Origin of the sequence: Lentisalinibacter sediminis, from assembly GCF_040706615.1 — a bacterium.
GTDB lineage: Bacteria > Pseudomonadota > Gammaproteobacteria > Steroidobacterales > Woeseiaceae > Lentisalinibacter > Lentisalinibacter sediminis.
On sequence record NZ_JAPDRF010000005.1, the window covers coordinates 1 to 57224 of the forward strand.

The following is a 57224-nucleotide window of genomic DNA, read 5'->3' on the forward strand; positions in this document are numbered from 1 at the left end:
CGCCCAGCTCCTCCAGCAGCGCGTAGCGATCTTCCAAATCGAAAAAACCCGGCTGCATCCCCGTCACCTCGCGCCAAATCTCCTGCGCGCAATTTTGACAGGAATACGCCGGGGTTTTTAGAGGTTCCTTTTAGCCCCGATCCGCTGCGCGGTCGGGCCTGAAGGCCCTCCTACATGCCCATTGACGCTGCGGGATCGGGCCTGAAGGCCCTCCCACAGCCTTATTCCGGCTTCACGAACTTCAGCGTGAAGCGGTCGCTCTCGCCGATCTCGAGGAACCGCGGGTCCGCGCCGTCCCGCAGGCTCGGCGGCAGCGCCCAGACACCGCTCTCGTAGTCCTTGGTGTCCTTCGGGTTGGCGTTGATATCGGAACTGCCGGCCAGCTCGAAACCCGCCGCCTCGGCCAGTTCGATGGCGCGGGCCTCGCTGAAGTAGCCGGTGCGCTCGTCCGGGTCCGGCGGCGAGTCCGGATCCGCCCGGTGCTGCACCACGCCCAGCACGCCGCCCGGCTTCAGCACCTCGTAGGCGGCGGCCAGGACTTCCGCAGCGAACTCGTCACCCCAGCTGTGCATATTGCGGAAGGTGACCACCAGGTCCGCGCTGCCCGGCGGCGCGATGTCCGTCTTGCCGCGGCCGAGCACGGTGAGCTCGATGTCGCCGTAGACGTCGCGGTCCGCGATCTTCTCCTTGTATTTCGCGAGGTTGGTCTGCACGTACTCGCTGTCCAGCGTCGGGTCCCAGCTGGCCGCGTACAGCTTGCCCTCGTCCTTCAGCACCGGCGCCAGGATCTCCGTGTACCAGCCGCCGCCCGGCCAGAGCTCCACCACCGTCATGTCCGGCTCCAGGCCGAAGAACGTGAGCGTCTCCACCGGATGGCGGTACTCGTCCCGCGCCCTGTTGTCGGCGGAACGGTGCTCGCCGTCCGCCGCCGCCTGGATCGCCGTCCGGGCTTCGTCCGACGCGGCGGCATTGCCGGCGGCGAACAGCAGCAGCGCCGCCAAGGTTGCCAGCCTCCCCGGACTTGCCGGTTTCCGGAACGTCACAAAATCACGCATGGGTCTCTCTCCGTGGGTTGAATTCCGTTTCGCTGGATTACTCGCGGTAGGACGGGTCGCGCCGGTCCAGCTTGCGCAGCAGGGCAGGCCAGGCGAGTGCGCCGCCCATGCCCTTCGTCGCCTCGCGCATCTGCGCCCGGGCGCCCGCCAGGATGCGGTCGTCCACCCGGGTGAGTTCCGCGCCGCCCGACTGGGCGGCGATCTGGATCTGGCAGGCGGTCTCCAGCACGTACATGGCCAGGAAGGCCTCCGGGATGGAGGTGCCGCAGGTAAGCAGCCCGTGGTTGCGCAGGATCAACGAGTTGGCATTGCCGAGATCGGCCACCAGCCGCGGCTTCTCGGCCTCGTTCAGCGCCACGCCCTCGTAGTCGTGATAGCCGAGCGCGATCAGCGGGAATATCGACTGCTGCGAGATGGGCAGCAAGCCCTCCTTCTGGGCCGATACGGCGACTCCCGCCCGCGTGTGGGTATGCAACACGCACTGCACCTCGGGCCGCGCCTCGTGCACCGCGCTATGGATGACGAAGCCCGCCGGGTTCACAGGGTGCGGGCTGTCGATGACCTTGTTGCCGTCGAGGTCCACCTTCACCAGGCTGCTGGCCGTCATCTCCTCGAACAGCAGGCCGTAGGGGTTGATCAGGAAATGCTCCTCGGGCCCCGGCACCCGGGCGGAGATGTGGGTGAAGATCAGGTCGTCCCAGCCATGCAGCGCCACCAGGCGATAGGCCGCGGCGAGGTCCATCCGAGTGGCCCATTCCTCCGCTGAAACCTGGTCGCGCACCGTCATCGTCTTGGCGGCCGTGCTCATCACTCTCTCCCTCTGTCGTGGTCGCAGGCGGGACAGTATAGGACATCGGCCCGGCGCCGGGCGTTGCAACCATTTCGATGCGGGCTGCATCCATGGAGTAAAGGATGGCTGAAACACCAGGGAGAGTAGCTATGAAAACCCGCGGCAGAGTGAGCGAAGCACTGGCCCTCGGCCTGCTGATGCTGGCGGCGCTGCTGGCCGGCATCGCCGCCACCGGCAGCGAGCCGGTCGAGACGCGCATCGAGGTGGCGGCACAGGAGCCGCGCTGAGCGCGCCGGCCTGCGTCAGGTCCAGGCGCAGGCGTGGATATGGCTGATCTTCTGCCGCTGGGAGTAGCGGTAGAACTGCCTGAGCTCGCCCATGACCTCTTCGCCGGCATCGTGCAGGCGGGCGCCGATGCGCCGGCAGAATCGCCCGGCGTAGTCGTTGGCCAGCCGATAGCGCTCCCGCTCCTCCTCATCGAGTTCGCGGTCCAGCGACATCCGCTCGAACAGCAGGTGATGCAGGCGTGAGGCGACCGCCCGCCTGCCCTGCTCGCGGGCCAGCAGCACGGTGCTTACGAATTTGTCCACCTCGGCCTGCAGCTCCAGCTCGAGCAGTGTGACTTCGCGCCGGGCCGTGGCATTGTGCACCACGTAGTTGAAGTGGCTGATGCCCTCCACCGCGGTCCAGAGGTCGTCGAGATCGTCGTCGTCCAGCTCGTCCAGCGGGTTGCGCTCTCTGAGCCGCGCCAGCAGGGCGTCGTCCAGGTACAGCGTCAGCGAAACCTCATCGCCGTCGTGGCGGAGCAGCAGGCGCTCGTCCAGATGCCCGCGGGCACCGGGCGGCGTCAGTGCGCCTGCGGTCGCGGCATCGGTGACCAGGAAGTCCTCGATGGCCAGCCCGTGCTCGAGCTGATAGAGCGCGGCGAGGCGTTCCTGCAGATCGGTGACACGCACGGCTCAGTGCCGGGTGCCGGAACGGCTGTCGGACAGCGGCTCGATGCCTTCGCGGCGCAGGAGTGCCTCGGCCCTCTGGCTGCCCGTCTTCAGCCAGACCTCGTAGAGGCGGAGGATGTCGCGGTCCTGGCTGGTCCGCGCCGATTCGCTGACTTCGTTCAGCACGTCCACCATGACCTGGAACTTGCGCGCGAGCTCCCCGAAGATCGCGGAGAAGGCCCGGCCCCGGATGCTGCCGCGCATCTCGTCGGACAGCGAGCCGTAGGCGCTGCCGCCCATGTAGATGTAGTAGTCGAGATCCACCAGCTTCTGGGCCAGGCTGTCGGCGAAACAGCCGGCGATGAACAGCGCCACGTCACCCAGACGCTGCAGTGCGAACCGGCGTTCCTCCAGCGTCGGCGCGTCGACGGCGTCGCGCATCATGATGGCCAGCGGCTTCAGCCCGTAGTGGCCGCCGGCGTCCTCGTACAGCGCCTCGGAGCGCGAATACAGGGTAAGCAGGTTGACGACGTAGTGGGTGGCGTGGGGATCGATCTCCACCGACTGGCGGGAGACCACTTCCTCGATGCTCTCGTGGAAATATTGCTGCAGGTTGCTGACCGGGATGACGGTACCGTTGCTGTCCAGACGTTGGTCGGGGCTGAAGCCCCTCCTACCCTTGTTTTGCATGCGCCACACCTCCTCGACTCGCGCGAGCACGATATCGGCCGGCCTGGCGAATGAACTCCACGTCCACTTCGCACAGAGGTGTGCGCAGGGCCTGAGCGAAGGCTCATCCGCCGAGCCAACCGCGCAATTCCAGTTTCGGTCCGAAACCGGTCGGTTGTCGTGACCGGCTTCACGTCTGCCCCCCGTGACAGCGTGAAGGGATTCACAGTCCCGGTCCGCGCAACCGTGTTTATATTAAGCAAAGCCAGCCGGCAGACGTCAATAACTCTGTAGGAGGGCCTTCAGGCCCGATCTGGCTTTCTAATGGCGTTGGCCCATCATCGGGTGGGTAAGGGTCGCGGGGACGCTCAGTCGGACGTCCTGTCCTCCTTCGCTTCGGCCAGACCTCCTTCCCGCCGTCCTGGCTCCAGTCGGCCCGGACGACCCCGCAACCCTTACCCACCCGCTGACGGACCCGTAGCCGCAAGGTCTGGCACCAGTCAGCAGGCGACCCTGACTGGTGGATCCTCTCGGCCACCGCGAGGCGGCCGCCATGCGGGGGCATCTATCGCCGCGACCTTTTGTCGGGAGCAAGATGGATGCCCCCGCAGGGCGGCCATGAAAGAAGGTGAAGCGGTTGGAAAGCCGGGTCGGGCCTGAAGGCCCTCCTACATTTTTTGCGAGCGCATGAAATCCAGCGTCAGCCCGGTGAGGAGCTCCACGCCGGTGACCAGCGCGCTCTCTTCCACGTAGAACAGCGGCGAGTGGTTGGAGGGTGCGGTCATCGGGTCCTCGCCCGGCGGCGTGACGCCCAGGAACAGGAACAGGCCGGGCGTGCGCTGCGCATAATACGAGAAGTCCTCGGCACCCGTGATCAGTGGCGACTCGATCACGCGGCCCTCGCCGGCGACGCGCACTACGGTGTCGAGCATATCGTCGGTGAGCCCCGGATCGTTGACCGTCACCGGATAACCGAGATCGATGGTGGTCTGCGCCGTCGCTCCGTAACTCTCCGCCGTGAGTCGTGCCGTGCGTTCCAGCTTCTCGTGGATGGACTTGCGGATGTCCATGTCGAAGTTGCGGATGGTCCCGATCAGCGTGACTTCGTCGGGGATGATGTTGTTGCGGATGCCGCCCTCGATGACGCCAAAGGAGAGCACCGCCGGCGCTGCGGTGATGTCCACCTGCCGGCTGACGATGCTCTGGGCCGCGGTGACGATCTGCGCGGCGACGACGATCGGATCGACGCCGCCCCAGGGGCGCGAGCCGTGAGTCTGGCGGCCGCGCACCACGATCTCGAACCGGTCAGCGCTCGCCATGGCCGGGCCGGCCCGGTAGCCGACCATGCCCGCCGGCAGCATGGAGCTGACGTGCAGACCGAACACGGCCTCCGGCAGACGCTCGTCGAAGATGCCTTCCTTCAGCATCAGCTCGGCACCGCCTTCCTCACCCTCCGGCGCACCTTCCTCGGCCGGCTGGAATATGAACATCACGGAACCGGGCAGCTCGTCGCGCACCGCCGTCAGCGCCCGGGCGGCCCCGAGCAGCATGGCCATGTGGGTGTCGTGGCCGCAGGCGTGCATCACGCCGACCTCGCGACCCCGGAAGGTGCCCCTCGCCTTCGAAGCGAACGGCAGATCGACGCGCTCGGTGACGGGGAGTGCGTCCATGTCCGCCCGCAGCGCCACCAGAGGCCCGGGCTTGCCGCCCTCGAGATGCGCGACGACGCCAGTGTGAGCGATGCCGGTCTCCACCTCCAGTCCCATCGCGCGGAGTTCCCCGGCCACCTTCTTCGCGGTCTCGAACTCCCGGTTGCTGAGTTCCGGATGCTCGTGGAAGTGACGCCGCCACTCGATCACCTGTGGCTCGGCAGCCCGCGCCTCGGCGTTCAGCGTCTCGGCGAGGTCTGCGCTCGCCAGTGCCGGCACGAAGGCGATGAGCGAAAGCAAGAAAAGTCGGTTTCGGTGCATGGTCTCGGTCCCCCGGCAGTCTCTGCCCTGATTCGGCAACAGACCGCATAGTCTACCAGCGAGCGCCGGCAGCGGAGCCTCACCACATGCCGCGCAGCCTGCCGGCCACGTCGATGCGCCGGTCGCTGGTACCGAGGCCGCCGCCGTCCCCCGTGCCGGGAGCGGCATGGAACACGGATTCCAGCGTGCCGAGCACCCGCTCGGTGAGGAAGCGGCTGCGCGCGCCGTAGACGTGGCGGTCGCCGTGGCGGTGCTGCTGGGTCACGTGGTAGCGCAGCGGCGCGATCAGGTGCAGGTCGCGCTTGGCCCGGGTCATGGCCACGTACAGCAGGCGGCGCTCCTCCTCGATGAGCTCGGGGCTCGCCGTGGAGAATTCGGAGGGGAAGCTGCCGTCGGAGACGTTCAGGATTAACACCGAGTCCCACTCCTGGCCCTTGGCCGAGTGCACCGTCGACAGAATCAGGTAGTCCTCGTCCAGCAGCGGGTCGCCGGACAGGTCGCCGGTGGACTGAGGCGGATCCAGCGTCAGTTCCGACAGGAATCGCTCCCGGGTGGTGTACTTGCCGGCGATCCGCTCCAGGTGCTCCAGGTCCGCCGCGCGCGGTTCGGCGGCGTCGTACAGGCGCTCCAGGTGCGGCTGATACCAGCGCCGAACCTCGGCCACCTGGGTCTGCCAGGCCCCCGCGGCCGGCTGGCCGGCCAGCGAGCGCATCAGGCCGGCCAGCGCCGGCCAGTCTTCCCGGGCGGCGGCCGGCGGGCGGAATGCGGACAGCGCCGACAGCGAATGGTCGGCGGCCGCCACGTACTCGTAGCACCGTCCGGCGTGGGCCGGCCCCATGCCCTCCAGCAGCTTCAGCACCCGGAAGGCCGCCACCCGGTTCTTCGGGTTGTCGGCCCACTTCAGCACCGCGAGCATGTCCTTGACGTGGGCGGCCTCCAGGAACTTGAGCCCGCCGTATTTCACGTAGGGGATATTGCGGCGGACGAGTTCCAGCTCGAGCCGGTCGCTCGAATGCGCGCCGCGGAACAGCACAGCCTGCTGCTTGAGTTCCAGGCCCGCCTCCCGATTCGCCAGCACCCGACTCACGACGTAGTCGGTCTCCGCGTCCGCGTCTTCCACGGTGACGTAGCAGGGCCGGCTCCCGGAGCCCTGCTCGGACCAGAGCTGCTTGTCGTACTGCGCATCGCCCTCGGCGATAAGTGCGTTCGCGGCATCCAGGATTGGCTGCAGCGAGCGGTAGTTGCGCTCCAGCGTGACCACCCGCGCCGGCGGCGCGTAGCGTTCCGGGAACGACAGGATGTTCTCCACCTCGGCGGCGCGGAAGGAATAGATGGACTGGGCGTCGTCGCCCACCACGGTGACGCCCTCGCCCCGGGGCTTGATAGCGTGGAGTATCTCGGCCTGCAGCACGTTGGTGTCCTGGTACTCGTCGACCAGCACGTGATCGAAGCGTGCGCCGATGGCCGCCGCCAGCTCCGGGTCCGACACCAGGTGATACCAGTAGAGCAGCAGGTCGTCGTAGTCCAGCGCCTGGTGCTGCTGCTTGGTCTCGACGTAACGACGGAAGAGCTCGCGCAACTCCTGCTCCCAGTCGCCGCACCAGGGATAGGACGTGCGCAGGCAGTCGCCGATGTCTTCCCGGGCGTTCACGCAGCGGGAATAAACGGCGAGGCAGGTGTCTTTCCTGGGAAAACGCTTTGCCTTGGCGCTCAGGCCGAGCTCGTGGCGCACCAGGTCCATCAGGTCCGCCGCGTCACCGCGATCCAGCACCGAGAACGCGGGGTCCAGCCCGACGTTGCGGGCATAGTGGCGCAGCAGCCGGTTGGCGACCGAGTGGAAGGTGCCGGACCAGGCGAAACGCACGGCCCGCGAGTCCTCGGAGAGCCTGAGCGAACGGCGCACGATGGCCCGGGCCCGGCGCAGCATCTCCTCCGCCGCCCGCCGCGTGAACGTCAGCAGCAGGATGCGGTCCGGATCGACGCCTTCGATCACCAGGTTGGCCACCCGGTGAGCCAGCGTCATCGTCTTGCCGGTGCCGGCGCCGGCGATCACCAGCAGGGGACCGGCACGGAAACCGCCGCCCGCCCCGCGCTCACCCCACGCTGCCGCATCCCGCTGGGCCGGATTCAGGTGGGCCAGATGCTCGGCGGGCGCCGCCGCGGCGCCCGCCGGTGGCTGGTTTTCTGCAACCGTATCTTTCATCGCCCGGATTCATAGCACGGGTTCATGGGCCGGACCCGTCGGCCACGGATCGGCCATGGATCGACGAGCCACTACTGTATCAGCGTACAGTAGTGGATGGATCACCAGCTGTCGAGGGTCGCCTCAGTCGAGCATGAACTCCTCGACGGCGGCGGCGAGCGCCTCCGGCTGCTCGAAATGCACCATGTGCCCGGCACCCGGGATGGTGAGTTTGGTGAGCCGGGGGAAGGCGCCAAAGGCGTTGTCGGCGTCCACCCAGCGCATGTCCGGTGAGCTGAAATCCGTGTTGCCGCCGATCACGAACAGCACCGGCGCGGTGACGGCATGCCAGCAGGCCTCCGCCTCCGCGCGGCGGTACAGGACCGGGTTGCGCAGCTTGTGGGCGGGATCGGCCCGCAGCGTGACCTTGCCGGCCTCGTCCACCTCGGCCCAGCGCTCCGCCACGAACAGGGCCCGGTCGTCGGCAAGCGTCGGGCTGCGCTTCTTCACCCGCTCTGCCAGCTCCTCGAAGCGGTCGTAACGGGAATAGCCCTTGTTGCGGCTCTGATCCTCGATCCATTCCCGATAGCGCTTCGGCGCGTCCGCCGGATCGCCGTTACGCAGGCCGAAACCCTCGATGTTAACCAGCCTGGCGATCCGCTCGGGCATCACGCCGCCGTACAGCGAGAGGATGTTCGCGCCCATGCTGTGGCCGACCACACGGGCAGGCTCGTCCGGGCTGTAGATGGCGAGCAGCTCGTCCAGGTCGGCCAGGTAGTCGGGGAACCAGTAACCGTAGGTGCGGTGCCAGGACTTGCCGAAACCGCGCCAGTCCGGCGCGACGACGAACCAGTCGCGCTGCAGCGCGTCTACGACGAACTGGAAGGTGGAGCCGGCGTCACCCCAGCCGTGCAGCAGCACGAGCAGCGGTGCTCCCCGGTCGCCCCACAGATTCACGTGGTAGGTTACCCCGCGGATGTCGTGACGGGCCGCATAGCGCGGGACTCTCGGACGGTAACGGTCGGGCATGGTATTCCTGTGCGCTGGACTGGGGGTGGCCGGCGGCGAGTGTAAGCGCTCGGCAAGGTCCGGGGAAACGTTGACGCGCAGATTCAATTGCGGCCAGGGCCAGCGTCGCCCGGTCCTTCCTCCACTGACCGGCGCCCTGTGCAGGACTGGCCCGAGTCGCTAAAGTACCGGCTGATCCGGGTGAAGGAATGACATGGGCACAGGCGTCGTAATCAGCGGAACCGGACTCTGGGTACCGGAGCAGGGCATCGACAACGAGGAACTGGTGGCCGCCTACAACGCCTGGGTCGACCGGTTCCTCGAAGAGAACGCCGAGGCCGTGGCCGCCGGCGAGGTGGAGGCGCCGGAGAAATCCAGTCCCGAGTTCATCGAGAACGCCTCCGGGATAAGCCACCGCTACGTCTACACCCGCGAAGGCATCCTGGACCCGGAGCGCATGTGGCCGGTGTTCCCGGAGCGCGCCGACGACGAACTGTCGATCACGGCCGAGATCTCCGTGGCCGCCGCGCGCCAGGCACTGGCGAGCGCCGGCCTCGAGGGCAGCGACATCGACGCGGTGATCCTCTCCTGCTCCAACCTGGAGCGACCCTATCCCGCGCTGGCCGTCGAGGTGCAGCATGCCATCGGCGCCGGCGGCTATGCCTACGACATGAACGTGGCCTGCTCGTCGGCCACGTTCGGCCTGCAGAACGCCGTCGATGCGATCGCCGGCGGCTCCGCCCGGCGGGTCCTCATGGTGAACCCGGAGATCACCTCGGCCCACATCAACTGGCGCAGCCGGGATGCGCACTTCATCTTCGGCGACGTCTGCACGGCCGTGGTGCTGGAGCGCGCCGACGAGAGCCGGGCGGAGGAGCGCTGGGAGGTGCTGGGGACCAAGCTCGCCACACTCTACTCGAACAACATCCGCAACGATTTCGGCTTCATCAATCGCGGCCCCGAGGCCGACTTCTTCGACAGCGGCAAACTGTTCCGCCAGCAGGGCCGCAAGGTCTTCAAGGAAGTCTCGCCCCGGGCAGCCGATCACATCGGCGAGCATCTGCGTGAGAGCGACATCGACGTGGCGGACGTCGGCCGCTACTGGCTGCACCAGGCCAATCTGAACATGAACCAACTGGTGGTCAGGCGGCTGCTCGGCCGCGATGCCGGGGCGGACGAGGCGCCGGTCGTGCTCGACGAGTTCGCCAATACGGCATCCGCCGGCTCCATCATCGCCTTCCATCGGCACCGGGAAGGGCTCGGCGCCGGCGACGTCGGGGTGATCTGCTCCTTCGGTGCCGGTTACTCCATCGGCAGCGTCATCGTGCGGCGACTGTAGCCGCCACGACAGGGAGGTCGGACCCGGGCACATGACGTTCGAGATCGCGCTGGTCCTTGCCATCCTGGCCGCGGCCCTCGTCCTGTTCATCGGCGAGTGGATCCGCATGGACGTGGTGGCGCTGCTCGTGCTGGGCACGCTCGCGATCACCGGACTGGTCTCTCCCGACGAGGCCTTCAACGGTTTCTCCAACACGGCGGTGATCACCGTGTGGGCGATGTTCATCCTCTCCGACGGGCTGACGCGCACGGGCATCGCCAACGTCATCGGCCGCCAGGTCATGCGCCTGGCCGGACGGCGGGAAGTGGCCATGATCGTGGTGATCATGCTCACCGCAGGCTTTCTCTCCGCGTTCATGAACAACATCGGTGTGGCCGCACTCATGCTGCCGGTGGTGGTCGACATCGCCCGGCGCACCAGGGTGTCGCCATCCCGGCTGCTGATGCCGCTGGCCTATGCGAGCCTGCTCGGCGGCCTGATGACCATGATCGGCACGCCGCCGAACCTGCTGGTCAGCAATGCCATGGCCAGCGGCGGCTACGAGCCCTTCGGCCTGTTCGACTTCACCCCCGTCGGCGTCGTCGTAATGCTCGCCGGCACGCTGTTCGTCGCGCTCGTCGGCCGCCTGTTCCTGCCGAAGCGCAAGACCGAGAAACGTGACCGGGGCCGCAGCCAGCGGGCACTGCGATCCCAGTACAAGCTGGCCGAACGCACCTTCACGCTGCGCATCCCCCAGGACTCGATGCTGGTCGGCAAGACCCTCGGCGAGAGCCGCATCACCTCGGCCGCCGACCTGGTGGTGCTGGCGCTGCAGCGCTTCGGCCGCAGCGAGACGCTGCCGAACCGCCAGACCACGCTGCGCGCCGGCGACGAGCTGCTGGTGCAGGGGCAGCTGGACCGCTTCAGTGAGCTGCGCCGCCTGAGCGACCTGGTGATCGAGCGCGAGGCGCCGGTGCTGCAGTCCATGGTCGCCGAACAGCTCGCCCGGGCGGAGGTCGTGGTGGCGGATTCCTCTCCCCTGGTCGGCGACCTGGTGGCACACATCGGCTTCCGCCAGCGCTTCGGCGCGGACCTGCTGGCCATCCAGCGCCGGGACCAGTCGCCGCGGCGCACCAACCTGGCCTATGTGCCGCTGCGCGCCGGCGACCGGCTGCTGTTGCAGGGGCGCAAGGAGACCATCGAGGGTCTGCACGAGGTCAGCGACTTCGCCGAGGTGAGCCTGCTCGACGCCGACGAGGTCACGAAACGCTACGGCGCCGACGACCGGCTGTTCATCGTCCGCGTACCGCGGGAATCCGGGCTCGCCGGACGCAGCCTGGGCCGTACCCGGCTCACCGACGTGTTCGACTTCAAGGTGCTCGCCACCTTCCGGGACGGCAATCTGGAGCTGCTGCCCGGGCCGGACACGGAACTGGCGGGCAGCGACCTGCTGCTGATCCAGGGCGAGCCCGGCGACCTGGACGTGCTGCGGGCCCTGCAGGGCCTGGACCTCGACTCGAGGCCGTCCATGAAGCTGTCCAGCTTCGAATCCCGGCGGCTGGCCATGCAGGACGCCACCCTGGACCCGCGCAGCTCGCTGGTGGGCAAGAGCGTGGCGGAGCTGAACTTCCGCGAGCGCTACGGCCTGGAGCTGGTCGGCATCTGGCGCAACGGCGCGCCCGTCGAAGAGGATCTCCGCGACGTGCGGCTTGCGCTCGGCGACGCGCTGCTGCTGGTGGGGCCGCGGGAGAAGCTGGAACTTCTGGAACGCGACCCGGACTTCCTGGTGCTGACTCCCCTCGGCAAGGCGCCGCCGGATACCCGCCGCGCCCCGGTGGCCGCCGGCATCATGCTCGGCGTGGTCACCAGCGTGCTGGTCGGCTGGCTGCCCATCCAGATCGCCGCCGTGTTCGGCGCCACGCTGATGGTGCTGACCGGCTGTCTCAACATGGAGCAGGCCTACCGGGCCATCGAGTGGCGCGCCATCTTCCTCATCGCCGGCATGCTGCCGCTGGGTACCGCGATGCAGGAGACCGGCGCGGCCGCCTGGATCGCCGGCCACGTACTCTCGGTCACCGGCGATGCCGGCCCCTGGCCCGTGATCTTCTCGCTCTATGCCATGACCGCGATATCGACGGTGGTGATTCCGCCCGCGGTGCTGGTGGTGATCATGGCGCCGATCGTGCTGTCGGCGATGGCGGACATGGGCCTCGCGCCGGAGACCGCGATGATGGCCATGGCGGTCGCGGCGGCCGCGAGCTTCATGAGCCCGATCTCCCACCCTGCCAACATCCTGGTGATGGGCCCGGGCGGCTACCGCTTCGCCGACTACCTGCGGGTGGGCGTGCCGCTCACTCTGGTGGTGTTCGCGGTGGTCATGATCGTGCTGCCCCTCATCTGGCCGCTGAGGCCCGCCTGATACTCACGGCAGCAGCACGGTGGAGCCCGTGGTCCGCCGCGCCTCGAGGTCCCGGTGCGCGGCGGCGGCCTCTGCCAGCGGATAGCGCTGGTTCACCTCGACCTTCACGGCGCCGCTGCCGATCACCTCGAACAGCTCGCCCGCCGCGCCGAGCAGCGCCTGCCGCGTGGAGATGAAATCGAACAGCACCGGCCGGGTCACGTACAGCGAGCCCCGCTTCGCCAGCTCCAGCGGCGCGAAGGGCTCCACCGGTCCGGAGGCATTGCCGAAGGAGACCATCACGCCGTGGGGCCGCAGGCTGTCCAGCGAGGCGTAGAACGTATCCCGGCCCACCGAGTCGTAGACCGCCGCCACGCCCGCGCCACCGGTCAGCCGCCGCACCTCGCCGGCCAGGTCGTCGCTGTCAGCCATCACGATGTGCTCGCAGCCGTGCGCGCGTGCCAGCTCGGCCTTGGCCGCGGTGCTTACCGTGCCGATGACGGTGGCGCCCAGGTGTTTCGCCCACTGCACAGCGATCAGGCCCACGCCGCCTGCCGCCGCATGCAGCAGCACGGTATCCCCGGATCGAACCGGATAGCTGCGTTTCAGCAGGTACCAGGCCGTCAGGCCCTTCAGCATGGCGGCCGCCGCCGTCTCGTCGCCGATGGCGTCCGGCAGCGGCACCAGCAGGTCGGCATCGATCAGGCGCGCCTCGGCATAGGCGTCCGGCGGCCGGCCGGTGTAGGCCACCCGCTGGCCGATCTCGAGACCCTCGACGCCGTCGCCCAGGGCCTCCACGACGCCCGCGGCCTCGCTGCCCAGGCCGCTGGGCAGTTCCAGCGGATAGAGCCCGGAGCGGTGATAGGTGTCGATGAAGTTCAGGCCGATTGCCGTATGACGCAGCCGCACCTCGCCGGGGCCGGGCTCGCCGACCTCGACGTCGCACAACCGGAGGACCTCCGGCCCGCCGAATTCCTCGATGCGAATCGCTTTGACCATTTTTGCCATCGGGCCCTCCCGTCAGTGACCTTTTGCTCGCAGGCGGCGAGTCTAGCAGCCGGTGACGGCGTCGGATTAGGCGGCGCCGGCCGCGGCCCTTAGAATACCGGGCCGGGGAAGCACCGTGGCGGCCGCAGCAACGCAAGCGAGGAGGCATCGTGGGCAGAGTCGACAACAAGGTGGCGCTGGTGACCGGCGCTGCGCAGGGTCTGGGCGCGGCCATCGCCCGGATGCTGGCGCGGGAGGGAGCGCAGGTGGCGCTGACCGACATCAACTTCGCCGGTGCCGAAGAGCAGGCGCGAGCCATCAACGACGAACACGAGGGCGCGGCGCTGGCGCTGGAACACGACGTCACCGACGCAGCGCGCTGGCAGGCAGTGATCGCCGAGACGACGGACCGGTTCGGCGGCCTCAACATCCTGGTGAACAACGCCGGCATCGGTTCCATGTCCAGCGTGGAGGACGAGACGTGGGAAAACTGGCGCCACGTGCACGCGGTGGATCTCGACTCCGTGTTCTTCGGCTGCAAGTACTCGATCCCGGAGATCGCGGCCTCGGGCGGCGGCAGCATCGTCAACATCTCCTCCATCTCCGGCATCATCGCCGGCCACAACATGGCGGCCTACAACTCCGCCAAGGCGGCCGTGCGGCACCTGTCGAAATCCGTCGCACTGCACTGTGCGCGCAGCGGCAATGGCATTCGCTGCAACTCGGTGCACCCCGTGTTCATCGACACGCCGATCCTGTCCGGCATGCTCGATGCGGTGGGGCGGCAGAAGGGGCTGGACAAGCTCACCCGCCAGATACCGCTGGGCCGCATCGGCGACCCGGACGATGTCGCCTACGCCGTGCTCTATCTCGCCTCCGACGAGTCGAAGTTCGTCACCGGCGCCGAGCTGAAGGTGGATGGCGGCATCAGCGCCATGTGACCGGCGCCGGGAGATAGCGGGATGAGCGAGACGGTACTCGTGATCGGGGCCGGCCATGCGGCCGGCCAGCTGGTGAGCACGCTGCGGCACAAGGGCTACGATGGCCGCATCGTGCTGGCGGGCGAAGAGCCGTGGGTGCCCTATCAGCGCCCTCCGTTGTCGAAGAAATATCTCTCCGGGGAACTCCAGCAGAGTCGCCTGTACTTCAAGCCCCCCGGCTTCTATGAGGACGCGGAGGTGGATCTGCGCCTGTCGAACCGTGTGACCGTACTCGACACCGCGGCCCGCCGCGCAGAGCTGGAGAGCGGCGGCAGCATCGACTGGGACCACTGCGTCATCGCCACCGGCAGCCGGGTGCTACGGCTGCAGGCACCCGGCGCCGACCTGCCCGGGATTCACTACCTGCGCACCATCGACGACGTGGATGCGATCCGCGCGCACTTCGCGCCGGGCGCCCGCCTGGTGGTGGTGGGCGCCGGCTACATCGGGCTGGAGGTGGCCGCCGTCGCCGCGGTCGCCGGGCTGGACGTCACCGTGCTGGAACTGGCCGGTCGGGTGATGAGCCGGGTGGTCTCGCCCCCGGTCTCCGACTTCTACGAGGCCGAGCATCGCCGTCACGGGGTGCGTCTGCGCCTCGGCGAGGGGGTATCCGGCTTCGAGGGCGACGGCCGCGTGGAAGCGGTGGTAACCGCCGCCGGCGAGCGGGTGGCGGCGGACTTCGTGGTGGTGGGCATCGGCATCGAGCCGGTAACGGAGCTGGCGGCGAACGCCGGGCTCGCCTGCGACGACGGCATCCTGGTGGACGAGCACTGCCGCACCCGCGCCGACGGCGTCTACGCCGTGGGCGACTGCACCCGCCATCCCAACGGCGTCTACGGCCGCCAGCTGCGGCTGGAATCCGTACACAATGCCCTCGAGCAGGCCAAGACCGCCGCCGCCGGGATCTGCGGCGAGCGCGCACCCTACAACCAGGTGCCCTGGTTCTGGTCGGACCAGTACGACCTCAAGCTGCAGATCGCCGGGTTGTCCGAAGGCTGTGACCAGACGGTGATCCGGGGCGATCCTGGCGATCCTGGCGCACGGTCGTTCGCCTGCTTCTACCTGGCCGAGGGCCGGCTGCTGGCGGTGGATGCCGTCAACAGCCCGCGGGAATTCATGCTCTCGAAGCCGCTGATCGCGGCGCGCGCCACACCACCGGTGGAGGCGCTGGCCGACCCGGGCATATCACTGAAGGACCTTCACACGGTCGACGGTGGCGATCATCAATAGCGAGAAACCATGAAAGTATCCGAAGCGCTGGACTCGCGCCTGTCGGTGCGGGCCTTTCTGGACAAGCCCGTGCCCGAGGAAACGGTGCGCGAGATCCTCGAACGGGCGAGCCGTGCGCCCTCGGGCGGCAACCTGCAACCCTGGCACGTGATCGTGCTCACCGGCGCGGCGCGCGAACGCCTGCTCGACGCGGTCGCGCGCAAGATGCCCCACTCGCCGAAGGGCGAGGGCACCGAGTACAACATCTATCCGCCGGAGCTGAAGGAGCCCTACCGCACGCGGCGCTTCCGCATCGGCGAGATGATGTACGACAAACTCGGCATCCCCCGCGAGGACAAGGCGGCGCGGCTGATGCAGTTCGCGCACAACTACCGCTTCTTCGGCGCCCCCGTCGGACTGCTGTTCACAATCGACCGCAGCATGCAGGAGGGCCAGTGGGCGGACCTCGGCATGTTCATGCAGAGCATCATGCTGCTGGCCCGGGAGTACGGCCTGGACACCTGCCCCCAGGAAGCCTGGGCGGTCTGGTACCAGACGATCGGCGAGCTGTTCGAGATCCCGGAGGAGCACATGTTGTTCTGCGGCATGGCGCTCGGCTACCGGGACCCGGACGCGCCGGTGAATCAGCTACGCTCGGAGCGAGCGCCGCTCGCGGAGTTCGTCCGCTTTATTCGGGACTGACCGGGCCGGCCTGGCCGGCTGCGCCCGTTATCGCGACCAGCAGCGAGCCCTCCGCGGCGAGTCGGCCGTCACGCAGCGACAGCGCCTCCACCGACAGTGACTCCCTCGCCTCGCCCCGGGTGCCGGCGAAAACCCCGGCGCCGCCGGTCATGACGGCCACGCGACTGGGCCGGGGCCCGACCGTGATATCCCCGTCGAAGCTGCCCTGCCAGACGCCGTCGTCGGCGCGCCACGCCGGCACGAGCACGTGCCGTGTCAGCGGCCACAGATTGTCCACCCCATCCACGAACAGGGAACCACGACCCGGGAGATGCAGATTCCAGACACTGTCCGCCAGCAATTCGCCGGTGAGCGGCCGGGTCGCGGAGTCCAGCGTGGCGAAACGCACGCCGAAGCCCAGCCCTCGTCCGTCCACGTCCCGCAGCACCAGCACCCTTGCCTCGGTCCACGCCAGCGCCGGCTCCCACAGCGTCTCGGCCGACGCGGGGACGGGGGCGAGCAGGCCGTCGGTCGGCCCGGTGCGTGCCACGGTGTCGGCGGCAGTATCGTAGAACACCTCCACCGAGGCGTCCGGTGCAGCCGCCAGCGGCACCCGGGTGTTCTCCTGTACCAGCGGGTTGTAGTACAGCGCCAGAATCACGAGCAGTGCGCCGCAGAGGACACCGGCCAGCAGCGAGAGCGCGTATTTCATGGCGCGGCCCTCCCCGGGCGTGTGCCGATCTGCGTGAGCGTCATGATCTCGATGTCCCCGACCAGGCGTCCCTCGGCGTCCCGGCCCGACAGATTCCATTCCTCGCTGAAGCTGCCTGCGATTCCGGCGAACTCGCCACTGCCCCCGGCCACATCCCCCAGCATCTCGAACATCGGCAACATTGACGATTGCGCAGCCGGGTCCGCAGCGGCGCCGGCCAACGTCAGCGCGTGGGGCGAGACCTCGGGGCCGGCCGCCGTGAGGAACAGCGCGCCCCGAGCCGGGAGCATGAGCGTCCAGTCGATGTAGTCTCCGGCACCGCCGCCGATACGGCTCGCCAGACCGATGACCTTGCCGGAGGCGTTGCGCAACTTGTAGATCTCCACCGCCCCGTCGCCGGCGGCCGCGGGCAGGGAGAGCCCGGCCGGTACCGACGGCGCCGCGCTCCCGAGGGCTGCCACGCCGAGCACGCGGTCTTCCGGAATCTGGACGTGGAAACTCTCCGTGCGGCCGCCGTTCCTGGCGACGCCGGAGTCCGAGGCGAAGCGCACGGGATCCACGAACGGATACCAGCCGGCGAGCCATACGGCTCCGCCGATGCCGAGCAGCAGACCGAGCAGGAATGTTTTCTTCAACGGGCTCTCACGCCTCCGGGTTGCTGGCGGACCGGCTGTCGAACCCGACGGGCCGGATCGCTGGATTTTAGATAATCTGTGCCGCGGGTGGTCGCTGACTTGGACAAATTGTGAACCAGCACACAATTCGGGGCCATGATTGCCGATCCGGTGCCCGATATCGGGGAAACTCCGGTGCTACCGTTCACCACACCGACGCCGGGCCCCGGTTGGCGGCCCTTTGAAGCCCATGCACAGACTGACCCGCCTCCTGTGGCTCCTTCCGCTGCTGGCGCTGACGCCGGCGCCTGCCCCGTCCGCCGCCGCCGCGGACGTCACCATCGTCCACCACGAGTCACCGCAGGGCTGGCGCTTCGACGCGGCACCGACGGGCGGCGGGACGCTGGGTTTCACCGCCTTCGGCCGCAGCTGGCGCCTCGAACTTGCGCCCAACGCCAGGCTGTCCGCGGCGCTCGGGCGCAGTGGTGCTGCGCGTAACGCCGGTGTCGAGCTCTATCGCGGTCGCATCGCCGGGGTGCCGGGCTCCTGGCTGCGCCTGACCCGCGGCGGGGACGGTGGCTGGGCGGGCCTCATGTGGGACGGCGGCGAACTCTTTGCGCTCGAATCCGCAGCCGCGCTCCCGGTGGCGGACGATGGCGCCGAGATCGCCACCCGCCCTGCGGCGGAGCCCGGCGGAGTGCCGGTGGTATTCCGGCTGGCGGACATGCGCCTCGCGCCGGGCGCCCTCGGCTGCGCCGTCGCCGAGGGGCCCGTCTCACCGGCGGGCAGTGCCAAGGCGGACTTCGACGGCCTGGTGGCAGAACTGGCGAAGACCGTCGAGAGCGAGATCGACATCGCCGTGCTCGCGGATGCGGACTTCGCAGCCCGCCACCCGGATCCGCTGGCCGCACTGGCCACGCGGCTGAACAACATCGACGGGATCTTCTCCGAGCAGGTGGGCGTGACGATCAACGTCACCGACTTCCGGGTCTTCACGGCGGCGAACGACCCGCTCACCGACTCTACCGACCCGAGCACGCTGCTGTCCGACCTCGGCGACTACAAGTCCGGCCAACCCGATCTGCGAAACCTCGGTCTGGTGCACCTGTACACCGGCAGAGACCTGGACGAAGGCACTGCGGGCATCGCCTACCTGAGCGCTCTTTGCAGCACCCGTTTCGGTGCGGGGCTGAGCGAGGGCCGCCACGGCGTTACCAGGGACAGCCTGATCGGCGCCCACGAGATCGGCCACAACTTCGGCTCGCCCCACGACGGGGAAGACGGCTCCGCGTGCGAGAGCACGCCGCAGAATTTCCTGATGGCGCCGCGGCTGAACGGCAGCTCGACATTCTCCGCCTGCAGCCTCGAGCAGATGGCACCGCGGGTCGCCTCCGCCTTCTGCCTGAAGGCCCTGCCGGACGCCGACATGACCATCGCCGCGGCCGCCTCGCCGGCGACGGTGCTGGAAGGCGGTACGGTCAATCTCGAGGTCACTGCCAGCAACCTGGGCACGGCCACGGCAGAACTCGTGTCGATGAGCGTCGATCTGCCTGCGGGCGTCAGTCTGCGCGACGCCGGCGCGCTCTGCACCGCGGCGGCGGGCGGCGCCGAGTGCACGATAGGCACGGTCGCGGCAGGCGGCTCGGCGACGGCGAACCTGACCCTCGCCGCGGTCGACGAGGGCAGGGTCGACCTGGCCGTCGAAGTGCGGGCGGACAGCGACACACAACCGTCCAACAACACGGCCACCGCGGCACTGAGCATAGACCCGGCTGCCGACCTTGGCATTGCCCTGCAGGCGCCCGCAACACTCACCCGCGGCACGCGTGCCACGCTCGACCTGGCCGTGACCAACGCATCTCCGCGCACGGCCACCGGGGTGGTCGTGACCGTAAGCACCCCCGCTTTCCTCGAACCGGCGGCCGCACCCGGCACCGCGAACTGCACCGTCACGGCGGGTGCGGTCCGCTGCGAGGCGGCGGCCCTCGCCGGCGGCGACACCCTGACGATAGAACTGGCGGTCGACGCGGCACGGGAAGGCACCGGAACCGTGGAAGCGGTGGTGAGTGCGGCGCAGGGCGACCCGGATGAGGCCGACAATACGACGAGCCGCAGCATCGAGGTGAGCAGCGCCGCCGCCGCGACCAGTGGTGGCGGTGGTGGCGGCGGTCACGGCCTGTGGTTGCTGCTGCTGATGGCGGGTTGGCTCGGCGCGGCGCGGCGGAGCGCGTGAGCCGCAGCCAACCCGGTCGCATTCGCCGTACGGCAATCGCCGTGCACGGCGGCGCCGGGCTGATCCACCGCGACGACCTGCCTCCCGACGATGAAGCCCGCTATCACGAAGCACTGCGCGAAGCGCTCTCGGCGGGTCATGAGCTGCTCGCCACCGGTGGCAGCGCAATGAACGCGGTGACCGCAGCGGTCGTCGCGCTGGAAGACAACCCCCTGTTCAACGCCGGCCGCGGCGCGGTCTTCAACCATGAGGGCGGCCACGAGCTCGACGCCTCGGTCATGGACGGCAGCAACCTGGCGGCCGGCGCGGTGGCCGGCGTCCGCGGCGTGCGCAACCCGGTGCTCGCCGCCCGGGCCGTGATGGAGCATACGCCCTACGTGCTGCTGGCAGCCGCCGGCGCGGAAGCCTTCGCCCGCGAGCAGGGGCTCGCGATGGTCGAGCCGGACTGGTTCTCGACTCCCCGGCGCCGCGCCGAGTGGGAGCGCGCCCGCGCAGCTTCGGGGGCCGACAGCGCGGCGCGCCCGGAGGAATTCAGCCTGGGCACGGTCGGCGCCGTGGCACTGGATGACGGGGGTAACCTCGCCACAGCCACGTCCACGGGCGGCCTCACCAACAAACGCTGGGGCCGTGTCGGCGACACGCCGGTGATCGGTGCGGGCACCTGGGCGGAGAACGGCGTCTGCGCGGTGTCGACCACCGGCGACGGCGAGTACTTCCTGCGCACGGCAGCGGCACACGACGTCGCCGCGATGATCCGTTACGGCGGCTCTGAACTGGCCGCGGCGGCCCGGCGCGTGGTGTGCGAGAAGCTGCGCTCGCTGGGCGGCAGCGGCGGGCTTATCGCCCTGGACGAGACGGGCGTGCCCGTGTTCGCGCAGAACTGTCCCGGCATGTACCGGGGCGGCATCGACTGGCAGGGGCGCGTGACCACGGCCGTGTTCGCCGACGAATCCTGACCGGCGGTCCGGACTGCGGCTAGGCCCCGGCGCTCGCGTAGTAGCGGGCGACGTGCTCCTCGAAGCTGATGGTCTCGGATGCCTCCAGCTCCCGCTGGCGCTCACGGGAGCGCCTTGCCTCTTCCTCGAACTCGGCCTGGCGGCGCTCGTTCACGGGCTTCAGCGTGCGGAAATACGATTTGTGGCTGCGCGCGGCCTCGAGCGCGAACTCGAAGAAGCTGGCGCCGCTCTCCACCAGCTCGGCCACCAGGCGGGCGGAGGGCGTGCGGTCCGGGTCGTCGATCAGCTCCCGCTGGTGGGCGAGCGTGTCGCCGTAGGGGGTGCCGTCGAGTCCGTCGTCGAGGATCTCCGCCACCGGTGCCATGTCGGCGAGGATATCGGCGGCCCAGTCGGCCAGCAGGACTCCGCGGCCGTCACGCTCGAGGTAGAGACCCGGGTCGCGGCCCGAGTGGGCGGTGGCGGTCTGGTTGGCGCCGGCCTGCGCCAGAGCCTCCTCGTCCAGGAGCGGGCTGTCCTTCAACAGACAGTAGATCAGGAAGCACTCGACGAACCGCAGCTCGTTCTGATTGACGCCGACCGGATCGAACGGGTTCAGGTCGAGGGCGCGCACTTCGACGTACTCCACCCCGCCGCGCAACAGCGCCGCCGTGGGGCGCTCGCCGGAGCGGGCCGTGCGCTTCGGCCGGATCGGGCTGTAGTACTCGTTCTCGATCTGCAGGATGTTCGAGTTCAGCTGCCGGTGCACGCCGTCCACCAGCAGGCCGATGCGCTCGTAGTCGGGCTCGGAGGTATTGATGGCGGCGTCCAGATCGGCGACGTAACTCGGGAGGTCGTTCAGCGAGATGTTCAGCTTCGCCTGGGTGCGATTGCTGTAGCCGAAGTCGCTCATGCGCAGCGAGGTGGCGTAGGGCTCGAACAGCGTCTCCGCGTCGAACTCGGGGATGGTCGGGTAGTCGTCGGCGAGGAACGACTTGCACATCGCCGGCGAGGCGCCGAACAGGTAGAGCAGCAGCCAGCCCTCGCGGCGGAAGTTGCGCAGCAGGCCGAAGTAGTGGGCGGAGCGGAACGCGTCCGCCGAGCCGGCGTCGGCCTCGTGCTCCTGGTACTCGTGCCAGAAATGTTCCGGCAGCGAGTAGTTGAAGTGCACGCCCGAGATTGTCTGCATGACCCGGCCGTAGCGATAACCGAGCCCACGGCGGTAGACCTTTTTCATCTGGCCGACGTTCGAGGGGCCGTAATCGGCCAGGGGGATACTGTCCTCGTCGCCCACCCGGCAGGGCATCGAGGTGACCCACAGCAGCTCGTCGCCGATCTGTCGATACGCGAACTGGTGCACGTCGCACAGGAACTGGATGGTCTCCCACAGGGCGGGGAAGGGGGGCGTGACGAACTCGATCAGCGCCTCGGAGAAATCCGTGGTGATGTAGCGGTTGGTGAGCGCCGAACCCAGACCGCGCGGATGGGGCAGCGGCGAGATATAGCCCTCGGGCGTGACGCGCAGCGACTCCTTCTCCACGCCCTTGCGGCCGCCGCGCAGCAGACCCGCCGTGCTGGAAGCGGCGAGGCGCTCCAGCCGTTTATCGAGTTTTCGATCCACCGAGCCCCCTCGAGCCCCAGCAGCAACCCCGGCTGCCCGCCGACGGACGCGCCGTCCGGGAGACCGGGCCGCTGCGGCATGCCGCGACAAGCGGGAGAGTCTAAACCGACAGCGCGACGCGCCGCCAGCCGTGAGACGGCCACGGCCGTGTCACGGCGCGATCCAGTCTCCCGCCCAGCCATGGCCGCAGTCATGTCCGTGGTCATGGCCACGGCCATCGCCGCGGTGCCGGGCACGGCCCACGCGCCGGAAGCGCGCGCGCCGGTGGCCATCGGCGGTGAGATGCAGCCAGTCGATGAACTCGATGGCCGCTGCCACGACGGCGAAGTTCCCGCGCCCCGGCTCGGTCTCCTCCGGCTCCGGCCGCCGCCGGCGCAGCCCTTGCGGCAGCGTGGAGACGGCACTCTCCAGCACGGCGCCGGGCCCCGGCTCCACGAGGTAGCAGCGCCGCGAACCCGCGGCGCTGGCCCGCCACCGCTCGGTCGCCAGGGCATCGTCGGCATGCACCCTGGCCCGCCCCTCGAGGCGGAGCTGCACCTTGCGCGCCGGGTCGTAGAGCAGCCAGCTCACCGGCGCATCGTCCCCGATCTGCCGGACCTTCGCAGAGCGGACATCGGTGTGGCAGAGCACGTGGCCGGCCTCCCGCTCGGCGGCGCGCAGCACCACGGTCCGCAGCCGGGGTTCGCCGTGCTCGACGGTGCCGAGGACAGCGGTGTGGAAGGGACTGCGGGCAGAGCCGGCGCCCTCCTCCAGGTAATCCCAGCATAGCTGCAGCAGTTCTTCCAAATGGTCCGGTCGGTCGGTTTCCATACGCGTCACCGTCGTTGTGCCGACGCAGGGATACCCGTCCCGTGCCGCCGCTGCAAGGCCCGATACGCCGCGCTACACTGTGGATGATGCGGGTAACGCCCAGAAAATCGCTGCGTCCGACCGGCCGGCTCGAACGGGCCGCCGCCGCACTCTGCGTGCTGCTCGCGCTGATACTGGCGCCCGAGGCCCACGCCATGCGCTGCGGCAACAAGCTGGTGAGCGAGGGCATGCACATCACGAAGGTGCTCGACATGTGCGGAGAGCCCGATTACGAGCAGACACGCACCGTCCTGCGCCGCAACGTGTTCATCGGCAAGACCACGCGCGCACCGGACTCGGGTGTGATCCGGCGGCATATCTACGGCTGGGGAACGCCGCCCTGGGTGGAGGTCGAGATACGGGAGCTCACCTGGAATTTCGGGCCGAACAAGTTCATGCGGCGGGTACGTTTCGAGGACGGCATCGTCACCGAGATCGAGACCCTGGAGCGGGGATACGTGGAATAGCGGCCCGGCCTTTCGGGGCCAAGTGCCAACTGTGTCACGAATTCCCCGGACGGGAAGCTCTAACATAATCCCGAATTCTCACCCCCGGTACGACGACATGAGCGACAGGAAATTCCGCCGGCTACTCGACCGCAGCAGCGGCCCGGCCACGCTGATCGGCGCGGGCTGCCGCGTGCAGGGCGAACTCTCGGGCAAAGGCGACTTCGTGATCTGCGGCGAGGTGGAGGGCGACTGCCACCTGGATGGAACGGTCACCGTGGCGCCCGGCGGCCGCTGGATCGGCGTGCTGCAGGCCCGCAACGTCGTGCTGGCCGGCGAGATCGAAGGCGAGGTGATCGCCAACGGCAGGCTGGAAATCGCGCCCAGTGCCAGAATCAAGGGTACCGTCACCGGCGAGGCGATCGCCGTCGCCGAGGGCGCGGTCGTGGACGGGGCCATCCGTACAACCGGGCCCCGGGAGCCCGAGACCTTCGTCGAGAAGCGGACTCGGCAGGACGACGACGAAGCGCTGACCGGCACCGGCTGAGCGCCGGTCAGTCCGGCAGGATCGCCACCCGGATGCGGTTGTTCACCGCCGCCACCCGGTTCCACTCGCCCGCGCGCAGCGCATCGGTCACCGGCGGATAGGCCAGCACCGGTTCGGTGTTGCCGGCGGTGCCCGTCTCCACCCGGATGCGGCCATCGTAGCGGCTGTCGACGGTGCCGAGGAAGTTCGCGAAAGCCACCGACTGGCGCAAGCCGCGGGTGACGGCCTCCTCGGCCGACAGGCCCAGCCGGTCGCAGTCCGTCAGCGGCAGTTCCGCCGGTGCCACCTCGTAATCGTCGCCGCCGGTTTCCTGCAGACAGAAGTCGCCCACGTGGGAGACGACGCGGACCCGGCCGACGAATCCCATGGCGTCCAGTCGATCCAGCAGCTCCTCCAGCACCAGGCGCTGCTCTTCACCGAAAGCGAGTTCCGTCCAGGCATAGCGGCCGTTCTGGTTCACCGCCCACTGCACCGCCTCCAGCGCCTGATCCAGCGCGCTGGCGTAGCCGGCGCGGGTCCGGCTCATGCGCTCCTCGATGGCCATGGTACCGTCGGCCACGAGCGCCTGACGGTTGCGCAGCTGCTCCAGCAGCTGTTCGGAGCGCCCGCGCTCCGCCTGCCACTGGCGCTCGGCCTTGATGTAGAGCCAGCCGAAGGCAAGCGCCGCCACCGCCAGCACGGCGACGGCCGCCAGCGCCACCCGGGGCAGCGTGCTGCCGTCGGCGGGCACCTCGTCGCCGCCGGGCTCCCGGCGGCTGCCGATCTCGTCGGCCACCCGCGCGGCGATGGATTCGTAGCTGTCGATCAGGTCGCGGCGGATGATGGAGCGCTGCTGCTCGAACAGGTCCTGGATCATCTCGCGCAGGCCGACATCCAGCCCCGAGAGCGCCTGCAGGTCGGCCGCGGTATCGCCGCTGGACCGGGCGATGCCCGCCTGGCCGCCGTCGGGCGCCGCCTCTGCGCTCGATTCGATGAGGCGCAGCGACTCGAGCACCTTCGAGACCTCGACCGGCGCCACCTGTTTCGGCAGCACGCCCACCGCGCCGAGGGCGCGGGCCTGACCCACATACAGTTCTCCCTCCTGGGAGGTGTACATCATGATGGGGATGGTGGCGGTGTCGGGGTTGTCCTTGATGGCGCGCACCGCCTCGAAGCCGTCCATGCCCGGCATCATGTGATCCATGAAGATCACGTCGGGACGATGGTCGGCCAGGTATTCCAGCGCCTCTTCGGCCGATTCGGCCGTGGCTACGTCGAGGTCGTGACGCTCGAGCAGACGGCGCAGCACCACCCGCGCCGAGTGCGAGTCGTCAACGATCAGTGCGCATTTCTTCTCCATCCCCAGTCCGTTCAGGCCGCTCCTGCCATGCAACCTCCGCGCGGATTGGCTCATTCTACACGCGGCGGGCCGCCGGCACCGGACCGACGGCGCATTCGTGCGACGGCCTGACGGCATTCTGCGACACTCGCCGCTCGCTGCCCGGCTGGGTTAGACTCTGCCTGCGAGGGAGTCGCGAAAAACTTCCCGAAGAAGAACAAGAAAGAAAACCGGAGGAGCGACCATGCTGGAGTCCGTCACGGGTCATCGCGGGGATACCGCGACGCGCAGGACTGAGAGGTCCGGGTCGGCCTGACGGCCACCGGCTCCGCTATGTGGCGGAAACTGCTGCCGAAATATCTGACGACGGCGATCGCGCTGTCGGTGGCCATCGTGTGCACGGTGGCCGGTCTGCTCGTGGTCAACTACACCCATCTCGCCGGCGAACTCAGTGAGGCAGGCGTCGCGCAGAAAGAAGAGCTGCTGACCCGCCAGTTCGAGGCCCGCGTGCTCGAGTCGGTCGCGGCGCTGGAGCGCGAAGTGGACGCGCCGCTGGCCGGCGGCGACGAGGTCGCCGTGCAGGCGGTACTGGACGAGGCGCTCGCGGATCTGGATATGTTGCGGGGTCTTGCGATCGTCGACGCCGAGAACCGGCCGGTGGTCCGCGCCGGCGCACCCATCGCAACGGATGCGGCCGTGCTGGCGCTGGGCGCGCCCTATTGGGGAGAAGACACCGTGGTCGCCGTGCGGCCGATCATCGCGAACGGCGAGAACATCGGCGAGCTGCAGGCCGAGTTCGCCCAGACCCAGGTGGTCGAGGGCATCGCGGGATTCCGCGAGCGGCTGGAGTCGGTCACCCGGGAACACCGCAACCGCGCCTTCATCCGGCTGCTCGTATTCACCCTGCTCATACTGCTGGCCTGCGCCGCGGTCGCCTGGTTCGCGGCGCGGCGGCTCGTACTGCCGATCCAGGAGCTGATCCGCCAGGCCCGGGACGTCAGCAGCGGCCATTACGGCGAGCGCATGGCGGTGGAGCGGAGCGACGAACTCGGCGATCTCACCACGGCGTTCAACGACATGCGCGAGACGCTGCGCGATACCACTATCTCCCGCGACTATCTCGACCGCATCCTGAACAGCATGAACGACGGCGTGATCGTCTGCGACCCCGACGGCCGGATTGACCGGGTGAACACGGCCATAGGCCGGCTGCTCGGCTATCGCTCGGAGGAACTCGTGGGCCTGCCGGTTACCGACCTGGTGGCGCCGGAGTACCGGCGCAAGTTCCGCTCCGAGCCGGAAGGCGGCGCCCCGAGCGAGTCCGTGTTCATCACCCGCGGCGGGCAGCACGTACCGGTTTCCTGGACCGGCTCGGCGCTGCGCGGGGACGACAGCGAGGCGGACGGGCGCATCTTCGCCGTGCAGAACATCACCGAGCGCAAGCGTGCGGAGCAGCGCATCCGCTATCTCGCCCGTATCGACGCCCTCACCAAGGTGCCGAACCGCATGCAGTTCCAGCACCTCCTGCAGAGGGCCATCGCCAGGGCGCGCCGCGAGCGCCGCTGCCTGGCGCTGCTCTACATCGACGCCGACCACTTCAAGGACATCAACGACACGTTCGGCCACCTCGCCGGCGATACGACCCTGGAGACGATGACCGAACGACTGATCCGCGAGCTGCCGGAGAAGACCGTGATCGGACGCCTCGCAGGCGACGAGTTCGCCGTGGTCCTGGAGCAGATCCCCGACGAGGAGCACGCCGAAGGAGAGGTCTCGGAGGTGGCAGGCCGCCTGCTCGCCACCCTCGCCGAGCCCTTCCACGTGCAGTCCAACGAAGTCTTCATGACAGCGAGCATCGGGGTGGCTTTCTACCCCGAGGACGCGGGCAACGTCATCGACCTCATCCGCAACGCGGATGCAGCGCTGTACCATGCGAAGAAGGTCGGCGGGAACAGCCACCGCTTCTATCGGCCCGAGATGAACGAGGCCGCGGTGGAGCGGCTGATGCTGAAGAGCCGGTTGCGCCGCGCCTACGAGCGCGACGAGCTGCTGCTGCACTATCAACCGAAATACAACCTGCGCGACGGCAGCGTCATCGGCGCGGAGGCGCTCGTGCGCTGGGAGCTGCCCGACCGCGGCCTTATCCTGCCCTCCGAGTTCATCCCGCTGGCGGAGGAGAGCAATCTGATAGTGGAACTCGGCGAGTGGGTGCTGGAACGGGTCTGCTCGGACTATCGCCGCTGGCAGAAGACGTTGCCGATACCCGGGCGGGTGGCGGTCAATCTCTCGCTGAAGCAGCTGCGGCAGGCCAATTTCCTGCAGCGGGTCGAGCAGATCGTGCGCCGCCACGGCGTCTCCCCCACCTGTCTGGAGCTGGAGATCACCGAGACCACCCTGATGGAAGACACGCAGCGCACGATCCGCATGCTCGACGACCTTTACGCCATGGGCCTGCATCTCGCCATCGACGACTTCGGCACCGGCTACTCGTCGCTGAGCGCGTTGCAGCAATTCCCCATCAGTACGCTGAAGATAGATAAGTCTTTCGTGCGCGATGCCGCGGTGGACCCCGACGACGCCACCATCGTGGCGACGATCATCGAGATGGGCCGCAGCCTGAAGATGGACGTGGTGGCCGAGGGCGTCGAGACCGAGGAACAGCTCGCATTCCTGCAGACGCTGGATTGCACCTATGTGCAGGGGCTGCTGTTCGGCGAGCCGATGAGCGCCGACGATTACCTGGCGCTGCTGATCGCGCAGCAGGACGGCACGGACACCCACCGGGCACTGTTCGCCTGAATCAGCCAATTTTCCATTTGCATCAGTAAGTTGGACCCCGACTTCACTGCGACGGGCCATTGATGATTAAATGACGGCCTCGTCCGCGGCGCCCTCCGACCGCTGCCGCGTCGCACCAAAACACTGTCAATCCGGAGGATCAGGCTCATCATGAAAAGCTTCAGACTCGCCGTCGTTCTGGGACTCGCGAGCTTCGCTGCCGCCGCGCAGGCGGAATGCGTATATCCCGAACAGGACGTGGAGATGCCGGACGGCACGAAGGCCTCGCAGCAAGAGATGATTGCCGCACAGAAAGCCGTGAAGGCCTACATGGCGGACATGGAGTCCTACCTCGCCTGCCTCAAGGAAGAGCATGCCGCCGCAGCGGCGGAGGCCGGCGATGTAGACGAGGAAGCCGCCGCCAAACGGGAGGCGATGTTCACCAAGCGCCATGACGCCGCGGTGGACCAGATGCATCTGATGGGCGCCCGCTTCAATGAGCAGGTCCGCGCCTACAAGGGCCAGAGCGACTAGAGCCGGAGATCGGCCCGGCGGGCCGGGGCGACAAGCCGCCCGCTCACCAGCGGTACTTGTCGAAGTTCTCCGGGTTCGCCCAGTTCTCGGGCGAGTTCCACTCCCGCTCCCGGTTGAAGCTGTCGCGGTCGTAGAGATACGCGCCGCCGTGCGCGTCCGGGCTCGGGTGGTGTTCGAAGCCCAGCGCGAGCATCCGCCGGGGCTCGAATCGCCGGGCAGCGCCCCCGGCGACCAGCAGGCGCCGGGCGTGCAGGTCGCGCAGGCGCCCCAGCAGGGACTCGTCCGCGGCGGCCAGATCGAGCACGAGGCCGAGGTCGTAGACACCCAGGCCATCCAGGTCTGCGATCGTGGCGTCGGCGGGCAGGCGGTCGCAGTCCCGGCCGGCCGGCGCGTCGGCCCCGATCAGCAGGAGCGAAGCAGTCTCGGCCAGGCAGTCCAGCTCGCCGGCCACGGTCAGGGGCGCGTCCTCCGCGCCGCCGGCCTGGCTGTGGGACGGCTCCCGCTTCATGTCCTCAGAGCCGGTTGATCTCTCGGCGGAGGCCTTCCTGGGGATCGGTCACGATGCGTTCCAGCACCCGCACGCGCTCCTCCAGTTCCCGGAGCCGTGCGAGCGTGGCCTCCCACTCCTCGTCCCGCTTCGGGTCCTCTTCCCGCCGGTGGTGGCGGAGGTATTCCTTCGCGATGCCAGCCAGCAGCACGATCGCGACCAGGGCGATGACGAAGATATGCGCCGAACTCATCGATCAGTACCTCCCGGTCCCCGCCGCGCCTCCAGGTCCCGGAACTCCCGGTCCAGGTCGAAGCGCGGCGACGTGACGTAGCGCTCCATGCGGGCGAGACGGCTGTCCAGCCGCTGGAAGCGCCGGCGTATCTCCCCCATTGTCGCCTGGGGCGACGAGCGCAGTGCCCGGCGGAAATCCGGATCCTCCCGCACCGCTCCCGGCGCCATCGGCCGATAGGGTATCAGCAGGGCGATGCCGAAGTAGATCAGCAGCGTCATCGGCGCCGATATGAAGAACGCGACGACAGCGAGGATGCGCGTGACCTTCAGGTCGAAACCGAAGTAGTCCGCGATACCCGCGCATACGCCGAAGATCATGCCGCGCTCGCGGTCACGATAGAAGCGTCTCTCCTGGATTCTCTCACTCACAGACGGTCTCCCATGCTCGTGCCGCGACGCCAGAATTCACGCTCGCGGTGATGATCGCGTGCGCTCAGCGGCCGGTCCCGAAGCAGCAGGGCGGCCACCAGATAGGTGAGTCCGACCGGCAGCGGCGCGACCAGCAGGGCGGCCAGCGCCACCCCGCGCACCAGCAGAATGTTGAAGTCGAAATAATCGGCGATGCCGGCGCAGAGGCCGAATATCAGGCCGTTCTCCCGGTCCCGATAGAGCCGCCGCAGGCGACCGCCGAGCTCGTGGAACGGATTCTGGTTCATGTCTTCCTCCTCCAGTCCGGGACCTCGTCGTCCAGGATGGTCTCCAGCGCGTTGAGCCGGCTCTCCATGTTCTGCGACAGTGTCCAGATCTCCTCGAGCATCTCCTCTTCGGTGCCGGAGAGCTCGCGGGACTTTTTCCACTTCGTCACGTAGTGGAGGATGATCCACAGCGGCAGAACGATCGTGACGAAGAGGATTCCCAGTATGTACATCGTCTCGCCCATTTAAGCCTGATTCCCGCCTTCGGTCGCGCTTCCGGTCTGCTTGCCTGCACGCCGGCGCTTCAGCTCGGCGAGCTCCCGGTTCACGGATTCCTCGGCTTCCAGACTGGCGAACTCGTGCTCGAGCCCCTTGGGCTGGCCCATGTCGTAGGCCTCAACGCGGCCCTCGACATCGTCCATGCGCCGCTCGTACTGCTCGAAGCGCACCAGCGCGTCCTCGATCTTGTAGTCGTGGATCTTCTTGCGGGCCGCCAGGCGGCTGGTCGCCGTCTTGTGTCGCGAGACCAGCGTCTTCTGCCGTGCCTTCGCATCCTTGAGCTTGGCCTCCAGCCGGGCGATGTCCTCGTTCAGCCGGGTCAGGCCCTCGTCCACCTGGGCGTAGTCGGCCCGCACCTGCTCGGCCGCCGCAGCCACCTGGGACTTCTCCACCAGCGCCGCCTTGGCGAGGTCGTCGCGTCCCTTCTCCAGCGCCAGTTCGGCCTTGCGCTCCCAGTCCGCCTGCTCCTCCTCCAGGGCGCCCAGCTTGCGGTTGAGTTCCTTCTTGTCGGCGATGGATCGGGCCGCCGCCGAGCGCACCTCGACCAGCGTGTCTTCCATCTCCTGGATCATCAGCCGAACGATCTTCTCCGGATCCTCCGCCTTCTCCAGGATGGCATTGATGTTGGAGTTAACGATGTCGCTGAATCGCGAAAAAATGCCCATAGCGCATTCCTCAGTTGTTTGCCTTGTCATCCTGGATATAGCAGGTTCCGTGCCAGATCGACCGAATGAATCCAACTAATTGATTTTGATGACAATAATAGAAAAGAATGGCGCACCTGAAATAGTAAAAAATATAGCGTTTTTTACTAACTTTTAGTATGAATAACCATCTTGTAGCATAATTGGCGAACATTGGACGACCGTCAGAAACAACCCATCATCGGCGAGGCGCCCGCCTTCCTGGAGATGCTCGAGCATGTCTCGCGGGCGGCGCCGCTCGCCAAGCCGGTGCTGGTCGTCGGCGAGCGCGGCACCGGCAAGGAGCTGGTTGCCTCCCGGCTGCACTTCCTGTCGGAGCGCTGGGAACAGCCTCTGGTGAAAGTGAACTGCGCGGCGCTGACCGAGAGCATCCTGGAGTCGGAGCTGTTCGGACACGAGGCGGGGGCATTCACCGGCGCGGTCAGGAAACACGTCGGTCACTTCGAGCGCGCCGACGGGGGCACTCTGGTCCTCGACGAGCTGGCCACCGTCCCCATCCGCACCCAGGAGAAGATCCTGAGGGTGATCGAGTACGGCGAGTTCGAGCGCGTCGGCGGCAGCGAGACCCTGCAGGTGGACGTACGCATCGTCGGCTCGACCAACGAGGACCTGCAGACCCGGGTCGCAGACGGTCGCTTCCGCGCCGACCTCCTGGACCGGCTGGCCTTCGACGTGATCACGGTGCCGCCGCTCAGGGAACGGCTCGACGATATCCTGCCGCTGGCCTACACGTTCGCGGTCAACATGACCGCCGAGCTGCGCCGGGCCTACTTCCCCGGCTTCACGGCCCGCGCCGCCTCCGCGCTGCTCCGCCGCCACTGGCCGGGCAACGTCCGGGAGCTGAAGAACGCCGTCGAGCGCTCGGTCTACCGCAGCGAGCACCCGGACGCGAAGATCGCAGAGATCGCTTTCGACCCCTTCGACTCTCCGTTCAGACTGCGCACGGAGGCCCCGGAAGAAGAGACTGCCACGCCTCCGGCGCCCGCCGGGCGGACGCGTCTGCCCACCGACCTCAAGGAGCGGCTCGCGGAACTGGAGATATCTCTCGTGCGGGCCGCGCTCGAGAAGGCACGCTACAACCAGCGCGTGGCCGCCGGCCTGCTAGGCCTCACCTACCACCAGTTCCGTGGCTGCCTGAAGCGCCACGACATCCCGTCCCGGCCGGACGGTGCCGTACGGCGCCAGTCCCGCCGCCGCAGGCCGGGCCGCGCCCGGGCGGAAACCGACTGAGTACGACAGGGCCGCGAGCGGGCGGTGAATCGGGCTTCGGCAGTCGGGCCTCGATGGGCTACTATGACGCTTGAGCCATCGTGGCACCGACACTCACGCAGACGACGCCAGACCGCGAGCAGCGACTCCAAAGACCACAAGACCAGACCACCCATGAAAAAAATCGGCACGGCACTCAGCGAGCATGCCACCCGGATGATGCTGCTCGGCTCCGGCGAACTCGGCAAGGAGATCGCGATAGAGGCGCAGCGCTTCGGCGTGGAGGTGATCGCGGTCGACCGCTATGCCAATGCGCCGGCCATGCACGTGGCGCACCGCTCCCACGTCATCGACATGCTCGACCCGGTGGCGCTACGCCAGGTGATCGAGGACGAGGAGCCGGACTTCGTGGTCCCGGAGATCGAGGCCATCGCCACACCCGTGCTGCAGGAACTCGAGGAGACGGGCCACTGCATCATTCCGACGGCCCAGGCGACCCGCCTGACCATGGACCGGGAAGGCATCCGCCGGCTGGCTGCAGAACACCTGGAACTGCCGACTTCCGACTACCGATTCGCGGGCACCCAGGCGGAGTACCGGGACGCGGTCGAGGCGATCGGCCTGCCCTGCGTGGTGAAGCCCGTGATGAGTTCCTCGGGCAAGGGGCAGAGCGTCGTGCGCGAAGCGGGAGAAGTCGACGCCGCCTGGGAATACGCGCTGCAGGGCGGGCGCAGTGCCGGCGGCCGCGTCATCGTCGAGAGCCTGATCGAATTCGACTACGAGATCACGCTGCTCACGGTGCGCCACGACGACGCCATCAGCTTCTGCGAGCCCATCGGCCATCTGCAGCTGAAGGGCGACTATCGGGAGTCGTGGCAACCCCAGCCCATGAGCGAGACCGCGCGGGAACGTGCCCAGCGGGTGGCAGGGTCCATCGTGGGCGCGCTCGGCGGCCGGGGCGTGTTCGGCGTCGAACTGTTCGTCAAGGGCGACCAGGTCTGGTTCAGCGAGGTCTCGCCGCGACCCCACGACACCGGCATGGTGACCATGATCTCCCAGTACAACTCTCAGTTCGCGCTGCATGTCCGCGCTATTCTCGGCCTGCCAATCCCGGTGATTCGCCAGCTCGGCCCGTCGGCCTCCTGCGCCATCGTCGCAGAAGGCGACTCAGACAATATCCGCTTCAAGGGCGTGGACAAGGCGCTGCAGGAGCCGGATACGAGCCTCAGGCTGTTCGGCAAGCCGTCGATCCGGGGGTCGCGGCGGCTTGGGGTCGCGCTCGCGAGAGGCGAGAGCATAGAGGAAGCCAGGGACAAGGCGCGCCGCGCCGCCGGCGCCGTCATCTGCAAGTTCTGAGGAAACCGACACGGGTCGGCGCCGGCGGCGTTCAGCCGTTCGCGGTCTCGTCCCGGTAGCGGCGGAAATAGACCGCGCCGGCGGTGAAACCGGCAGCCACCGCCAGCCCGCCCCACAGACCCGGCATCGCCAGGAACTCCCACGGATCCAGTAGCGCGAGCAGATTCAACTCGCCGGCCAGTCTGTCGGGGAGGTCGCCTACGGAGATGCGCAGGTCGTCGCCGCGGAAACTCGCCGTGATCCAGGGCATTTGTCCGAGGCGGCTGAAGACGAGCCGGGCGAAGACGCCGGTATCGAAGACCAGACGCTCGGCCAGGGGGATCACGACGAACGGCAGCACGGCCCAGAGGAAGACGTTCTTCTTCGCAAACGCCGAGCAGAACAGGCCCCAGGCGATGAACGGGAGGAACCAGAGCGAGGCGCCAACCAGGTAATAGACCGAGAGAGTCCAGACCTGCAGCAACGGCATCGGCCGCCACACCAGCTCCCAGGCACTGCCACCGCCGAGCCAGACGGCGATGGTCGACAGGCACAGAATCACGAGCTGCGTGGCGGCGAGGAAACCGAAGGTGATCACGGGTGCCAGCAGTGCGGCGGTCACCAGCTTCGAGATCACCACCTCGGTGTCGGTGAGTGGCAGCGACTTCCAGAACAGGATGCTGCGATCCTTGCGCTCGGCGTAGAGGGCGTCGATGGAATAGAAGAAGACGAGGAACGCCAGGCCGACGACGAAGACCGTCGACGGTCCGACCGTCAGCGCGAAGACCCCCGCCGCCGAACCGACGTCGCCGCCGACCTGCATGCCGGCCACCATATTCTCGAAGCCGATGGCTCTGGCGCCGCCGGTCACCAGTGCGGTGGCCACGCCGAGGGCCACCACCAGGCCGATCACCAGCGGCGTCAGATACAGCGCGCGATGCTCCCACAGCTCCCGCTGCATCAGGAAATAGGCTCTGCGCATCACGCTCTGGCTCCTCTGAGCTTGGCGACGAACAGGTCTGCGAGGCCGGGGGTCTTCACCTCTCCCAGGCTGCGCAGGCGGTCCCGGTCAACGCCCTCGAACGTGAGCACCTTCTTGCCGAATACGTCTCGCCGTGCGATGGGCTGCAGAGCCAGGGCCTGTTCCGCCCGGTCACCGCTGGTAGTCAGCTCGACGTAGCGCGCGGCGACTTCGTCCACGCTTTGGTCGAGTACCACACGGCCGTCGTCGATGAACATCACGTCGGTGAGGATGTGTTCGATCTCCTCCACCTGATGGGTGGTGACGATGATGGTCCGCTGCTCGTCGAAATAGTCGTTCAGGATGGTGGTGTAGAACTCTTTCCGGAAGAGGATGTCCAGCCCGAGCGTCGGCTCGTCCAGCACCAGCAGCTTCGCGTCGATGGCCATGATGATGGACAGGTGCAGCTGAGTGACCATGCCCTTGGAGAGTTCCTTCACCCTCGCGTCACGTCGCACCGGGGTGCGCTCGAGGAAGGCGTCCGCCTCCCGGCGGCTGAAGTTCGGATGCACGGCCTCGACGAAGTCGAGCAGGTCGCTCACCCGGATCCAGGGCGGCAGCACGGCGACGTCCGCGACGAAACAGATGTTCTGCATCAGCTGCTTGCGCTGACGGAATGGGTCGAGGCCGAGCACCCGCAGCTCGCCCTCGCAGTCGGTCAGGCCCAGCAGTGTCTTCAGCAGCGTGGTCTTGCCCGCTCCGTTCGGGCCTATCAGCCCGACGATGCGGCCCGGCTCGACGTCGAAGCTGACGTTGTCCACCGCGCGGGTCGAGCCGTAGCGTTTCGAGACGCCGTGCGCCTGCACGATGGCCGTCATGATCCGTCGCTCCCCTCGTCCTTCGCCTGTTCCGCCCGCGCCAGAAGGTCCGCCGGGTCCAGCTCCAGGCGCTGCATGGTCGCGACCACCTCGGGCCACTCCTGCTGCAGGAATCGCTCACGCTCGTCCTTCAGCAATCGGTCCCGGGCACCCGGCAGGACATACATGCCGCGTCCGCGACGCTTCTCGACGAGTTCTTCGTCGACCAGTTCCTGGTAGCCTTTCAGCACGGTCAGCGGATTCAGCCGGTACTCGGCCGCGACGTTGCGTACCGACGGCAGCGCGTCGCCGTCCTGCAGCACACCCTCGAGGATCATCGCCACGACCCGGTCACGGAGCTGGCGATAGATCGGCTGATTGTCGCTCCAGTCAGCTTCCATCAGTTCCCTGCCCCGGGGACCGGCCATATTGGCCATACCGGTCCCGGCCATGTCCGCGGAGTATCCGATCTGCGCTGCGGTGCCACTCACTCATCCCCTCGCTCAGCCCTTGCCGGCCTCCAGAAAGAGGATGTGGTCCGGACCGGATGGCCTGTCCGCGCCATCCGCGCCGCCCGACCTGAGCTCGCTCGCCACCAGCGCCATCGCCATCAGCATGAGCACCGTAAGCCCCAGGGTGAGTCTTCCGCCTGTCTCCTGTCCGCCGTTCATCTTTTCAGCCTCTTTGTCCCCGGGTCCGTGCCCGGTTTCGGTCCTGTTTCGTCCCTTCTCCGTTCGCTGCCAGGCGACTCTGCGCCTACGTGAACGGGTGTTGTAGTCAACTATAACACCAGATGCGGAGAAATCAAGACCAGCTTCACATTCCGGACGGGCCGAACCCCGCCGGGCGGCCGCGGCCGTTCCTACAGGAGTGAGCAGCGAGGAGCAGCAGGTGCCCGACGCCGATGCCGTTACGCCGCCGCGGGCGGTCGCATACACTGGTCCGATGACGCCATCGGACCCGGACGTACGGTTGATGCTGCGTTACCGGGACGGTGACGCGAGCGCCTTCGATGCCCTCTACAGCCGGCACAAGGACGGCCTCTACCGCTATCTCCTGCGGCTCTGCCTCGACACCGCCACGGCGGAGGACCTGTTCCAGGAGGCCTGGGGCAAGCTCATCGCTGCGCGCCACCGCTACCGGCCGACGGCCCGGTTCTCCACCTACCTCTACCGGGTCGCCCACAATTGTTTCGTGGACCACTATCGGCGCCATCGCAACCGCGGCCGGGAGGAGGACGCCGACGCCGTGGCGCTGACGACCCGCGAGGGAGACCCCGGGCGGGAAACCGAGCGCGCGCTGGCCCGGGCCAGACTGGAGCGCCTGCTCGAGGCACTGCCGCCGGAGCAGCGCGACGCATTCCTGTTGCGCGAGGAGGGCGGTCTGTCGGTCGCGGAGATCGCCGAGGCGACCGGAGTGGGTACCGAGACGGCGAAGAGCCGGCTGCGCTATGCCTATCGGAAGCTGCGCGAAGGGTTTGCGCCGCTGGCCGAGGGCGCGGGAGGAGCAGACGATGGCTGATCCCGGACAGGGTCACGACAAGAGCCGTCACACGGACGGTGACACCGCGACGGTGGTCGACGAGACGGTGTCACGCGCCTACCGGGAACTTGCCCGCGAACGTCCGCCCGCGGCGCTGGACGAGCGCATCCGGGGGCGGGCCCGCCGGGCGCCGCCGGCACGGCCCTGGCAGCGGCCTCTGGCCATCGCTGCAACCCTGGCGCTGGCGGTGGCGCTGGTCCTGCAGGTCGCCACGCCGCCGGACGGCGGACAGCCGTCTCCCCTCCGGCAAAGCGCACCGCACAGCCCCGTCGGCGACACCCTGCCCGAGGAGGCAGCCGTCCCGGCCTACGCCCTGCAGCCCGACCGGGCCGATGCCGGGCAGGCGGTATCGGAACTCGGCCGTGCCAGCCGCAAGGCGGCGCAATCGCTGGCAGGCAAAGAAACCGCAACGGCCTCGACCCATTGCACGGACCACGTCGGGAACGCCGACGCCTGGCTGGCCTGCATCGCGGAACTGGAGGCCGCCGGAGAGCAGGCCGCGGCGGAGCGGGAGCGGCAGGCCTGGACCGTCCGCCACGGGCCGGAGCCCGACCCGGCCGACTGAGTCCGGACACCCGACCGTGCTAGAATTCGGCACCCCGCAGGGCAGTCAGGTGTCAGCAAAATGAAGAATCCCGTCCACGTCACGATCACCGGAGCTGCAGGTCAGATCGGCTATCAGCTCGCTTTCCGTATCGCCTCGGGCCAGATGCTCGGCGCCGACCAGCCGGTCGTGCTCCAGCTGCTGGAGATTCCGCCGGCACTGGGCGCCCTCGAGGGCGTGGTGATGGAGCTGGAGGACTGCGCGTTCGATACGCTGGCGGGCGTGAAGGCCACCGACGACGCGAACGTCGCCTTCAAAGACAGCCAGTTCGCGCTGCTGGTGGGCGCCAAGCCGCGCGGGCCCGGCATGGAACGCGCCGATCTGCTGCAGGAGAATGCCAAGATCTTCTCGGTGCAGGGCCGGGCCATCAACGACCACGCGGATCGGGACATCCGCGTGCTGGTGGTGGGTAACCCCGCCAACACGAACGCCCTGATCGCCCAGGCGAACGCCCCGGACATCGACCCGGGCCGCTTCACCGCCATGACCCGCCTGGACCACAACCGGGCCATGGCCCAGCTGGCCGCGAAACTGGATGCCCACGTCGCCGACATCAGCCGCCTGACCATCTGGGGCAATCACAGCGCCACCCAGTATCCCGACGTGAGTCATGCGCTGGTCGGCGGCAAGCCCGCCGCGAACCGGGTGGACGAGGCCTGGCTGAGCGGCGAGTTCATCCCGACGGTGCAGCAGCGCGGCGCGGCCATCATCAAGGCGCGGGGCGCCTCGTCGGCGGCCTCGGCGGCCTCGGCGGCGATCGACCACATGCACGACTGGTGGCTCGGCACCCCCGGCGACGACTGGGTGAGCATGGCCATCCCCGCCGACGGCAGCTACGGCATCGAGCCCGGCGTCATCTACTCCTACCCGGTGCGCTGCGCGGACGGCGCCTACGAGATCGTGCAGGACCTCGACATCAGCGAGTTCAGCCGCGCGCGCATGGACGCCACCGACGCCGAACTGCGCGAGGAGCGGGCCGCCATCGAATCCCTGCTCTGAGGCGCGCACTCCCTCGTCACGCCTCCGACAGGCCCGTCGGCTGCCTGCAGACGCCCGACGGGCTCCGGTATAGTGCCTATTGATGGACCGCTGTCACCGTGACAGCGTGGTACACGGGTGCGTGTGCGCCCGAGTAGAGAGGATGCAATCGTGGCGGATTTTCTGATCGGACTGTTCTGGTTCCTGCTGTTCTTCGGCGGAGCAATCGCCCTCGCCTACCACCGGGTGGACCTCAGGACTTCGACCATGGCCGCCGGCGTGGCGCTGGTCCTCTACACCTTCCTGGGCGACGGGCACTTCCTCTGGTTGCTCGTGCTCTGGGTGTTGTTCGCCGGCATGGTGGCACTGAACTTCGAGGATTTGCGCCGCCAGCGGATCACCCGGCCGGTGCTGGACGTCTACCGCACGATGCTGCCCAGCATGTCGAAGACGGAACAGGAAGCCCTGGAGGCCGGCAGCGTCTGGTGGGACGGCGAGCTGTTCACCGGCCTGCCCGACTGGGACCGCATGCTGTCGATGCCGGCGCCGAAACTCTCGGAAGAGGAACAGGCATTCATCGACGGCCCCTGCGAGGAACTGTGCCGCATGCTCGACGACTGGGAGATCACCCACGAGCTCGGCGACATGCCGCAGGAAGTCTGGGACTACATCAAGAAGCAGAAATTCTTCGCCATGATCATCCCGAAGAAGTGGGGCGGCCTGGAGTTCTCCGCCTACGCCAACGCGATGATCCTGGCCAAGCTCGCCTCCCGCAGCGCGACCGCCTCCTCCACCATCGGCGTGCCGAACTCCCTCGGCCCCGCCGAGCTGCTGTTGCACTACGGCACCGAGGAGCAGAAGAAGCGCTACCTGCCCGGACTGGCCAGCGGCGAGGAGATCCCCTGCTTCGCGCTCACCTCGCCCCAGGCCGGCTCCGACGCCGCGGCCATCGTCGACACCGGCGTGGTCTGCAAGGGCGAATACAACGGTGAGCAGATCACCGGCATCCGGCTCAACTGGGACAAGCGCTACATCACGCTGGCACCGGTCGCCACCGTGCTCGGTCTGGCGTTCAAGCTGAAGGACCCGGACGGGCTGCTGGGCGGCCCCGAGGACTATGGCATCACCGCCGCCCTGGTACCCACGGACACCCCGGGGGTCGAGTTCGGCCGGCGCCACTTCCCGCTGAACATCCCGTTCCAGAACGGCCCCACCACCGGCAAGGACGTGTTCGTGCCGCTGGACGCCATCATCGGCGGGCCGGAGATGGCGGGCAAGGGCTGGAAGATGCTGGTGGAGCTGCTGTCGGTCGGCCGCGGCATCACCCTGCCCTCGAGCGCCCTGGGCGGCGGCCAGGCGGCGGTCTATGCCACCGGCGCCTACAGCCGCATTCGCACCCAGTTCCATCTGCCGGTGGCGAAGTTCGAGGGCGTCGGTGAGGCGCTCACCCGCATCGCCGGCTACACCTACATAATGAGTTCGGCGGTCAGCGTCACCTCCGGCGCCATCGACCAGGGCGAGAAGCCCGCGGTGCCGTCCGCCGTACTGAAGTACCACTGCACCGAACTCGGCCGGAAGATCGCCAACGACGCCATGGACGTGCACGGCGGCAAGGGCATCATGCTCGGGCCGAAGAACTACCTGGGCCGGGGGTATCAGGCGGCGCCCATCGCCATCACCGTGGAAGGCGCCAACATCCTGACCCGCAGCCTGATCATATTCGGTCAGGGCGCGATCCGCTGTCACCCGTTCGTCCTGAAGGAACTGCACGCCGCGCAGGACGAGGACCGGGAGCGCGGCCTGCGCGAGTTCGACAAGTCGCTGTTCGGTCACGTGGGTTATGCCATCAGCAACGCCGCCCGGTCGTTCTTCCTGGCGCTCACCCATGCGAAGTTCAGCCGTGTGCCGCTGAACACGCCCACCCGACGTTACTACCAGAACATCAACCGCTACAGTGCGGCGTTCGCCCTGGTGGCCGACTTCGCCATGCTCACGCTCGGCGGGAAGCTCAAGCAGCGCGAACTGCTGTCGGCGCGGCTCGGCGATGTGTTCAGCAGCATGTACCTGGCCTCCTGTGTGCTGAAGCACTTCGAGAACCAGGGCCGGCGCTCGTCCGATCTGCCGCTGGTGGAGTGGTCCGTGCGCACGCTGATGTACGAGGCCCAGGAGCAGCTGCACAGCTTCCTCAGGAACTTCCCGAACCGTTCGGTGGCGATCCTGCTGCGCGCGCTCGTATTCCCGCGCGGCCGCACCTATTCGTCGCCGGCGGACGAGCTCGGCCAGCAGATCGTCGACCTGGTGATCACGCCGGGTGAGACCCGCGAACGACTGGCAGCGCAGGCTTTCCGGGCGAAGGTGCCCGGCAGCGAACTCGGCCTGCTGCAGGAAACACTGGAGATGGCGCTGGAAGTCGAGCCCATCGAGAGAAAGGTGCGCGAGATGGAGAAGGAAGGCCGCATCAAGGCAGAGTACCTGCCCGATCAGGTGGCCGAGGCACGGGAGGCCGGCTACCTCGGCGAGGAGGAGGCAGAGAAACTGCTCGCCTATCACGAGAAGGCGATGGCCATCATCCACGTGGACGACTTCCCGCCGGATGCGTTCGCCTGCGGCAAGGGCGGGAGCGCCGGCAAAGCCACCGGGCCGGGCAGCAAGAAGAAAAAGAAGAAGGCGGCGCGGCGCAAGAGCAAGACGACGAAGAAGAAACGCGCCGCCTCGGCAACCGCCGGATCGGCGGTCGAGGAAGGAAGCGAGAGCAGTCAGAACACCTGAGCCGGCGGCACAGTCCGGTGGCGTGGCACTGAAACCGGCGGGGCCCGGGAACGCCGTCGCCGCGGGGAGAGGAGACGGTGGAAGAGCCGCGTGTCATCTACGAGGTCACGGTCGCCTGCGACCCGGCCGTCGAGGCCGACCTGCGGGACTGGCTGCCGCAGCACGTGGGCGCCATGCTGGAGCTGCCCGGCTTCACCGGCGCCCGCATTCTGGACGTGGTGCCGGGCACCGAGGGCGAGTGGCCCACGCACACCGTGCATTACACGCTCACCGACCGGGCCGCGCTGGAAGAGTACTTCGCCGGGGATGCCGGGCGCATGCGCGCGGCCGCCGAGCAGCGCTTCGGCGATTCGGTGCGCATCGAACGTCGCATTCTGACCGCGGCCGGCACGGGCGACGACAAACTGGCCCCGCCCCGCTGCCTCAACTGCGGCCACGTCCTGCACGGCCAGTACTGCGGCATCTGCGGCCAGCGTTCCAGCAGCCGCCTGATCAGCCTGTGGGGGCTGATCGCCGAGGGTCTCGGCGACCTGCTCGACATGGATTCGCGCCTCTGGCGCACATTGCGCGCCCTCCTGCTCAGGCCCGGTTACCTGACGGCGGAGTACCTGGAAGGCCGGCGTGCCCGCTTCATGCCGCCGTTCCGCATGTATCTCGCCTTCAGCCTGATCTTCTTCATCACCGCCTTCTTCGACATGGACGGATTCCAGGTCGAATTCAGCGGCGACCCGGGGACGGCCATCGACGAAGCAACCCGAGACGCAGCGACCGAAGTTACGAGCGGAACTCGGGACAGCATCGACGGACGAGTGCCGCCGGAGGAGATCGAACGCCGGGCCCCGGAGCCGGAGAATGCCATCGAGGCGGAGCAGACACCGGAGGCCGCGCCGGATACGGGCGGCGATGCGGCTGCGGCAAAAGCAGACGAGGACAGAACGGAGGAAAACGTCACCGGAGCCTGCGCCGATCTGCAGTTCCAGATCGGCGGCTGGCTGGGACAGCGGCTTACGGAGGAGCGGCTGCGCGAAGCCTGCCGACGCGTGCTCGCGGATCGGGGGCGCGGGCTCGGCCGTGCCCTGATCGACGACCTGCCCACGGCGCTGTTCGCCTTCCTGCCGGTGCTCGCGTTCGTACTGAAGGTCCTGTATCCGTTGTCACGCCGATACTACGTGGAACATCTTCTGTTCATCGTCCACTACCAGTCCTTCGTCTTTCTCGTACTGACCCTGCAGGTACTGCTGGGCAGATTGGTCGATCTGGTGCGGGGCTTCGATTGGCTAGCGGACCTCGGCGCCGTGGTCGTCGTGTTCTACATACCCGTCTACCTGTTCCGCTCCCTGCGCCGGGTCTATCGGCAGAAATTCCTCGTCACCTTCGCGAAGTTCATGGCGTTGTCCGTAGCTTATTTCCTGGCCTTCGTGATCATGATGAGCGCCACCTTCGTGGTGGCGGCGCTCAGCCTGTGAGGCCGGGCGCGCTCGCGCGGCGCGGCAGCGACGGGCGCTGGAGCGGCCCGGGTATCGCCGTTACCGGGCGCTTCGGGCTAGAATGTCGGCCGCCGGGACTTGTGTCCGGAGCGCGGTAGCGCGACAATGCAGTAAATGCCGTAAAGGCAAGTTGACAGTCGTAAGTGTAAACCTATCAGTCCATGACAAAAAAACCCATAGGAATCAGTGGACTCGCAGCTTATGTCCCGCCTTACCGCGTCTGGCTGGAGGACTGGTGTGAGTGGACGGGTGCGCCGTGGCCGAAGATCAGCAAGGTCGTCGGGCGCAGTTTCCGGATGCGTGGCCAGCGTCACAGCGTCTACACCATGGCCGCCACGGCCGTGCTGCGGCTGATCCGCCAGTACGACGTCGACCCCGGCAGAGTGAAGTTCCTCGGCCTCGGTACGGAGTCGAGCACCGACAACTCGGCCGGCGCCATTATCGTCAAGGGCATGGTGGACAAGGCGCTCGCCGCCGAGGGCAAGCCGCCGATAGCGCGCAGCTGCGAGGTGCCGGAGTTCAAGCACGCCTGCCTCGGCGGCGTGTACGGGATGAAGGGCGCCATCCGTCATCTGGCGCTGGACGGCGCGGGCAGCCAGGCGATCGTGGTCTGCGCGGATATCGCCGAATACGCCCGCGGTTCCAGCGGCGAGCAGACCCAGGGCGCAGGCGCCGTCGCGATGCTGCTGGAAGAAGATCCGAAATTGGCCGTGGTGGACCTGACCCAGGCCGGCTCCGCCTCCGATTACCGGCACATCGACTTCCGCAAGCCGATGCTGCGCTTCTGCGGCCAGGACCGCAGTGAGACGCATCAGGTGCAGGACTTCCCGGTCTTCAACGGCAAGTATTCCACCACCTGTTATCTCGACGAGACGCTGCAGGCCCTCGCCGACATGTACGAGAAGCGCGGCGTGAAGCCCGCTCCCTACCTGCGCCCGCTGAAGGCCGTCTTCATGCACCGCCCCTATCGGCGCATGCCGGAGACTGGCTGGGGAGCCGCGTGGATCTGGGCGCTGGCCCACGGCGACGCGGAGGAGCACGCCATCCTCGACGGTTATTGCCGTGAGGCGGAGGTGGACACCGACCAGCTAGTGGCCGAACTGCACGCCGTGCCGGCCCTGGCCGAACTGGCCACGGAAGGCGGAGTGAACACCGAGGCCTATCCGCTCACCATGGAAGTCCTTCGCATCTTCCGCCGCACGCCCGACTACCAGGAGATCGTGCTCGACAAGCTGGTGCTGGGGTCCGAGACCATGCGCGACCTCGGCAACCTGTACACCGCGGCGCTGCCGGCCTGGATGGCCGCCGGTTTCGAGGAGGCCATGGACAGCGGTCTCGACCTCACCGGCGAGGAGATCCTCACGCTCGGCTACGGCAGCGGCGATGCGGCCGAGGTGATCCCGATCACAATGTGCGAGACCTGGCGCGAGGCCACGGCCCGCATCGGCTTCCGCCGTTGTCTGGAACCCGCGCTGGACCTGAGTCAGGCCCAGTACGAGGCACTGCACGACGGACGCCGGGTTCAGGGGCTCGACTACCTGGCGAACGACGAGTTCGTCATCGAGCGGGTCGGCGACCGGGAAGACCGCCAGTTCCAGGATCTCGGTATCGAGTACTACCGCTACGTCGGCTGAGCGGCCGCCCCCAGGCGCTCCAGGATCTGTGCCAGCGTGCCGGCATGCTCGCCGGTCAGCCGCTCCCACTCCATGCGGAACCAGGGCGTGTAGTGCTCCGGGTGCCCGGCCAGTTCGGCCGTGAGCACAGCCGGTTCCACGAACCGCCATTCCGCGACTTCCGTCTCGTTGGCGCGCACCGCCTCCGCAGTGACGCCCGCGTACACCCAGCAGAGCTCGTGCTCCGCGCCGGCGTCGCCGTAGCGGGCCTGGTAGACGAACTTGTAGACGAAATCGAGCTCGGCCGCGATGCCCAGCTCCTGGGCCAGGCGCCGGTGCACGGCCTCGTCCATCGCCTCGCCCGCCCGCGGATGGCTGCAGCAACTGTTCGACCAGTAGCCGGGCCACAGGCGCTTGTCGCCGGCGCGACGCTGCAGCAGCAGACGCCCGCCCGTGTCGAAGACGAACAGCGAGAATGCCCGGTGCAGCACGCCCTCGCCGTCGTGGCAGCGTGCCTTGGACAGGGTGCCCAGCTCGTTGTCGTCCCGATCGACGAGGATCAGCGACTCGGAGTCGTCGGAGACGATGTCATGGGCCTGATCCGTCATCCCTCACCCCGGTCGCCGTGCAACTGCAACGTGCGGAAGCCGGCGTTCTCCAGCGCCTCGGCCACCGGCCCGGTGCCGTCCGGGCAGAACGCGACGATCGAGCCGCCGCCGCCGGCACCCGTGAGCTTGGCGCCGTGCGCGCCGGCGTCGCGGGCGATGCCGATCATCTTCTCGAGCACGGGCGCGGAGACGCCCAGCGCGTTGAGGATGCCCTGGCAGATATCCATGCGGTAGCCGAGTTCCTCCGGCTGGCCGCGCTCCAGCGCGTCCACCGACTCGAGCGTCAGCTGGTCGATCTCGTCGAACAGCCGGGTGTAGCGCTCGCGATCCCGCTCGTAGCCGGCCCGCACGCGGGACACCATGTCGGAGGTGAGGCTGCGTACCTCGCTCATCGCCACCACCAGCGGCAGATCGCCCGTGTCGACGAACCGGTTCACCGGCGGCTCGCGCCGGTAGAGCAGCGTGCGGGAATAGGTGGCGACCGTATTGTCCACCCCCGAAGGCGTGCCATGAGCGAGCTTCTCGCATTCGAAGGCCAGTGCGTTCACCGCGGCATCGTCCAGGCCGAGGCGGAAACAGCGGTCCAGCGCGCGCACGACGGCGACAGCAATCGCGGCCGAACCACCCAGCCCCATGGCCGGCGGCAGGTGGGGCCGCAGCATGATGTCGATGCCCCGGCCGGCCACGCCCAGTTCGCGCACCGCCAGCCGCAGGCAGGCATCCAGCAGGTTGTCGTCCTGCGCATCGGGGTCGATCGCGCGGTCCACGTCCCATTCGGGCACACGCAGCCGCAGCGCATCGCCCTGCTCCCGCGCCACCGCATGCACCGCCAGCGGCAGCGGCGCGGCCAGCGCATGCCGGCCGTAGACCACGGCATGCTCACCCAGCAGGATCACCTTGCCGGCGCCGCTGCTGGCCTCGGCCAGAAAGGCCTCTTCCTGCTCCCGGGTCTCCTCGGCCACGGCGTGAATGAGCTCGCTCGCTTTCCATGGCTTGATCTCGCCGCTGGCCACGAGTTCGTTCACCACCCGGTCGAAGTGCTCGGGCGGCGCGCCGGCCGCCGAGACGACGCTGCGCGCGTGCAGCGTCATGTGTCCGCGCTGGATGCCGTCGGTGGCGAGCGCCTTCAGCGCCGAGAGATTCTGCGCCAGGCCCACCGCGCAGAGGATGCCGGAGAGCTCTCTGGCGGTATGCACGCCCAGCAACCGCAACGCGAAGCGCGCCACCGGGTTGGCGCGGAGCGTGCCACCGACGATGCCGGTCTTCAACGGCAGGGTCAGCTCGCCGGTGAGAGCGCCGTCAGCGTCGGTCTGCCAGCGGGTGAGCGCCCGGTAACTGCCGTCCCGACTGGCCCAGGCGTGGGCCGCCGCCTCGATGGCGCGCCAGTCGTTGCCGGTGGCAATCGCCACCGGGTCCACCCCGTTCATGATGCCCTTGTTGTGGGTGGCCGCCCGGTAGGCATCGACGAGTGCGATATCGTTCGCCAGCACAATGGCGTCGCGCACCTCCTCGCCCCGCTCGCCGAGGCGCTCCACCGGGATGCGGCAGCTCGCGGTCACCAGGGCGCCGTCCGTGAGGTTGGAGAGTATGCGCAGGTGCACGCGGCCGCCGGTGAGCGATTCCACCAGCCCCGCCACGCCCTCGCACAGTGTATTCACCTGGTTCGCGCCCATGGCGTCGCGGGTATCGGCGTCGAGGTGCAGCACGACCAGCGGCCGCCCGTCCGGGAGGCTCAGTGCGCGCAGGTGGATGCCGCGGACGCCGCCACCCCGCACCACCATGTTCGGCTGCAGGCTGTTGGCCCGCTCGATGATCTCGGCCTCGGCCTCGCGGAGCTTGCCGACCGCGGCATCGGCATCGTCCACGCCGACGATGTGCAGCTGTCCCGCCAGCAACGGCTCCTCCGCCTGCACCGCGAAACCGCCGGACTCCCGCACCAGCCTGGCCGCCGAAGACAGCGCCGCGACGATGGAGGGTTCCTCAACCGCCATCGGCACCACCACCTCGCGGCCGCCGATCAGGAAGTTGGGCGCGATGGCGAGCGGCAGACCGGCCACGCCGATCACGTTCTCGACCATGCGATCGGCCGCTTCCGGTGTGAGCCCGCCGCGCATGCTCTCCAGCAGGCGGACATCGTCCTGGGTGATGATCTGCATGTCGGCCAGGCGCCGGCGGCGCTCGGCGACATTGAGCCGATACAGCCCGGGCACGCGGGAATTCTTGGTATTTCCTGGCTGGTCGTTCATGGGGTGTCCGGGCCGGTCATTCTACCGTGGCGAGTCCGCCGTCGTCCGGGCGGAGTGGCAGGGGTCGGAAACCGGCGCGCTCCGCTGCCGCACGGAACGACTGTAACCGCCGTCGATCGCCGGCGAGTGCCAGACCGAGGTCGCCGCCGCCCGCGCCACTCGGTTTATACACAACGCCGGCCCCGTCAGCCAGCCGGGCGAGCTCCGCGTGCCCGCCACCGCCGATATCGATGCGGGCCGCCTCGCCGACGCCGTCGAGAGCGCGGGCCCAGGCGGCGGTGGTCTCCAGCACGGCCTGCGTGTCGCCGGCCTGCCAGGCGGCGGCCGCTTCCGCCGCACGCCGGATCAGGCGGTCGGCAGGCCCGTCGGCTGCGGGCGAGCGGCGCCATTCCCGATAGCGGCGCACCCGCGGCGTGGTCCGGGCCGAACGACCGGTCCACACGAACAGCGCCTCCAGCCCGTCGGGCCAGCGCACGGGCTCCACCAACGGAGGATCGCCGACGACGAAACGGATCACACCGCCGGCGACGGAAGCCGCGATATCCAGCCCGCTGCCCTCGCCGCCCTGCAGCCGCCGGTGCGCCTCGTAGGCCAGCCCGTCCTCGAAGGTCCTGCCGAAGTGGCGGCACAGCGCTGCGGTCAGGGCGACGGTCAGTGCGGCGCTGGAACCGAGGCCGAGCTTGTCCGCGCCGCTGTAGAAAGCGGAGGTATCGAGCCGGATCTGGAACGGCCGGTCGGCGGGCAGCGGAGCGCGCTCCGCCAGCGTCTCCGTGACCGCGACGAGCAGGCGGTAGTCTTGGGCGGCGCGGTCCGCGTGCCAGTCGAGCCTTCCGTCGCCGGTGAGACCGAATGCCGCCGGCGCGATATCGGGACCCCGCGCCTGCACCCGGCAGTCCGCCGCAGTCTCGACGGTCACGACAGCGCGCCGATCGACGGCCGTCACGATGGCGGGCGCGCCGTCGAGCACTGCGTACTCGCCGGTGAGCACCAGCTTGCCCGGAGCGTCTGCGCCGCTCACCCGGACCCCGCGATCTCCGGCGCTCCGCCCAGCCCGGCTCGCAGGAGACCAGTGACACCGGGCACCGCGGTGAGCGCCGTCGCGACCGCTTCGGCTGCCTCCGGCAGGCACACCGCCTTGACCTGCGGTCCCGCGTCCACGGTGAAGAAGGTGCCATGGCCGGCCGCGCGCAACTCGCGCACGGCGTGCAGGCAGGCCAGCGTGGCCGGCTTCCAGTAAAGGATGCCCGGCCGGGACGAGAGCGTCAGCGCATGCATCTTCAGGCAGCTGTACTCGGCTACCGCGGCGAGACGCTCGAAGTCGCGTCCGGCGACGGCGGCCGCGGCCTCGTCCAGGTCGTCCTCCTGGGCCGCCACCCAGGCGCCGTAGTAGGGCGAGGTGGCTTCGCTCGCCAGCATCGCCGCCGTGGAGCCCACCGGCTTCGGCCCTGGATCGGTCACGGCGATCACCACCTCAAGGGGCCACTCCTCCGCGCCGGCCAGCGGCGTCAGCGAGATGTCCGTCTCGCCGGCGCGCGGCCGATCCAGCCGGACGAAGCCACCATAGAGCGAGCGGGCCGCGGAGCCGGAGGCGGCGCCCGCCAGCCGTGCCAGTGCCGCTCTGTCGAGGCCGGTCGAGGCGGCGGCATCCGCGGCGGCCACAAGGGCCGCGAAACCGGAGGCGGACGAAGCCAGGCCGGCGGCGACGGGGAAGTTGCTGTCGCTCTCCACCCGGGCGAAACGACGGACGCCCGTACGCGCCCGGAAGCGGTCCAGGCAGGCGGCCACCCGCTCGCCGGCCGGGCCGCCGCGGTTGCCGTCGAGCACGACGAGGTCGGCGTCGAGCGCGTCTTCGAAGGCCAGCCGGGTGCGGGTGCGCAGACCATCCAGGGTGATCGACAGGGAGCCGACGGCAGGCAGATTGCGGCGGCTGTCCTGCTTGCCCCAGTATTTCACCAGGGCGATGTTGGGGTGCGCTACGGCGGTGGCCCGCATGGAGAAAGACCGTCAGGGAATCTGCGCCGATTATCCCATGCCCGGCCGGCCGCCGACAGCGCGAGCCGGCAGGGTGACGGCACCGGGAGCGCCGAGGCATCGGCGCCGGATTCGGTGTACGCTTCCGCCGACGCAGATTAGCGGCTCGTGCCAGCGCATGCCGGAGCGACGCAATCGGGAGCCACCGAGAACCATGTCTTTCGCCGATCGCATCGACAGCTACACCGCCCGGGTGGACGCCGCCATGGACCGTACCCTGCCCGCGCCGGACCGGCTGCCATTGCGCCTGCACGAAGCCATGCGCTACGCGGCACTGAACGGCGGCAAGCGCATCCGGCCGCTGCTGGTCTATGCCAGCGGCGAGGTGCTCGGCGTGGACCCTGTTCACCTGGACCCGCCGGCCATGGCCATCGAGTTCCTGCACGCGTTCTCACTGGTCCACGACGATCTGCCCGCCATGGACGACGACGACCTGCGCCGGGGCAAGCCGACCGTGCACCGGCGCTTCGATGAGGCCACGGCCATACTCGCCGCCGACGCGCTGCAACCGCTCGCCTTCCAGGTGCTGGCCGAGGCGCCGGTGCCGCCTGCGGGCCCGACGGCGCAGCTGGCCATGATCGAGCTGTTCACCCGGGCCTGCGGATCGCTCGGCATGACCGGCGGCCAGGCCATCGACCTCGAGTCCGAGGGCCGGCGGCTCGACCGGGATACGCTCGAGCACATGTACCGGCTGAAGACCGGCCGCCTGATCGCCGCCTCCATCCTGACCCCGCCCCTGCTGGCGGCCGATGCTGGCGACGAGGCCCGCCACGCGCTGGCCACTTTCGCCGAGTGCCTGGGCCTCGCCTTCCAGATCCGCGACGACATCCTGGACGTGGAGGGCGAAACCGAGGTGATCGGGAAGACGGCCGGGGCCGACGCCAGCCACGACAAGGCCACCTGGCCCGGGCTGTTCGGACTCGACGAGGCAAAGCTGCGCTGCGACGAGCTCTATGCGGCGGGTACGGCGGCGCTCGACCACTTCGGCGAGGCCGCCGAGCCCCTGCGCTGGCTGGCCGACTTCATCATCCATCGCGCCAGCTGAGGACGGGTCGCCGCTCCGCGCCATGAACCGACACGACGAGCGCCAGCGCTGGATCCTCCACGTCGACATGGATGCCTTCTATGCCTCGGTGGAGCAGCGCGACCGGCCCGAGCTCCGCGGCCGGCCGGTCATCGTCGGCGGCAGCAACGCGCGCGGCGTGGTGGCCGCCGCGAGCTACGAGGCGCGACGCTACGGCATCCGCTCCGCCATGCCCACGCGGGAGGCGCTGCGCCGCTGCCCGGAGGTGATCTGCGTGAAGGGACGCATGGAGCACTACCAGACGGTATCCCGGCAGATCTTCGGCATCTTCCGGCGCTACACGCCGGTGGTGGAGGGGCTGTCCCTGGACGAGGCCTTCCTCGACGTCACCGGCAGCCTGAATCTGTTCGGCGACGCCATGGAGATCGCCCGCGCCGTGAAGGACGACATCGGCGCCGAGACCGAACTGTGCGCGTCGGTGGGCATCGCGCCCAACAAACTGGTGGCCAAGATCGCCTCTGACCTCGACAAGCCGGACGGACTCGTGCTGGTGACGCCCGAGAACCTGCGCGAGACGCTGGACCCCCTGCCGGTGGAAACCCTGCCGGGCATCGGCCGCCAGACGCTCGCGCGGCTGCACGCCCTCGGCGTGCGCAGCATCGCCGATCTGCGCACGGCCGCCCCCGAGTCCCTGCGGCCCGTGTTCGGGCGCTATACGCGGCGTGCCCAGGAGCGGGCCGCCGGCATCGACGAGCGGCCGGTGGTGGTGCACCGCCCCGAGAAGTCCATCAGCGCCGAGCAGACCTTCGACGAAGACCTGGAGTCCGTCGAGGAGCAGGAACGCCGGCTGCTGCGGCTCGCCGAACGCACCGGGGCACGCCTCAGGGCGAAGCGGCTGGTCGCCGGCACGGTGCAGGTGAAGATCCGGGCTGCGGACTTCACCACCTACACCCGCCAGATACGGCTGCATCCTCCGGGCAACGCCACCCGGTCATTGTTCGAGACGGCGTGCGACCTCCTCGCGGCGTGGCGGGACGAGTACCCGGGCCGCAGCATACGCCTGCTCGGCGTGGGCGCGGCAGAACTGAGCGCCGCGGAACAGCTCGATCTCTTCGACGCTGCCAGTGACGGCGCCGGCAGCGGGCTGGACCAGACCGTGGACCGCATACGCGAGCGCTTCGGCGGCGCCGCGCTCAGCCGCGCCCGCAGCATGGACCGGGACTGAGCGGGAAACGTATCGTCGATGGCACCTGTGGCATGTAGATGCCGGGGCTTGGGTTAGAATGGCGGGCCGGACCTGATATGGCAGGACCATGTACACGAGCTTCTTCGGACTCACGGAAAAGCCGTTCACGATAACGCCCGACCCGCGTTATCTGTTCATGAGCGAGCGTCACTCGGAGGCGCTTGCTCACCTGGTCTATGGCGTCACCGAGAGCGACGGCTTCATTCAGCTAACCGGCGAGGTGGGCACGGGCAAGACGACGCTCGTGCGCAGCCTGCTGCAGAAGCTGCCGAAGCGCACCGAGGTGGCCGTGGTCCTCAATCCCCAGCTCACCGCCCGGGAGTTCCTGGTGGCCATCTGCCGGGAGCTCGGCATACCTCAGCCGGAAGAACGGGACAGCCTGCGCGCGCTGGTGGACGCGCTGAACGAAAACCTGCTGGCGGCCCACGCGGACGACCGTCGCACCATCCTGGTGGTGGACGAGGCCCAGAACCTGGCGGCCGAGGTACTGGAGCAGGTCCGGCTGCTCACCAACCTGGAGACGACCCGCCAGAAGCTGCTGCAGATCATACTCATCGGCCAGCCGGAACTGCGCGAGCTGCTGGCCCGCAACGATCTGCGCCAGCTCGCCCAGCGGATCACCGCCCGCTATCACCTGGAGCCGCTGGACCGGAACGAGACCATCCGCTACATCGAACACCGCCTGAAGGTGGCCGGCGCCGTCACCGACCTGTTCACGCCCGCGGCCAAGCGGGAGGTGTACCGGCTCTCCGGCGGGGTCCCGCGGCTCGTGAACGTCATCTGCGATCGCTCGCTGCTCGGCGCCTACAGCCGCGAGCGCCGGCAGGTGGACAAGACCCTGGTCCGGCGCGCCGCGGCGGAGATCTCGGGCCAGCGGGAGAACCCGTTCTGGCAGCGATGGCTGGTGCCGCTCGCGGGCACCGCCGCACTCGCCACCCTGGCCTTCAGCGCCTGGTATTACCTGGCGCCAACCGACGATCAGCCTCCGGCCCGCCCGGTGGTCCGGATGATCGGGCCGCCCGGTGCCGCCGCCGGACCCGCGGGCGCGGCCCCGTCCCCGATCACGGCGGCGGAAGCGTCGTCACAACCGCGCCCGACGCAGGCAGCGCAGCCGTCACCGGAAGACGGGATGGCCGCCGGCGAATCCGGCCGGAACGCCCCCGCGGAAAGCGGAATCGGCAGCGATCCCGACCCCTCCCTGGCCGCGATCCTGCGCGACAATCCGCAAGCGACGGACAGCGTCCGGGCCTTCGCGACCCTGTTCGACATCTGGACGGCGGGCTACGACCCGGAGGCCGGCGCGGCCTGCGACCAGGCCGGGCGCCAGGGCCTGCAGTGCCTGTTCCAGCGCGGCACCTGGAATACCCTGCGCCAGTTCGACCGGCCCGCCATACTCACCCTCACCAACGAGGACGCGGCCGATCATCGGGTGGTGCTGGCGTCCCTGAACGACGAGACCGGCGTGATCCTGCTCGGCGGACAGCGTTACGAACTGCCGCTATCCGAGATCGGCGACTACTGGTACGGCGATTTCGTGCTGCTGTGGCGGCCGCCCTTCGGCGACGTCGTCGCCTATCAGTACGGCATGCGCGGCGATGGCGTGCGCTGGCTGCGGCGCAGCCTGAGCGAGATCCAGGGGCGGCCGTTCGACGATGGAGATTCCGAGTACTTCGACCGCGACCTCGAGCAGCGCCTGCGCGAGTACCAGCGCAGCCAGCGACTGCGGGTGGACGGGATCGCCGGCCAGCAGACCCAGATCCTGATCAACTCCGACCTCGGCCTGGCGCAGACGCCGCGCCTGACGGTCAGCGGATAACACGGCGGCGGATTCCATGTCCTTCATACTCGACGCACTGAAGAAATCCGAGAACGAGCGCCAGGGTCAGCGCGGACTCGGCGTGGCCGACGTGCCGGTGGCCCGCGGAGCTCCCGGCGCACCCGCCTGGATCTGGTGGCTGCTGGGGCTACTCGCGGTGAACGTGATCGTGCTGCTGGCCGTGTTGCTGCGGCCGGGGGCGGAGCCGACCGCCGATGCGGCCCAGGACACGGCAACTGCAGCGTCCGCGGCGACAGGGCCTGGCGCCGTGCCGGAGCGAGTGGCCCCCGAACTCGCCGCCCTGGTCGACCGGGCGAGGACCGAGAGGCTGAGCGCGGCGCCACCGGATCCCGGGGAGCCCTCCCCGGACGAGGCCGCGGCGCGGGCCGCGGCGGCAACACCGGCAGCCGTCATGCCAGCGGCAGAAGCCGCGGAATCCGCCCGCGCCGAGACGGCGCCGCCCGACCGGGAGACCACCCGGCAGCCGTCCGCGGCCGCAGCGACCTCGCGCGCCGGGGCCGGAGCGAGCGGAGAGGAAGAGGCGCTGGCCCTGCCCACCCTGGACGAACTCAGGGTGCGGGGCGACACGGGCCTGCCGGACCTGCATCTGGATATCCACGTCTGGAGCGAGCAGCCCCGGGGCCGCTTCGTCTACGTCAACACGATGAAGTACCGGGAGGGCGACGAGCTCGCCGCGGGACCGCGGGTGGCCTCCATCATCCAGAACGGCGTCGTGCTCGAGCACAACGGCCGCCGCTTCCTCCTGCCCCGCGACTAGGGAGGACGGCTATGAACGGAGCGGGCGACGCGGCGGCGGTGGAGTATCTCGACGGCAGACACCTGAGCCTCGCGCTCAGCGCCGGGGTGCATCGGGTGCTGGAGAATCAGGACCTGCTGAACCGCATCAACGTATTCCCGGTGGCGGACGGCGATACCGGCACCAACCTCGCGCTGACGCTGTCGGCCGTACGCGGCGCGCTGCAGGGCGCCGAGGAGCTGCCGGCCAACCGGGTCCTCATCCGCGTGGCCGACGCCATGCTGGACGGCGCCCGGGGCAACTCGGGGGCGATACTCGCGCAGTTCTTCCAGGGTGTGAGCGATGCGGCCGTCGAGGTGCGCCGCATCACGCCCGAGACCTTCGCCCGGGCCGTAACGGTGGGCTCCGAGTACGCCAGGGATGCGCTCTCCGATCCCCGCGAGGGCACCATCCTGTCCGTCGTGGCCGCATTCGCCTCGAGGCTGCGCGAGCAGCTCGGCCACATGCCGAAGATCGATTTCCCGAGCCTGCTGGGCAGCGGCCTGGAAGCCGCCCGCAAGGCCCTGGCGGAGACCACCCACCAGCTGGACGCACTACGCAAGGCCGGTGTCGTCGACGCGGGCGCCCAGGGTTTCGTGGAGATGGTGGCGGGCATGCTGGACTACGTTCGCGACGGCAAGGTCGTGGACCTGGACGAGGCGGATTTCATGTCCGTCGTCGAGGAATTCAGCGCCACCGCCGGGGAAGACGGCGACCTCGACTACCGCTACTGCACCGAGTGCATGGTGACCGGCGAGGACATCGACCGGCGCAGGCTCAGGGAGCAGCTCTCGGCGCTGGGCGCGAGCCTGGTGCTGGCCGGTACCCGCCGCAAGGCCAAGATCCACATCCACGTGAACGAGCCGGAGGAGGTATTCCGGGTCGCCGCCGGCTACGGCGCCGTCTCCGGCGAGAAGGCCGACGACATGCACCGCCAGCAGCACGCCACCCATGGCGCGGGCGTGCAGGTGGCCGTCATCACCGACAGCGCGGCGGACATCCCCGAGGAGGAGATGGAACGCCTCGACATCCACGTGGTGCCGATGCGCATCAGCTTCGGCAACCAGGGCTACCTCGACAAGGTCAGCATCGCACCGGACGAGTTCTTCGAGGAACTGAAGAAAAACCCGGTGCATCCCACCACCTCGCAACCGGCGCCCGGCGACTTCCGCCGCCAGTACCAGTTCCTCGCCAGTCATTTCCCGGACGTGGTCTCGGTGAGCCTGACGGGCAAGGTGAGCGGCACCCTGGAGGCAGCGCGGTCCGCCGCCGAGCGTGTGCGAGCCGACGGGCGCATCCACGTCATCGACAGCCTGAACGTCTCCCTGGGCCAGGGCCTCGTCGCCATGCATGCCGCCGAGTGCGCCCGGGCGGGCATGGACGCCGGGGCGGTGGTGGCCGAGACCGAATGGGCCATCGCGCACACCTGGAGCTTCGGCCTGGTGAAGGACCTGCGTTACGCGGTGCGCGGCGGCCGCGTGCCGCACTCGCGCAAGGTCGTCGCCGAGTGGCTGAACCTCAATCCCGTGCTGCGCACTACCCCCGACGGCCAGGTGACCTCGGGCGGCGTGATCTTCGGCCGTGCCAACCGGCTGCCGAAGTTCGTCCGCTACGTGGCCAGGCGCGTGGCGGCCGGCCGGCGTTACCGGCTGGCCGTGGCCCATGCCCAGTGCGGCGAGGAAGCCGAGGAGCTGCGCCGCCGGCTGGAAGCCCGGCTCGACCGGGTGGAGCAGTCCTGGGTCACCGAACTCGGCACCGCCATCGGCGTACACGGCGGGCCCGGCACGCTGGTCGCCTCGCTGCAGGAACTGCGGGAGCCGGGCAGTTGAGCGACGACCATGACGACAGGGGGCGCGACCGGGCGCTGCAGCTGGAGACGCTTGGCATCCATGCCGGCCGGGAACCCGACCCGGCCACGGGCGCCGCGGTCACCGGCTGGCAGCCGGCCACCACGTTCCGGCGCGGCAATCCGGCCGGGCTGTCGTACATCCGCGACGACTCGCCGAACCGGCTGCAGGCTGAGGCCGCACTCACCGCGCTGGAGGGCGGCGATGCCGCGGTGGCCTTCGCCTCCGGCTCGGCTGCCTCGTTCGCGGTGTTCGCGGCCCTGCCCGAGGGCAGCGAGATCGTCTGCACCGAGGACGCCTACTGGGGGACCCGCCAGCAGCTGACCGAACTCGCGCCGCGCTGGGGCATCGCCACCCGCTTCGTCGATACTTCCGACCTCGCGGCCGTGCGCGCGGCTGTCGGCGACCGCACCGCACTCGTCTGGCTGGAGACGCCTTCGAATCCGCTACTGCGCGTGAGCGACGTCCGCGCCATCGCGGAGACCGCCCACGCGGCCGGAGCGCTGCTGGCCTGCGACAACACGCTGGCCACGCCGGTGATCCAGCAGCCTCTGGCCCTCGGCGCCGACCTGGTGATGCACAGCACGACCAAGTACCTCGGCGGCCACAGCGATCTCATGGGCGGGGCGGTCATCGGCCGGCACGGCCCCGTGATGGAAGCGGTGCGCCGCCAGCAGCGCGTTGCCGGGGCGAGTCCGTCGCCCTTCGACTGCTGGCTGCTGCTGCGCAGCCTCGCCACGCTGGCGGTACGGGTGCGGGGCCAGTCCGCGGGCGCGCTCACTGTAGCCGAGGCGCTCGCCGCACACGAGGCGATCAGCGAGGTGCTGTACCCGGGCCTGCCGGGCCACCGCGGCCACGGCCTTGCCATCGGCCAGAGCCGGCTGAACGGCACCGCGGGTGCGCCGCTGCCGCTGGGCGCCATGTTGTCCGTGCGCATGGCCGGCGGCGCGGATCAGGCGAGGGCGGTCGCCGGCCGCACGCGCCTGTTCACGCAGGCGACCAGCCTCGGCGGCGTCGAGAGCCTGATCGAGCATCGTGCCCCGGTGGAAGGGCCCGGGACGCTGACACCGGACGATCTGTTGCGCCTGTC

The 57224-nt window shown here is 68.8% G+C and carries 53 protein-coding genes (1 of these 53 running past the window's edge); 26 read left to right on the forward strand and 27 right to left on the reverse strand.

The genetic code is table 11. The annotated features are described in order from the left end of the window. Nucleotides 1-221: 221 nt before the first annotated feature. Both ACJMKX_RS10335 and ACJMKX_RS10340 read right to left on the reverse strand, forming a co-directional pair. On the reverse strand, nt 222-1001 hold the full coding sequence (locus tag ACJMKX_RS10335) for a class I SAM-dependent methyltransferase (protein WP_405224593.1): 780 nt from the start codon (nt 999-1001) through the stop codon (nt 222-224). A 91-nt stretch (nt 1002-1092) separates the two neighbouring features. Next, nucleotides 1093-1863, reverse strand: a complete 771-nt coding sequence (locus ACJMKX_RS10340) for a class II aldolase/adducin family protein (RefSeq protein ID WP_405224595.1) — start codon at nt 1861-1863, stop codon at nt 1093-1095. Nucleotides 1864-1994: 131 nt separating this feature from the next. Here ACJMKX_RS10340 and ACJMKX_RS10345 point away from each other — a divergent pair, with 131 nt between their 5' ends. Then, complete coding sequence (locus ACJMKX_RS10345; RefSeq protein ID WP_405224597.1) at nt 1995-2132, forward strand: hypothetical protein; 138 nt, start codon at nt 1995-1997, stop codon at nt 2130-2132. Between the two features lie 15 nt (nt 2133-2147). On the opposite strand, the gene ACJMKX_RS10350 is transcribed toward ACJMKX_RS10345, so the two are convergent. The 5 genes from ACJMKX_RS10350 to ACJMKX_RS10370 all read right to left on the reverse strand — a co-directional run bounded on the left by ACJMKX_RS10350 (nt 2148) and on the right by ACJMKX_RS10370 (nt 8630). Continuing rightward, on the reverse strand, nt 2148-2801 hold the full coding sequence (locus ACJMKX_RS10350; protein ID WP_405224600.1) for a hypothetical protein: 654 nt from the start codon (nt 2799-2801) through the stop codon (nt 2148-2150). 3 nt (nt 2802-2804) lie between these two features. Beyond that, nucleotides 2805-3470 (reverse strand): hypothetical protein, encoded by a 666-nt coding sequence (locus tag ACJMKX_RS10355; RefSeq protein ID WP_405224602.1) that lies wholly within the window; start codon nt 3468-3470, stop codon nt 2805-2807. A gap of 647 nt (nt 3471-4117) precedes the next feature. Further along, nucleotides 4118-5419: an amidohydrolase gene (locus ACJMKX_RS10360; protein WP_405224605.1), complete on the reverse strand. Its 1302-nt coding sequence runs from the start codon at nt 5417-5419 to the stop codon at nt 4118-4120. A 79-nt stretch (nt 5420-5498) separates the two neighbouring features. Further along, entirely contained in the window at nt 5499-7622 is a 2124-nt protein-coding gene (locus tag ACJMKX_RS10365; RefSeq protein WP_405224607.1) for an ATP-dependent helicase, read from the reverse strand. Nucleotides 7623-7745: 123 nt separating this feature from the next. Then, nucleotides 7746-8630: an alpha/beta fold hydrolase gene (locus ACJMKX_RS10370; RefSeq protein ID WP_405224610.1), complete on the reverse strand. Its 885-nt coding sequence runs from the start codon at nt 8628-8630 to the stop codon at nt 7746-7748. Nucleotides 8631-8823: 193 nt separating this feature from the next. Between ACJMKX_RS10370 and ACJMKX_RS10375 the strand changes: the two genes are divergently transcribed. Beyond that, entirely contained in the window at nt 8824-9948 is a 1125-nt protein-coding gene (locus tag ACJMKX_RS10375) for a beta-ketoacyl-ACP synthase III (protein ID WP_405224613.1), read from the forward strand. A 31-nt stretch (nt 9949-9979) separates the two neighbouring features. Beyond that, a complete protein-coding gene (locus ACJMKX_RS10380) occupies nt 9980-12346 on the forward strand; it encodes an SLC13 family permease (protein WP_405224616.1) in 2367 nt (788 codons plus the stop codon). 3 nt (nt 12347-12349) lie between these two features. On the opposite strand, the gene ACJMKX_RS10385 is transcribed toward ACJMKX_RS10380, so the two are convergent. Then, complete coding sequence (locus tag ACJMKX_RS10385) at nt 12350-13324, reverse strand: quinone oxidoreductase family protein (protein ID WP_405226611.1); 975 nt, start codon at nt 13322-13324, stop codon at nt 12350-12352. Between the two features lie 158 nt (nt 13325-13482). On the opposite strand from ACJMKX_RS10385, the gene ACJMKX_RS10390 reads away from it, so the two are divergent. Genes ACJMKX_RS10390 through ACJMKX_RS10400 form a run of 3 tightly spaced genes read left to right on the forward strand, consistent with a single transcriptional unit; the run spans nt 13483 to nt 16203 of the window. Further along, nucleotides 13483-14253 (forward strand): SDR family oxidoreductase, encoded by a 771-nt coding sequence (locus ACJMKX_RS10390; protein ID WP_405224619.1) that lies wholly within the window; start codon nt 13483-13485, stop codon nt 14251-14253. Between the two features lie 21 nt (nt 14254-14274). Further along, nucleotides 14275-15522: an NAD(P)/FAD-dependent oxidoreductase gene (locus tag ACJMKX_RS10395; RefSeq protein ID WP_405224621.1), complete on the forward strand. Its 1248-nt coding sequence runs from the start codon at nt 14275-14277 to the stop codon at nt 15520-15522. Nucleotides 15523-15531: 9 nt separating this feature from the next. Beyond that, nucleotides 15532-16203 carry a nitroreductase gene (locus ACJMKX_RS10400; protein ID WP_405224623.1) on the forward strand — a complete coding sequence of 224 codons (672 nt, stop codon included), beginning with the start codon at nt 15532-15534 and terminating at the stop codon, nt 16201-16203. Here the strand turns inward: ACJMKX_RS10400 and ACJMKX_RS10405 are convergent. After that, nucleotides 16190-16894 carry a hypothetical protein gene (locus ACJMKX_RS10405; RefSeq protein ID WP_405224625.1) on the reverse strand — a complete coding sequence of 235 codons (705 nt, stop codon included), beginning with the start codon at nt 16892-16894 and terminating at the stop codon, nt 16190-16192. The genes ACJMKX_RS10400 and ACJMKX_RS10405 overlap by 14 nt on opposite strands. Then, complete coding sequence (locus ACJMKX_RS10410; RefSeq protein WP_405224627.1) at nt 16891-17529, reverse strand: hypothetical protein; 639 nt, start codon at nt 17527-17529, stop codon at nt 16891-16893. Before ACJMKX_RS10410 ends, ACJMKX_RS10405 begins: the two co-directional genes overlap by 4 nt. A 229-nt stretch (nt 17530-17758) precedes the next feature. Here ACJMKX_RS10410 and ACJMKX_RS10415 point away from each other — a divergent pair, with 229 nt between their 5' ends. Together ACJMKX_RS10415 and ACJMKX_RS10420 are read left to right on the forward strand one after the other, a co-directional pair. Continuing rightward, nucleotides 17759-19741 carry a zinc-dependent metalloprotease family protein gene (locus ACJMKX_RS10415; protein ID WP_405224629.1) on the forward strand — a complete coding sequence of 661 codons (1983 nt, stop codon included), beginning with the start codon at nt 17759-17761 and terminating at the stop codon, nt 19739-19741. After that, a complete protein-coding gene (locus ACJMKX_RS10420) occupies nt 19738-20697 on the forward strand; it encodes an isoaspartyl peptidase/L-asparaginase (protein ID WP_405224632.1) in 960 nt (319 codons plus the stop codon). Before ACJMKX_RS10415 ends, ACJMKX_RS10420 begins: the two co-directional genes overlap by 4 nt. Before the next feature lie 19 nt (nt 20698-20716). On the opposite strand, the gene gshA is transcribed toward ACJMKX_RS10420, so the two are convergent. Then, complete coding sequence (gene gshA, locus ACJMKX_RS10425) at nt 20717-22294, reverse strand: glutamate--cysteine ligase (protein ID WP_405224635.1); 1578 nt, start codon at nt 22292-22294, stop codon at nt 20717-20719. A gap of 150 nt (nt 22295-22444) precedes the next feature. After that, complete coding sequence (locus ACJMKX_RS10430) at nt 22445-23104, reverse strand: pyridoxamine 5'-phosphate oxidase family protein (protein ID WP_405224638.1); 660 nt, start codon at nt 23102-23104, stop codon at nt 22445-22447. Between the two features lie 41 nt (nt 23105-23145). Between ACJMKX_RS10430 and ACJMKX_RS10435 the strand changes: the two genes are divergently transcribed. Then, entirely contained in the window at nt 23146-23610 is a 465-nt protein-coding gene (locus ACJMKX_RS10435; RefSeq protein ID WP_405224641.1) for a DUF2845 domain-containing protein, read from the forward strand. Nucleotides 23611-23707: 97 nt separating this feature from the next. Continuing rightward, complete coding sequence (locus tag ACJMKX_RS10440; RefSeq protein ID WP_405224644.1) at nt 23708-24136, forward strand: bactofilin family protein; 429 nt, start codon at nt 23708-23710, stop codon at nt 24134-24136. Nucleotides 24137-24143: 7 nt separating this feature from the next. Here the strand turns inward: ACJMKX_RS10440 and ACJMKX_RS10445 are convergent, their stop codons facing one another. Beyond that, nucleotides 24144-25475: a response regulator gene (locus ACJMKX_RS10445; RefSeq protein WP_405224647.1), complete on the reverse strand. Its 1332-nt coding sequence runs from the start codon at nt 25473-25475 to the stop codon at nt 24144-24146. Between the two features lie 312 nt (nt 25476-25787). Between ACJMKX_RS10445 and ACJMKX_RS10450 the strand changes: the two genes are divergently transcribed. Then, nucleotides 25788-28253, forward strand: a complete 2466-nt coding sequence (locus ACJMKX_RS10450) for an EAL domain-containing protein (RefSeq protein ID WP_405224650.1) — start codon at nt 25788-25790, stop codon at nt 28251-28253. A gap of 150 nt (nt 28254-28403) precedes the next feature. Continuing rightward, nucleotides 28404-28766 (forward strand): hypothetical protein, encoded by a 363-nt coding sequence (locus ACJMKX_RS10455; protein ID WP_405224653.1) that lies wholly within the window; start codon nt 28404-28406, stop codon nt 28764-28766. 43 nt (nt 28767-28809) lie between these two features. Here ACJMKX_RS10455 and ACJMKX_RS10460 read toward each other — a convergent pair whose 3' ends face one another. Genes ACJMKX_RS10460 through pspA form a run of 6 tightly spaced genes read right to left on the reverse strand, consistent with a single transcriptional unit; the run spans nt 28810 to nt 31126 of the window. Next, a complete protein-coding gene (locus ACJMKX_RS10460; protein WP_405224656.1) occupies nt 28810-29274 on the reverse strand; it encodes a DUF6231 family protein in 465 nt (154 codons plus the stop codon). Nucleotides 29275-29278: 4 nt separating this feature from the next. Continuing rightward, on the reverse strand, nt 29279-29506 hold the full coding sequence (locus ACJMKX_RS10465) for a hypothetical protein (protein ID WP_405224659.1): 228 nt from the start codon (nt 29504-29506) through the stop codon (nt 29279-29281). Further along, on the reverse strand, nt 29503-29916 hold the full coding sequence (pspC, locus tag ACJMKX_RS10470) for an envelope stress response membrane protein PspC (protein ID WP_405224662.1): 414 nt from the start codon (nt 29914-29916) through the stop codon (nt 29503-29505). Before pspC ends, ACJMKX_RS10465 begins: the two co-directional genes overlap by 4 nt. Then, the gene (locus ACJMKX_RS10475) at nt 29913-30203 is read right to left on the reverse strand and encodes a PspC domain-containing protein (protein ID WP_405224665.1); all 291 of its coding nucleotides are present in this window, start codon (nt 30201-30203) and stop codon (nt 29913-29915) included. Before ACJMKX_RS10475 ends, pspC begins: the two co-directional genes overlap by 4 nt. Continuing rightward, nucleotides 30200-30415, reverse strand: coding sequence for an envelope stress response membrane protein PspB (gene pspB / locus ACJMKX_RS10480; protein WP_405224668.1), 216 nt, complete (start codon nt 30413-30415; stop codon nt 30200-30202). Before pspB ends, ACJMKX_RS10475 begins: the two co-directional genes overlap by 4 nt. A gap of 12 nt (nt 30416-30427) precedes the next feature. After that, the gene (gene pspA / locus ACJMKX_RS10485) at nt 30428-31126 is read right to left on the reverse strand and encodes a phage shock protein PspA (protein ID WP_405224671.1); all 699 of its coding nucleotides are present in this window, start codon (nt 31124-31126) and stop codon (nt 30428-30430) included. 192 nt (nt 31127-31318) lie between these two features. Here pspA and pspF point away from each other — a divergent pair, with 192 nt between their 5' ends. Beyond that, complete coding sequence (gene pspF / locus ACJMKX_RS10490; protein WP_405224674.1) at nt 31319-32395, forward strand: phage shock protein operon transcriptional activator; 1077 nt, start codon at nt 31319-31321, stop codon at nt 32393-32395. Between the two features lie 153 nt (nt 32396-32548). Beyond that, nucleotides 32549-33730: a formate-dependent phosphoribosylglycinamide formyltransferase gene (gene purT, locus ACJMKX_RS10495; protein WP_405224677.1), complete on the forward strand. Its 1182-nt coding sequence runs from the start codon at nt 32549-32551 to the stop codon at nt 33728-33730. A gap of 31 nt (nt 33731-33761) precedes the next feature. On the opposite strand, the gene ACJMKX_RS10500 is transcribed toward purT, so the two are convergent. From ACJMKX_RS10500 to ACJMKX_RS10515, 4 genes are all read right to left on the reverse strand, one after another. Beyond that, complete coding sequence (locus tag ACJMKX_RS10500) at nt 33762-34694, reverse strand: ABC-2 transporter permease (RefSeq protein ID WP_405224680.1); 933 nt, start codon at nt 34692-34694, stop codon at nt 33762-33764. Beyond that, the gene (locus ACJMKX_RS10505) at nt 34691-35548 is read right to left on the reverse strand and encodes an ABC transporter ATP-binding protein (protein ID WP_405224683.1); all 858 of its coding nucleotides are present in this window, start codon (nt 35546-35548) and stop codon (nt 34691-34693) included. The genes ACJMKX_RS10500 and ACJMKX_RS10505 overlap by 4 nt, the downstream gene beginning before the upstream one ends. Beyond that, complete coding sequence (locus ACJMKX_RS10510; RefSeq protein ID WP_405226614.1) at nt 35545-35928, reverse strand: GntR family transcriptional regulator; 384 nt, start codon at nt 35926-35928, stop codon at nt 35545-35547. The genes ACJMKX_RS10505 and ACJMKX_RS10510 overlap by 4 nt, the downstream gene beginning before the upstream one ends. A 102-nt stretch (nt 35929-36030) precedes the next feature. Next, nucleotides 36031-36198, reverse strand: a complete 168-nt coding sequence (locus ACJMKX_RS10515; RefSeq protein WP_405224686.1) for a hypothetical protein — start codon at nt 36196-36198, stop codon at nt 36031-36033. Nucleotides 36199-36418: 220 nt separating this feature from the next. Here ACJMKX_RS10515 and ACJMKX_RS10520 point away from each other — a divergent pair, with 220 nt between their 5' ends. From ACJMKX_RS10520 to ACJMKX_RS10545, 6 genes are all read left to right on the forward strand, one after another. Continuing rightward, nucleotides 36419-37048 carry an RNA polymerase sigma factor gene (locus ACJMKX_RS10520; RefSeq protein WP_405224689.1) on the forward strand — a complete coding sequence of 210 codons (630 nt, stop codon included), beginning with the start codon at nt 36419-36421 and terminating at the stop codon, nt 37046-37048. Beyond that, nucleotides 37041-37634 (forward strand): hypothetical protein, encoded by a 594-nt coding sequence (locus ACJMKX_RS10525; RefSeq protein WP_405224692.1) that lies wholly within the window; start codon nt 37041-37043, stop codon nt 37632-37634. The genes ACJMKX_RS10520 and ACJMKX_RS10525 overlap by 8 nt, the downstream gene beginning before the upstream one ends. 60 nt (nt 37635-37694) lie before the next feature. Further along, nucleotides 37695-38672, forward strand: coding sequence for a malate dehydrogenase (locus ACJMKX_RS10530; protein WP_405224695.1), 978 nt, complete (start codon nt 37695-37697; stop codon nt 38670-38672). Between the two features lie 150 nt (nt 38673-38822). Further along, nucleotides 38823-41420, forward strand: a complete 2598-nt coding sequence (locus tag ACJMKX_RS10535; RefSeq protein ID WP_405224697.1) for an acyl-CoA dehydrogenase — start codon at nt 38823-38825, stop codon at nt 41418-41420. Nucleotides 41421-41497: 77 nt separating this feature from the next. After that, nucleotides 41498-42886, forward strand: a complete 1389-nt coding sequence (locus ACJMKX_RS10540; protein ID WP_405224700.1) for a DUF4286 family protein — start codon at nt 41498-41500, stop codon at nt 42884-42886. Between the two features lie 182 nt (nt 42887-43068). Next, entirely contained in the window at nt 43069-44541 is a 1473-nt protein-coding gene (locus ACJMKX_RS10545) for a hydroxymethylglutaryl-CoA synthase (RefSeq protein WP_405224703.1), read from the forward strand. Here ACJMKX_RS10545 and idi read toward each other — a convergent pair. From idi to mvaD, 4 genes are read right to left on the reverse strand one after another with little or no spacing between them, the layout of a single operon-like run. Then, nucleotides 44529-45128 (reverse strand): isopentenyl-diphosphate Delta-isomerase, encoded by a 600-nt coding sequence (idi, locus tag ACJMKX_RS10550; RefSeq protein ID WP_405224706.1) that lies wholly within the window; start codon nt 45126-45128, stop codon nt 44529-44531. The genes ACJMKX_RS10545 and idi overlap by 13 nt on opposite strands. After that, complete coding sequence (locus ACJMKX_RS10555; protein WP_405224708.1) at nt 45125-47374, reverse strand: hydroxymethylglutaryl-CoA reductase, degradative; 2250 nt, start codon at nt 47372-47374, stop codon at nt 45125-45127. Before ACJMKX_RS10555 ends, idi begins: the two co-directional genes overlap by 4 nt. 16 nt (nt 47375-47390) lie before the next feature. Beyond that, a complete protein-coding gene (locus ACJMKX_RS10560; protein ID WP_405224711.1) occupies nt 47391-48392 on the reverse strand; it encodes a mevalonate kinase family protein in 1002 nt (333 codons plus the stop codon). Continuing rightward, nucleotides 48389-49366: a diphosphomevalonate decarboxylase gene (mvaD, locus tag ACJMKX_RS10565; RefSeq protein ID WP_405224712.1), complete on the reverse strand. Its 978-nt coding sequence runs from the start codon at nt 49364-49366 to the stop codon at nt 48389-48391. The genes ACJMKX_RS10560 and mvaD overlap by 4 nt, the downstream gene beginning before the upstream one ends. A 193-nt stretch (nt 49367-49559) precedes the next feature. Here mvaD and ACJMKX_RS10570 point away from each other — a divergent pair, with 193 nt between their 5' ends. The 6 genes from ACJMKX_RS10570 to ACJMKX_RS10595 all read left to right on the forward strand — a co-directional run. Beyond that, nucleotides 49560-50450, forward strand: coding sequence for a polyprenyl synthetase family protein (locus ACJMKX_RS10570; protein WP_405224715.1), 891 nt, complete (start codon nt 49560-49562; stop codon nt 50448-50450). 22 nt (nt 50451-50472) lie between these two features. Then, nucleotides 50473-51654: a DNA polymerase IV gene (dinB, locus tag ACJMKX_RS10575; protein ID WP_405224718.1), complete on the forward strand. Its 1182-nt coding sequence runs from the start codon at nt 50473-50475 to the stop codon at nt 51652-51654. Between the two features lie 88 nt (nt 51655-51742). Further along, the gene (locus tag ACJMKX_RS10580) at nt 51743-53491 is read left to right on the forward strand and encodes an ExeA family protein (RefSeq protein ID WP_405224721.1); all 1749 of its coding nucleotides are present in this window, start codon (nt 51743-51745) and stop codon (nt 53489-53491) included. 16 nt (nt 53492-53507) lie between these two features. Next, nucleotides 53508-54269 (forward strand): general secretion pathway protein GspB, encoded by a 762-nt coding sequence (locus tag ACJMKX_RS10585; protein WP_405224724.1) that lies wholly within the window; start codon nt 53508-53510, stop codon nt 54267-54269. Nucleotides 54270-54280: 11 nt separating this feature from the next. Continuing rightward, entirely contained in the window at nt 54281-56116 is a 1836-nt protein-coding gene (locus tag ACJMKX_RS10590) for a DegV family protein (RefSeq protein WP_405224727.1), read from the forward strand. Beyond that, nucleotides 56113-57224, forward strand: the 5' portion of a protein-coding gene (locus ACJMKX_RS10595; RefSeq protein ID WP_405224730.1) for a trans-sulfuration enzyme family protein. The gene runs 61 nt beyond the window's last position; the window shows 1112 of its 1173 coding nt (coding positions 1-1112); its start codon is at nt 56113-56115; its stop codon lies off the right edge, out of view. Before ACJMKX_RS10590 ends, ACJMKX_RS10595 begins: the two co-directional genes overlap by 4 nt.

Coding starts and splice junctions, on each gene's coding strand:
- ACJMKX_RS10515 (WP_405224686.1), bottom strand. CDS start 36,198: ATGAACGGCGGACAGGAGACAGGCGGAAGACTCACCCTGGGGCTTACG.
- ACJMKX_RS10590 (WP_405224727.1), top strand. CDS start 54,281: ATGAACGGAGCGGGCGACGCGGCGGCGGTGGAGTATCTCGACGGCAGA.
- pspB (WP_405224668.1), bottom strand. CDS start 30,415: ATGTACATACTGGGAATCCTCTTCGTCACGATCGTTCTGCCGCTGTGG.
- ACJMKX_RS10465 (WP_405224659.1), bottom strand. CDS start 29,506: ATGAGTTCGGCGCATATCTTCGTCATCGCCCTGGTCGCGATCGTGCTG.
- ACJMKX_RS10510 (WP_405226614.1), bottom strand. CDS start 35,928: ATGGAAGCTGACTGGAGCGACAATCAGCCGATCTATCGCCAGCTCCGT.
- ACJMKX_RS10475 (WP_405224665.1), bottom strand. CDS start 30,203: ATGAACCAGAATCCGTTCCACGAGCTCGGCGGTCGCCTGCGGCGGCTC.
- ACJMKX_RS10455 (WP_405224653.1), top strand. CDS start 28,404: ATGAAAAGCTTCAGACTCGCCGTCGTTCTGGGACTCGCGAGCTTCGCT.
- ACJMKX_RS10400 (WP_405224623.1), top strand. CDS start 15,532: ATGAAAGTATCCGAAGCGCTGGACTCGCGCCTGTCGGTGCGGGCCTTT.
- ACJMKX_RS10570 (WP_405224715.1), top strand. CDS start 49,560: ATGTCTTTCGCCGATCGCATCGACAGCTACACCGCCCGGGTGGACGCC.
- dinB (WP_405224718.1), top strand. CDS start 50,473: ATGAACCGACACGACGAGCGCCAGCGCTGGATCCTCCACGTCGACATG.
- ACJMKX_RS10450 (WP_405224650.1), top strand. CDS start 25,788: ATGTGGCGGAAACTGCTGCCGAAATATCTGACGACGGCGATCGCGCTG.
- ACJMKX_RS10345 (WP_405224597.1), top strand. CDS start 1,995: ATGAAAACCCGCGGCAGAGTGAGCGAAGCACTGGCCCTCGGCCTGCTG.
- ACJMKX_RS10580 (WP_405224721.1), top strand. CDS start 51,743: ATGTACACGAGCTTCTTCGGACTCACGGAAAAGCCGTTCACGATAACG.
- ACJMKX_RS10505 (WP_405224683.1), bottom strand. CDS start 35,548: ATGACGGCCATCGTGCAGGCGCACGGCGTCTCGAAACGCTACGGCTCG.
- ACJMKX_RS10340 (WP_405224595.1), bottom strand. CDS start 1,863: ATGAGCACGGCCGCCAAGACGATGACGGTGCGCGACCAGGTTTCAGCG.
- mvaD (WP_405224712.1), bottom strand. CDS start 49,366: ATGCGGGCCACCGCCGTAGCGCACCCCAACATCGCCCTGGTGAAATAC.
- ACJMKX_RS10375 (WP_405224613.1), top strand. CDS start 8,824: ATGGGCACAGGCGTCGTAATCAGCGGAACCGGACTCTGGGTACCGGAG.
- ACJMKX_RS10555 (WP_405224708.1), bottom strand. CDS start 47,374: ATGAACGACCAGCCAGGAAATACCAAGAATTCCCGCGTGCCCGGGCTG.
- ACJMKX_RS10415 (WP_405224629.1), top strand. CDS start 17,759: ATGCACAGACTGACCCGCCTCCTGTGGCTCCTTCCGCTGCTGGCGCTG.
- ACJMKX_RS10430 (WP_405224638.1), bottom strand. CDS start 23,104: ATGGAAACCGACCGACCGGACCATTTGGAAGAACTGCTGCAGCTATGC.
- ACJMKX_RS10460 (WP_405224656.1), bottom strand. CDS start 29,274: ATGAAGCGGGAGCCGTCCCACAGCCAGGCCGGCGGCGCGGAGGACGCG.
- ACJMKX_RS10355 (WP_405224602.1), bottom strand. CDS start 3,470: ATGCAAAACAAGGGTAGGAGGGGCTTCAGCCCCGACCAACGTCTGGAC.
- idi (WP_405224706.1), bottom strand. CDS start 45,128: ATGACGGATCAGGCCCATGACATCGTCTCCGACGACTCCGAGTCGCTG.
- ACJMKX_RS10585 (WP_405224724.1), top strand. CDS start 53,508: ATGTCCTTCATACTCGACGCACTGAAGAAATCCGAGAACGAGCGCCAG.
- purT (WP_405224677.1), top strand. CDS start 32,549: ATGAAAAAAATCGGCACGGCACTCAGCGAGCATGCCACCCGGATGATG.
- ACJMKX_RS10545 (WP_405224703.1), top strand. CDS start 43,069: ATGACAAAAAAACCCATAGGAATCAGTGGACTCGCAGCTTATGTCCCG.
- ACJMKX_RS10525 (WP_405224692.1), top strand. CDS start 37,041: ATGGCTGATCCCGGACAGGGTCACGACAAGAGCCGTCACACGGACGGT.
- ACJMKX_RS10405 (WP_405224625.1), bottom strand. CDS start 16,894: ATGAAATACGCGCTCTCGCTGCTGGCCGGTGTCCTCTGCGGCGCACTG.
- pspA (WP_405224671.1), bottom strand. CDS start 31,126: ATGGGCATTTTTTCGCGATTCAGCGACATCGTTAACTCCAACATCAAT.
- ACJMKX_RS10385 (WP_405226611.1), bottom strand. CDS start 13,324: ATGGTCAAAGCGATTCGCATCGAGGAATTCGGCGGGCCGGAGGTCCTC.
- ACJMKX_RS10530 (WP_405224695.1), top strand. CDS start 37,695: ATGAAGAATCCCGTCCACGTCACGATCACCGGAGCTGCAGGTCAGATC.
- ACJMKX_RS10395 (WP_405224621.1), top strand. CDS start 14,275: ATGAGCGAGACGGTACTCGTGATCGGGGCCGGCCATGCGGCCGGCCAG.
- ACJMKX_RS10360 (WP_405224605.1), bottom strand. CDS start 5,419: ATGCACCGAAACCGACTTTTCTTGCTTTCGCTCATCGCCTTCGTGCCG.
- ACJMKX_RS10380 (WP_405224616.1), top strand. CDS start 9,980: ATGACGTTCGAGATCGCGCTGGTCCTTGCCATCCTGGCCGCGGCCCTC.
- ACJMKX_RS10365 (WP_405224607.1), bottom strand. CDS start 7,622: ATGAAAGATACGGTTGCAGAAAACCAGCCACCGGCGGGCGCCGCGGCG.
- ACJMKX_RS10440 (WP_405224644.1), top strand. CDS start 23,708: ATGAGCGACAGGAAATTCCGCCGGCTACTCGACCGCAGCAGCGGCCCG.
- ACJMKX_RS10445 (WP_405224647.1), bottom strand. CDS start 25,475: ATGGAGAAGAAATGCGCACTGATCGTTGACGACTCGCACTCGGCGCGG.
- ACJMKX_RS10370 (WP_405224610.1), bottom strand. CDS start 8,630: ATGCCCGACCGTTACCGTCCGAGAGTCCCGCGCTATGCGGCCCGTCAC.